This is a genomic window from Providencia sp. wls1943, from assembly GCF_009706275.1.
GTDB lineage: Bacteria > Pseudomonadota > Gammaproteobacteria > Enterobacterales > Enterobacteriaceae > Providencia > Providencia zhijiangensis.
This window is the reverse complement of record NZ_WLTU01000019.1, coordinates 1-44,066: the sequence shown is the minus strand read 5'-3', so window position 1 is coordinate 44,066 and position 44,066 is coordinate 1. Positions and strand designations below refer to the sequence as shown.

At 41.9% G+C, this 44,066-nt stretch carries 45 protein-coding genes; 24 read left to right on the top strand and 21 right to left on the bottom strand.

Going from position 1 to position 44,066, the window contains the following annotated elements; translation table 11 throughout:
* Nucleotides 1–1,166: nucleotide sugar dehydrogenase (locus GKR48_RS10405; protein ID WP_154628034.1), on the top strand; the 1,166-nt coding region annotated here is incomplete at its 5' end.
* A gap of 73 nt (nucleotides 1,167–1,239) precedes the next feature.
* On the opposite strand, the gene GKR48_RS10400 is transcribed toward GKR48_RS10405, so the two are convergent.
* Nucleotides 1,240–2,442 carry an ROK family protein gene (locus tag GKR48_RS10400; protein WP_154628033.1) on the bottom strand — a complete coding sequence of 401 codons (1,203 nt, stop codon included), beginning with the start codon at nucleotides 2,440–2,442 and terminating at the stop codon, nucleotides 1,240–1,242.
* Between the two features lie 203 nt (nucleotides 2,443–2,645).
* On the opposite strand from GKR48_RS10400, the gene GKR48_RS10395 reads away from it, so the two are divergent.
* The 3 genes from GKR48_RS10395 (at nucleotide 2,646) to GKR48_RS10385 (ending at nucleotide 5,809) form a co-directional block, all read left to right on the top strand.
* On the top strand, nucleotides 2,646–3,464 hold the full coding sequence (locus tag GKR48_RS10395) for a purine-nucleoside phosphorylase (RefSeq protein ID WP_036950708.1): 819 nt from the start codon (nucleotides 2,646–2,648) through the stop codon (nucleotides 3,462–3,464).
* 117 nt (nucleotides 3,465–3,581) lie between these two features.
* Complete coding sequence (locus GKR48_RS10390; protein WP_154628032.1) at nucleotides 3,582–4,838, top strand: nucleoside permease; 1,257 nt, start codon at nucleotides 3,582–3,584, stop codon at nucleotides 4,836–4,838.
* A gap of 326 nt (nucleotides 4,839–5,164) precedes the next feature.
* Nucleotides 5,165–5,809 carry a Qnr family pentapeptide repeat protein gene (locus GKR48_RS10385; protein ID WP_154628031.1) on the top strand — a complete coding sequence of 215 codons (645 nt, stop codon included), beginning with the start codon at nucleotides 5,165–5,167 and terminating at the stop codon, nucleotides 5,807–5,809.
* A 139-nt stretch (nucleotides 5,810–5,948) separates the two neighbouring features.
* Here GKR48_RS10385 and GKR48_RS10380 read toward each other — a convergent pair whose 3' ends face one another.
* Complete coding sequence (locus GKR48_RS10380; RefSeq protein ID WP_154628030.1) at nucleotides 5,949–6,812, bottom strand: YicC/YloC family endoribonuclease; 864 nt, start codon at nucleotides 6,810–6,812, stop codon at nucleotides 5,949–5,951.
* A gap of 123 nt (nucleotides 6,813–6,935) precedes the next feature.
* Between GKR48_RS10380 and rph the strand changes: the two genes are divergently transcribed.
* Together rph and pyrE are read left to right on the top strand one after the other, a co-directional pair.
* Nucleotides 6,936–7,649: a ribonuclease PH gene (rph, locus tag GKR48_RS10375; protein ID WP_036950714.1), complete on the top strand. Its 714-nt coding sequence runs from the start codon at nucleotides 6,936–6,938 to the stop codon at nucleotides 7,647–7,649.
* Nucleotides 7,650–7,787: 138 nt separating this feature from the next.
* Entirely contained in the window at nucleotides 7,788–8,429 is a 642-nt protein-coding gene (gene pyrE, locus GKR48_RS10370; RefSeq protein ID WP_154628029.1) for an orotate phosphoribosyltransferase, read from the top strand.
* 54 nt (nucleotides 8,430–8,483) lie between these two features.
* Here the strand turns inward: pyrE and slmA are convergent, their stop codons facing one another.
* From slmA to coaBC, 3 genes are all read right to left on the bottom strand, one after another.
* Nucleotides 8,484–9,080 (bottom strand): nucleoid occlusion factor SlmA, encoded by a 597-nt coding sequence (gene slmA / locus GKR48_RS10365; protein ID WP_154628028.1) that lies wholly within the window; start codon nucleotides 9,078–9,080, stop codon nucleotides 8,484–8,486.
* Between the two features lie 219 nt (nucleotides 9,081–9,299).
* A complete protein-coding gene (gene dut / locus GKR48_RS10360; protein WP_154628027.1) occupies nucleotides 9,300–9,755 on the bottom strand; it encodes a dUTP diphosphatase in 456 nt (151 codons plus the stop codon).
* Nucleotides 9,727–10,983, bottom strand: a complete 1,257-nt coding sequence (gene coaBC, locus GKR48_RS10355) for a bifunctional phosphopantothenoylcysteine decarboxylase/phosphopantothenate--cysteine ligase CoaBC (RefSeq protein WP_154628026.1) — start codon at nucleotides 10,981–10,983, stop codon at nucleotides 9,727–9,729. Before coaBC ends, dut begins: the two co-directional genes overlap by 29 nt.
* 182 nt (nucleotides 10,984–11,165) lie before the next feature.
* On the opposite strand from coaBC, the gene radC reads away from it, so the two are divergent.
* The 7 genes from radC to GKR48_RS10315 all read left to right on the top strand — a co-directional run bounded on the left by radC (nucleotide 11,166) and on the right by GKR48_RS10315 (nucleotide 16,736).
* Entirely contained in the window at nucleotides 11,166–11,831 is a 666-nt protein-coding gene (gene radC, locus GKR48_RS10350) for a RadC family protein (RefSeq protein WP_154628025.1), read from the top strand.
* 253 nt (nucleotides 11,832–12,084) lie between these two features.
* Nucleotides 12,085–12,321 carry a 50S ribosomal protein L28 gene (rpmB, locus tag GKR48_RS10340; RefSeq protein ID WP_004265123.1) on the top strand — a complete coding sequence of 79 codons (237 nt, stop codon included), beginning with the start codon at nucleotides 12,085–12,087 and terminating at the stop codon, nucleotides 12,319–12,321.
* Between the two features lie 11 nt (nucleotides 12,322–12,332).
* Complete coding sequence (rpmG, locus tag GKR48_RS10335; protein ID WP_004265124.1) at nucleotides 12,333–12,500, top strand: 50S ribosomal protein L33; 168 nt, start codon at nucleotides 12,333–12,335, stop codon at nucleotides 12,498–12,500.
* 211 nt (nucleotides 12,501–12,711) lie between these two features.
* Entirely contained in the window at nucleotides 12,712–13,776 is a 1,065-nt protein-coding gene (gene rfaQ / locus GKR48_RS10330; RefSeq protein WP_336431145.1) for a lipopolysaccharide core heptosyltransferase RfaQ, read from the top strand.
* 1 nt (nucleotide 13,777) lies between these two features.
* A complete protein-coding gene (locus GKR48_RS10325; RefSeq protein WP_154628024.1) occupies nucleotides 13,778–14,902 on the top strand; it encodes a glycosyltransferase family 4 protein in 1,125 nt (374 codons plus the stop codon).
* Nucleotides 14,895–15,692: a lipopolysaccharide core heptose(I) kinase RfaP gene (rfaP, locus tag GKR48_RS10320; RefSeq protein WP_154628023.1), complete on the top strand. Its 798-nt coding sequence runs from the start codon at nucleotides 14,895–14,897 to the stop codon at nucleotides 15,690–15,692. The genes GKR48_RS10325 and rfaP overlap by 8 nt, the downstream gene beginning before the upstream one ends.
* Before the next feature lie 69 nt (nucleotides 15,693–15,761).
* Entirely contained in the window at nucleotides 15,762–16,736 is a 975-nt protein-coding gene (locus tag GKR48_RS10315; RefSeq protein ID WP_154628022.1) for a glycosyltransferase, read from the top strand.
* 44 nt (nucleotides 16,737–16,780) lie between these two features.
* Here the strand turns inward: GKR48_RS10315 and GKR48_RS18060 are convergent, their stop codons facing one another.
* Nucleotides 16,781–18,022 carry an O-antigen ligase family protein gene (locus tag GKR48_RS18060; protein WP_154628021.1) on the bottom strand — a complete coding sequence of 414 codons (1,242 nt, stop codon included), beginning with the start codon at nucleotides 18,020–18,022 and terminating at the stop codon, nucleotides 16,781–16,783.
* A gap of 383 nt (nucleotides 18,023–18,405) precedes the next feature.
* Here GKR48_RS18060 and mutM point away from each other — a divergent pair, with 383 nt between their 5' ends.
* Nucleotides 18,406–19,215, top strand: coding sequence for a bifunctional DNA-formamidopyrimidine glycosylase/DNA-(apurinic or apyrimidinic site) lyase (gene mutM / locus GKR48_RS10305; RefSeq protein ID WP_154628020.1), 810 nt, complete (start codon nucleotides 18,406–18,408; stop codon nucleotides 19,213–19,215).
* A gap of 3 nt (nucleotides 19,216–19,218) precedes the next feature.
* Here mutM and coaD read toward each other — a convergent pair whose 3' ends face one another.
* On the bottom strand, nucleotides 19,219–19,704 hold the full coding sequence (coaD, locus tag GKR48_RS10300) for a pantetheine-phosphate adenylyltransferase (RefSeq protein WP_154603309.1): 486 nt from the start codon (nucleotides 19,702–19,704) through the stop codon (nucleotides 19,219–19,221).
* A 214-nt stretch (nucleotides 19,705–19,918) separates the two neighbouring features.
* Between coaD and waaA the strand changes: the two genes are divergently transcribed.
* Both waaA and GKR48_RS10290 read left to right on the top strand, forming a co-directional pair.
* Nucleotides 19,919–21,196: a lipid IV(A) 3-deoxy-D-manno-octulosonic acid transferase gene (waaA, locus tag GKR48_RS10295; protein ID WP_154628019.1), complete on the top strand. Its 1,278-nt coding sequence runs from the start codon at nucleotides 19,919–19,921 to the stop codon at nucleotides 21,194–21,196.
* A gap of 207 nt (nucleotides 21,197–21,403) precedes the next feature.
* On the top strand, nucleotides 21,404–22,867 hold the full coding sequence (locus GKR48_RS10290; protein ID WP_154628018.1) for an ArnT family glycosyltransferase: 1,464 nt from the start codon (nucleotides 21,404–21,406) through the stop codon (nucleotides 22,865–22,867).
* Between the two features lie 105 nt (nucleotides 22,868–22,972).
* Here the strand turns inward: GKR48_RS10290 and rfaC are convergent, their stop codons facing one another.
* The 3 genes from rfaC to rfaD are packed head-to-tail and all read right to left on the bottom strand — an operon-like array spanning nucleotide 22,973 to nucleotide 25,974.
* A complete protein-coding gene (rfaC, locus tag GKR48_RS10285) occupies nucleotides 22,973–23,935 on the bottom strand; it encodes a lipopolysaccharide heptosyltransferase RfaC (RefSeq protein ID WP_154628017.1) in 963 nt (320 codons plus the stop codon).
* Nucleotides 23,935–24,981: an ADP-heptose--LPS heptosyltransferase RfaF gene (gene rfaF / locus GKR48_RS10280; protein ID WP_154628036.1), complete on the bottom strand. Its 1,047-nt coding sequence runs from the start codon at nucleotides 24,979–24,981 to the stop codon at nucleotides 23,935–23,937. Before rfaF ends, rfaC begins: the two co-directional genes overlap by 1 nt.
* A gap of 54 nt (nucleotides 24,982–25,035) precedes the next feature.
* Nucleotides 25,036–25,974 carry an ADP-glyceromanno-heptose 6-epimerase gene (gene rfaD / locus GKR48_RS10275; RefSeq protein WP_154603313.1) on the bottom strand — a complete coding sequence of 313 codons (939 nt, stop codon included), beginning with the start codon at nucleotides 25,972–25,974 and terminating at the stop codon, nucleotides 25,036–25,038.
* 232 nt (nucleotides 25,975–26,206) lie between these two features.
* Between rfaD and GKR48_RS10270 the strand changes: the two genes are divergently transcribed.
* Both GKR48_RS10270 and tdh read left to right on the top strand, forming a co-directional pair.
* The gene (locus tag GKR48_RS10270) at nucleotides 26,207–27,400 is read left to right on the top strand and encodes a glycine C-acetyltransferase (protein ID WP_154628016.1); all 1,194 of its coding nucleotides are present in this window, start codon (nucleotides 26,207–26,209) and stop codon (nucleotides 27,398–27,400) included.
* Nucleotides 27,401–27,488: 88 nt separating this feature from the next.
* Nucleotides 27,489–28,514: an L-threonine 3-dehydrogenase gene (gene tdh, locus GKR48_RS10265; protein ID WP_108479150.1), complete on the top strand. Its 1,026-nt coding sequence runs from the start codon at nucleotides 27,489–27,491 to the stop codon at nucleotides 28,512–28,514.
* 75 nt (nucleotides 28,515–28,589) lie between these two features.
* On the opposite strand, the gene GKR48_RS10260 is transcribed toward tdh, so the two are convergent.
* Entirely contained in the window at nucleotides 28,590–29,672 is a 1,083-nt protein-coding gene (locus tag GKR48_RS10260) for a divergent polysaccharide deacetylase family protein (RefSeq protein ID WP_154628015.1), read from the bottom strand.
* 60 nt (nucleotides 29,673–29,732) lie between these two features.
* Entirely contained in the window at nucleotides 29,733–31,025 is a 1,293-nt protein-coding gene (gene envC, locus GKR48_RS10255; RefSeq protein WP_154628014.1) for a murein hydrolase activator EnvC, read from the bottom strand.
* A 436-nt stretch (nucleotides 31,026–31,461) separates the two neighbouring features.
* Between envC and GKR48_RS10250 the strand changes: the two genes are divergently transcribed.
* The 4 genes from GKR48_RS10250 to cysE all read left to right on the top strand — a co-directional run bounded on the left by GKR48_RS10250 (nucleotide 31,462) and on the right by cysE (nucleotide 34,321).
* Nucleotides 31,462–31,896, top strand: a complete 435-nt coding sequence (locus GKR48_RS10250; protein ID WP_230085095.1) for a rhodanese-like domain-containing protein — start codon at nucleotides 31,462–31,464, stop codon at nucleotides 31,894–31,896.
* Between the two features lie 74 nt (nucleotides 31,897–31,970).
* On the top strand, nucleotides 31,971–32,438 hold the full coding sequence (gene secB / locus GKR48_RS10245) for a protein-export chaperone SecB (RefSeq protein WP_006660561.1): 468 nt from the start codon (nucleotides 31,971–31,973) through the stop codon (nucleotides 32,436–32,438).
* A 9-nt stretch (nucleotides 32,439–32,447) separates the two neighbouring features.
* A complete protein-coding gene (gene gpsA, locus GKR48_RS10240) occupies nucleotides 32,448–33,476 on the top strand; it encodes an NAD(P)H-dependent glycerol-3-phosphate dehydrogenase (protein ID WP_108479153.1) in 1,029 nt (342 codons plus the stop codon).
* 23 nt (nucleotides 33,477–33,499) lie between these two features.
* Nucleotides 33,500–34,321, top strand: coding sequence for a serine O-acetyltransferase (gene cysE, locus GKR48_RS10235; protein WP_036950776.1), 822 nt, complete (start codon nucleotides 33,500–33,502; stop codon nucleotides 34,319–34,321).
* Between the two features lie 5 nt (nucleotides 34,322–34,326).
* Here the strand turns inward: cysE and GKR48_RS10230 are convergent, their stop codons facing one another.
* Nucleotides 34,327–34,506, bottom strand: coding sequence for a type II toxin-antitoxin system Phd/YefM family antitoxin (locus GKR48_RS10230; RefSeq protein ID WP_154628013.1), 180 nt, complete (start codon nucleotides 34,504–34,506; stop codon nucleotides 34,327–34,329).
* Nucleotides 34,507–34,620: 114 nt separating this feature from the next.
* Here GKR48_RS10230 and GKR48_RS10225 point away from each other — a divergent pair, with 114 nt between their 5' ends.
* The gene (locus GKR48_RS10225) at nucleotides 34,621–34,866 is read left to right on the top strand and encodes an AbrB/MazE/SpoVT family DNA-binding domain-containing protein (protein WP_154628012.1); all 246 of its coding nucleotides are present in this window, start codon (nucleotides 34,621–34,623) and stop codon (nucleotides 34,864–34,866) included.
* Nucleotides 34,867–34,871: 5 nt separating this feature from the next.
* Nucleotides 34,872–35,213, top strand: coding sequence for a type II toxin-antitoxin system PemK/MazF family toxin (locus GKR48_RS10220; RefSeq protein ID WP_336431146.1), 342 nt, complete (start codon nucleotides 34,872–34,874; stop codon nucleotides 35,211–35,213).
* 36 nt (nucleotides 35,214–35,249) lie between these two features.
* Here GKR48_RS10220 and trmL read toward each other — a convergent pair whose 3' ends face one another.
* From trmL to GKR48_RS10180, 8 genes are all read right to left on the bottom strand, one after another.
* Nucleotides 35,250–35,753, bottom strand: coding sequence for a tRNA (uridine(34)/cytosine(34)/5-carboxymethylaminomethyluridine(34)-2'-O)-methyltransferase TrmL (trmL, locus tag GKR48_RS10215; protein ID WP_006660558.1), 504 nt, complete (start codon nucleotides 35,751–35,753; stop codon nucleotides 35,250–35,252).
* 121 nt (nucleotides 35,754–35,874) lie between these two features.
* A complete protein-coding gene (locus GKR48_RS10210; protein WP_154628010.1) occupies nucleotides 35,875–37,956 on the bottom strand; it encodes a polysaccharide biosynthesis tyrosine autokinase in 2,082 nt (693 codons plus the stop codon).
* Between the two features lie 48 nt (nucleotides 37,957–38,004).
* Nucleotides 38,005–38,433 carry a low molecular weight protein-tyrosine-phosphatase gene (locus tag GKR48_RS10205; RefSeq protein WP_154628035.1) on the bottom strand — a complete coding sequence of 143 codons (429 nt, stop codon included), beginning with the start codon at nucleotides 38,431–38,433 and terminating at the stop codon, nucleotides 38,005–38,007.
* 22 nt (nucleotides 38,434–38,455) lie between these two features.
* Nucleotides 38,456–39,604, bottom strand: a complete 1,149-nt coding sequence (locus GKR48_RS10200) for a polysaccharide export protein (RefSeq protein ID WP_154628009.1) — start codon at nucleotides 39,602–39,604, stop codon at nucleotides 38,456–38,458.
* A gap of 778 nt (nucleotides 39,605–40,382) precedes the next feature.
* Nucleotides 40,383–40,961 (bottom strand): acyltransferase family protein, encoded by a 579-nt coding sequence (locus GKR48_RS10195; protein ID WP_154628008.1) that lies wholly within the window; start codon nucleotides 40,959–40,961, stop codon nucleotides 40,383–40,385.
* A gap of 228 nt (nucleotides 40,962–41,189) precedes the next feature.
* Nucleotides 41,190–42,137 (bottom strand): NAD-dependent epimerase/dehydratase family protein, encoded by a 948-nt coding sequence (locus GKR48_RS10190; RefSeq protein ID WP_154628007.1) that lies wholly within the window; start codon nucleotides 42,135–42,137, stop codon nucleotides 41,190–41,192.
* Between the two features lie 15 nt (nucleotides 42,138–42,152).
* The gene (locus GKR48_RS10185; protein ID WP_154628006.1) at nucleotides 42,153–42,899 is read right to left on the bottom strand and encodes a glycosyltransferase family 2 protein; all 747 of its coding nucleotides are present in this window, start codon (nucleotides 42,897–42,899) and stop codon (nucleotides 42,153–42,155) included.
* Between the two features lies 1 nt (nucleotide 42,900).
* Nucleotides 42,901–44,066 (bottom strand): nucleotide sugar dehydrogenase (locus GKR48_RS10180; protein ID WP_154628005.1); only part of this gene is annotated, 1,166 nt, incomplete at its 5' end.

The window sequence follows — 44,066 nt, the reverse complement described above, 5'->3', positions numbered from 1 at the left end:
TGAAAATAGCAATCGCAGGTACCGGCTACGTCGGTCTATCTAACGCCATGTTACTGTCCCAACACCACGAAGTGGTGGCGGTCGATATCATCCCTGAAAAAGTGGCGATGCTTAACAATAAGCAATCCCCGATTATCGACACTGAAATCGAACAGTTTCTAACGGAAAAGCAACTCAATTTCCGTGCGACCGAAGATAAAGTCGAAGCCTATATGGGCGCACAATACGTGATTGTGGCGACCCCGACAGACTACGACCCAAAAACTAACTACTTCAACACCAATTCAGTGGAATCCGTTATTCATGATGTGAACAAACTGAACCCGGAAGCGACCATTATCGTCAAATCTACCATTCCAGTGGGCTTTACGGAGCGTCTGCGTGAAGAGTTTGGTTACACCAACGTGATTTTCTCCCCAGAATTCTTACGTGAAGGACGCGCGCTGTGGGATAACCTGTACCCGTCCCGTATCGTGGTGGGAGAACGTTCTGAACGTGCACAGATTTTCGCTGACTTACTGTTAGAAGGTGCGATTAAGAAAGATGTACCGGTGCTGTTCACTGACGGGACTGAAGCCGAAGCGGTTAAACTGTTCGCAAACACCTTCTTAGCGATGCGTGTCGCATACTTCAACGAATTAGATACTTACGCAGAAAGCCGTGGCTTAAATGCGCGTCAAATCATTGAAGGGGTTTCTTTAGACCCGCGTATCGGCAGCCACTACAATAACCCATCATTCGGTTATGGTGGCTACTGCTTACCGAAAGACACCAAGCAGTTACTGGCGAACTACGATGATGTGCCGAATAACCTGATTAACGCGATTGTCGAATCAAACCGCACCCGTAAAGACTTTATCTCGGATGCGATTATCGCTAAAGCACCACGTAAAGTCGGTGTGTATCGCTTAGTGATGAAAGCGGGCTCCGATAACTTCCGCGCCTCGGCAGTGCAGGGCGTGATGAAGCGTATCAAAGCCAAAGGCATTGAAGTGGTGGTTTACGAGCCAGTACTGAAAGAAGAGGAATTCTTCCGCTCGAAAGTCATCCGTGATTTAGAAACGTTCAAAGCAGAAAGCGACATTATTCTGGCAAACCGTATGGTGCCTGAGCTGGACGATGTGGCGGATAAAGTCTATACCCGTGACCTGTTTGGTAATGATTAAGATTAAAATAGTCACCGATGACTTATAATGAAAATGCCCCACAAGTTGGGGCATTTTTTATTTGTATCCATTGTCATTCAGAGAGATAGCTTTCTATCACCATTCCACCTGCACCTTGAGCGACGATTTCATAAGAATCATTCGCTGGGTAAATGCGCGGTTTGATATGCGGGAAAATCGAGAGTTTTTGCTCAATGGATTTTTTGGTCATCTCAAAGAAATGGTTTTTTGGCGTGAGTGTTCCCCCGCAAACCACCACATCGGCTTGGGTAATTAATACCGCGTTGGCAATCGCGATACCGTAGTAATACGCGGCTTCTTCTAAGGCTTTAAGACACACCTCATCATTCTGGGCAAGTGCCTGAAAAATCGTGTGATAGTTAATTTCATCTTCAGATTTGACGAGTTGGTTAATGACCGAGGGTTTACCAAGCCTTAAATGTTGAATCACGCGAGATTTAATGGCGTGTAATGAACTGTACTGTTTTAAACAGCCAAATGAGCCACATTCACAACGCTGACCATTGATATCGATAGTCGTGTGTCCAAAAGCTTGAGCGGTGCTTATTGGCGTTGGGGCATATTGGTTATTGATAATCGTCGAGCTGCGAATGTCGGTGTCACAAGTGGTGAGTAAGAATCGTTGGCTATCAGAGGCGTAGCGTAAACGGTACTCTGCAAAGGCCGCAAAGCTGATCCCACTTCCTAACAGAACAAAGCAGGGAACGCGCTGGGTAATGTACTGATATAGCGCTTGAATTCGTGCGTTGTAGTCAGAGTAAGGCACTTTATCACGCTCTAAAATATGGTCGATGGCAATGCCTATCCCTAGGATTTTCTGAGTATCTAGCTGATGTTCAGCAAGTAGGTCATCGACGTTATCCAATAGATGGTCGAGCATATTTTCGGCGGTTTCGAGGTGCTCATACTTGATTTTGACTTTACCAAGAATATCTAACTTCAGATTTTGCAGAACAATTGTTGAGTAGATATCACTCATCTCAATGCCAATTAAGTAACCATCAGCTGGGTTGACGCTGTACAAAATGGGTTTGCGTCCTCCCGTTGATTCCCCAAGTTCTGACGTGGAGAGTAACTGGCACTTACTCAGTTCATCGAGGAGTCTGGCACAGGTTGCGGGTTTCATATTCGCGAGGGAGGTTAGTGCCTCCGCCCGAATTGGCCCGTGATTGAGGATCAGCCGATACAGCGTTTTGAGTTTTTGAGTTTTGGAATTTTTGGATGTGCGAAATTCGTTCAATAAACGGTGTAACAATGGCTCCCCCTCCTGTTTTCGTTCGTGGTAGACCCGGCCATGTAGCTAATAGTTCAAGATTAACAGATTCACATGGTGAGTACTTTAACAGATGTCATGTTTATCAACATTTTCTCAAAATGAGATTAAGATCGCTGTTAGATTTTCTAATTACGTTATTATCCCAATCATCTTCTTTATTTGATTTGATTGCGGAGCGTATTATGCACAACACCAAAGATATCTTAGAAAGCCTGAGTTTTATCCAATCTCGTACGGATATGAAACCCACTGTTGGGATCATTTTAGGGTCTGGATTAGGTCCATTTGCCGATACGTTAGAAAATGCGGTGCATATTCCTTATAGCGAAGTGCCACATTTTGCGAAGTCTGAAGCAGTAGGTCACGCGAACGAGTTAGTGATCGGGACGATTGCAGGCAAAACGGTGGTGGCGATGAAAGGTCGTTTCCACTATTACGAAGGTTTTTCTCTGGATCAAGTGACATTTCCTGTGCGTTTAATGAAAGCGCTGGGTGTGGAAAAATTGATCATTACAAACGCCTGTGGAGCGGTGAATACTGACTTTAACCCTGGCGACCTGATGGTCATCACTGACCATATTAACCTGACAGCGAATAACCCATTAATGGGACCAAATAATCCAGAATTGGGTGTACGTTTCCTTGATGTCAGCGAAGTGTACAACAAAGAGCTGCGCCAAACGATTTTGGATGTCGCGAAGGAGCAAGGCGTGTCTCTGCGCCAAGGCGTGTATGCATGGTGGACAGGCCCAACCTATGAAACGCCGGCCGAAATTCGCATGATCAGAACTCTTGGCGCTGATGCGGTAGGAATGTCTACTGTACCTGAAGCGCTGGTGGCTCACCATTCTCAGATTAAAACTGTGGGTATTTCCTGCCTGACCAACATGGCGTGCGGCATTTTAGAACAGCCTTTAAGCCATGATGAAGTGATTGAGACCGCTGAAAAAGTGAAGGCGACCTTCTTAAAATTAGTGACTGGTGTCATCGAGCGCTTCTAACGTCAAGTTACTTAATCTCAAATTAATAGAAAGACAGTGCGGGAGCGGTTTTCCTTTAGGACGTTATCGTCAAGCTGAGAATGTCACCCGCCAAACTTACTTCAAACGGAGCCTAGTATGAATATTAAGTCTCGTTTAAAGGTCATGCTTTTTCTGCAATATTTTGTTTGGGGAAGTTGGCTGGTGACATTAGGTGCCTACATGATGAAAACCTTGGATTTCTCAGGGGCTGAAGTCGGTATGGTGTACAGCTCGAAAGGGATTGCCGCTATTTTGATGCCCGGATTAATCGGCATCATTGCGGATAAATATATTCCTGCAAACCGCCTGTATATGCTTTGCCATATTATTTGTGCGGGTTCATTGTTTTACGCTGCGACGGTGGCGGATCCTTCAGTGATGTTCTGGGCAATGTTAATTAATGCGATGGCATTTATGCCGACTATTGCCTTGTCGAACACCATTAGCTACTCATCGCTAAGTCAGTATCAGCTAGACTCTGTTGCTAATTTCCCGCCAATTCGTGTATTTGGTACCGTAGGATTTATTGCGGCGATGTGGAGCATTAGCTTACTGAAATTTGAGTTGAGCAGTATGCAACTGTATGTGGCGGGAAGTTGTTCGTTGCTGCTCGCGATGTATTCCCTGACATTACCTAAAATGGCAGTGAATAAGCAGGCTATCACCACCAGTTGGATGAGCAAGCTTGGATTAGATGCATTAGTGTTATTCAAAAAGCCGATTATGGCGGTATTTTTCCTGTTTGCGATGCTGCTGGGCGCGGTTCTGCAAATTACCAATACGTTTGGTAGCCCGTTCTTGCATGATTTTGCGCGTAACCCGCTGTATCAAGACAGTTTGATTGTTCAGTATCCATCGATTTTGCTGTCAGTTTCCCAAATGGCCGAAGTGGCATTTATTCTTGCTATTCCATTCTTTTTAAAGCGTTATGGCATTAAAACCGTGATGCTGCTCAGTATGTTGGCATGGACATTACGATTTGGTTTCTTTGCATTTGGTGACCCATCGACTATCGGTTTGATGTTCTTAATTATGTCGATGATTGTGTATGGCTGTGCGTTTGATTTCTTTAATATTTCCGGTTCTATTTTTATTGAGCAGGAAGTGGATCACCGTATGCGTGCCAGTGCTCAAGGGTTGTTTATGACCATGGTGAATGGTGTGGGTGCCTATTTTGGCGCGATATTGAGTGGATTGGTCGTTGACTACTTTAGTGTGGATGGCGTGAAGGATTGGCAGTCAATTTGGCTAGTGTTCTCGTCCTACACCGTAATATTGGCCGTGATTTTCTACTTCTCTTTCCATTATAAGCATCAACGTGAGAAACCGTTGCTGGTCGCTAAAGCGAACTAACTGTTGAGTTTGATTGAATAAAAAAAGCCAGCGAATATGCTGGCTTTAAATTGTTCTAAAAAGTGATAAATCTATTCATTGATCCAGTGACTCAAATGTACGTAGTGACTGGATTCAGAGGGACCCCATTGGGGACAGATTCAATTGACGCGCCCAATAAATTGATCAAATAACGCTCACCTCGAGACCCTTGTAAGGGTTCCCTTTGTTACTGCTTTTGTGCTAATACTGTTAGCCATCGACCTGATGATTGCAGGATTTGATATAGACAATATCACCTGAAATCAGCAGAACATTGCAGCTCAATCTTTTTTGAATGGTTTATTATGTTATTAAATGACGAGAAAATAGGGAAAAATAAGCTTAAAGGGGCGAGCATCAAAGATGCAGTGTTTTCAAACTGTGATTTTTCAGGCGCTGATTTGACGGATACAGAGTTTCTCAATTGTAGGTTCTATGATAGAGATACTCAAAAAGCATGCCGTTTTAACCGTTCAATTTTAAAAGATGCCAGCTTTAAAAATTGTGATTTATCCATGGTAGATTTTAGGCATTCACAGGCTCTTGGATTAGAAATCCGAGAGTGTCTTGCTCAAGGGGCTGACTTTCGCGGTGCCAGTTTTATGAATTTGATTACGGCGAAAACATGGTTTTGCTCTGCATATATTACAAAATCGAATCTGAGTTATGCGAATTTTTCCGGGGTTATCCTAGAGAAATGTGAGCTGTGGGAGAATCGCTGGCACGAAACAACGGTTATAGGATCAGTTTTTAGGAATTCAGATCTTTCAGGTGGAGAATTTTCTTCATTTAATTGGAGTGATGCAGATTTTACGGGTTGTGATTTAACGAATTCACAGCTTGGGGCTTTAGATATTAGACGAGTGGATTTTAGTGGCGTTAAGTTAAACGAAGACCAAATCTTTCATTTAATCGATAGCCTCGGCATTATTGTTGTGGGTAACAGTTAATGTAGCTTTATCTCTGTGATGCACCTTAACGGCACACGCTGGCAATGCGTTATTGTGCTTCACTCTGCTATGTATGAATAGTAAAAAGCCAGCGAATTCGGTGAATAAGCTGGCTTGAAGTTACTCTGAAAAGTGAATTTTATTCGATATTTTGAATCTGCTCGCGCATTTGCTCGATCAGCACTTTAAGTTCAACAGCAGAGTTAGTCACTTCACTATTAATAGACTTAGAAGCAAGGGTGTTTGATTCGCGGTTAAACTCTTGCATCATAAAATCGAGGCGACGGCCGCTGGCTTCTTTCTTCTTCAGAATATTACGTGTCTCTTTGACGTGCGCTTCCAGTCGGTCTAACTCTTCGGCGACATCAACGCGCTGAGCCAGTAAAATCAGCTCTTGCTCTAAACGATTACTGTCTACTTGGATTTGTGCATCGTCTAGCTTGCTTTGTAGACGGTCACGCTGCCATTGTAGGATTTCAGGCATATGTTGGCGAACTTTGGCAACTTCAACCAAAACACCATCCAGACGTTGCTCGATAAGGCTATGCAGCGCTGCACCTTCTGCTTCACGGCTTTGGATAAAGGCATCGATGGTTTCATCTAAGCCAGCCATTAACTGTTCACTAATCGCGTCTAAATCTTGTTCACCAGCGGACATCACACCCGGCCAGCGTAAGATTTCTAACGGATTAATTTCACCTTCGTGGCTGTAATTTTTTACCCAGTTCGCTGCGCTAATCAGCTGGCGAGCTAAATCTTCATTGAGCAGTAACTCACCACGGTGAGCACCATCTAAGTCAAAACGTAGGTTACATTCGACTTTACCACGGGTTAGACTGGAACGAAGGCGTTCACGGATAACTGGCTCTAAGCTGCGAAATTGCTCGGGTAAACGGATATAGGTTTCTAAATAACGCTGGTTTACGGAACGCAGCTCCCAAGCCGCATTCCCCCATTCACCCTTGATATCACGGCGGGCAAAAGCAGTCATACTACGGATCATAATTCGTTCCTATCATTCATTAAGATAACAGGATTATAGCGCTATGACGGATGACAGGATAGGCATTATCCGATTAACAACGTATAATACGTGCCAATTTGAGTTGATAACGGAGATAACACCATGCGCCCAGCAGGTAGATTAGCAGACCAAATGCGTCCAATAAAAATTACGCGTAATTATACAAAGCACGCAGAAGGCTCTGTTCTTATTGAGTTTGGCGACACTAAGGTGTTATGTAACGCGACCGTTGAAGAGGGTGTTCCTCGTTTCTTAAAAGGTCAGGGACAAGGTTGGGTAACCGCAGAATATGGTATGTTACCTCGCGCTACAAACTCCCGTAACCAACGTGAAGCAGCAAAAGGGAAACAAACTGGTCGTACTATGGAAATTCAACGACTGATCGCCCGTTCATTACGTGCAGCGGTTGACTTGAAAAAATTGGGCGAGCATACCATTACGCTGGATTGCGATGTTATCCAAGCGGATGGCGGTACACGTACTGCGGCAATTTCCGGCGCTTGCGTTGCATTGGTTGATGCACTGAACAACATGGTTGCTCAAGGTAAATTAGCAAAAAGTCCTCTGAAATCTATGGTTGCTGCAGTGTCTGTGGGTATCGTTAATCAAGAAGCGCTGTGTGATCTTGAGTATGTTGAAGATTCTGCGGCAGAAACGGATATGAACGTCGTGATGATGGATGATGGTCGCATGATTGAGGTACAAGGTACCGCAGAAGGCGAACCATTCAGCCATGAAGAGCTTTTAGCTCTTCTAGCATTAGCGAAAACGGGGCTAGACACCATTTTCGAAGCTCAGCGAGAAGCGCTGAAATAGATTTATTATTAAATAGGCGGCTGAAAAGTCGCCTTTTTTATGCCCGCAGTTTATTGATTAAGTTGTTTACTGATGAAGATAAACCGCAAAAGTCGTTTCAAAAAAAAGACCAATACTAATTAATGAGGAGAATGACCAATGAAAGCCTATCAGCGCGATTTTATTGAACTTGCCATGAAAAAACAGGTACTGAAATTTGGTGAGTTTACGCTGAAATCAGGTCGTAAGAGTCCCTATTTCTTTAATGCGGGGCTGTTTAATACAGGGCGTGATTTGGCTCTTGTCGGTCGTTTTTATGCACAAGCATTAAAAGAAAGTGCCATTGAGTGTGATGTGATTTTTGGTCCAGCCTATAAAGGCATTCCGATTGCAACCACAACCGCAGTGGCGTTAGCAGAACATCACGATATCGATATGCCATATTGCTTTAATCGTAAAGAAGCGAAAGACCACGGGGAAGGCGGCACATTAGTGGGTAGTCCACTGAAAGGTCGTGTGGTGGTCGTTGATGATGTGATTACGGCAGGTACGGCAATTCGTGAGTCGATGGAGATCATTAAACAGCAAGAAGCAACATTGAGCGGCGTGTTGCTGTGTTTAGATCGTCAAGAAAAAGGGAAAGGGGAAATTTCTGCGGTGCAGGAAGTGGAACGTGATTATGGCTGTAAAGTGTATTCGATCATCACAATGAGTGACTTAATTACGTATTTAGCGGAAAAAGAAGATATGCAACAGCATCTTGCTGCAATGAAAGCGTATCGTGACCAGTACGGAATTTAATTGAAAAAAAGCCCTCGCCCAATAATGGGCGGGGTGAGTAGTATAAATAAGCGGTTATTGTAACTGAGCCAAAATTAAAGGCCAGCGAGCTTCAAATTCTACCGTTGGACGGTAACGAAACTCAGAACGTACGAAACGGGACAGCATACCTTCACAGAAGGCTAATAGTTGAGAAGCTAATAGTGATTCGTCATGGATAAAACCTTGTCCATCACGGATTTTTTTCTCTTTTAATACTTGTCGCAGCTGTGATTCGATACGTTCGAATAATTGGTTAATGCGCCCTTGCAGTCTATCTTGCTCGAACATTAGCGCATGACCGGTCATTATACGCGTTAATCCAGGGTTTTTCTCAGAGAAACCTAAAATTAGCGCTAAAACCAGTTTAATCCGGACAAGTGTATCTTTTTCGTCCGCTAAAATCAGGTTGATGCGGGAAACAAGTGAATCTTCAATAAATTCAATTAAGCTGTCGAACATCTTCATTTTGCTTGGAAAATGACGATATAGCGCAGCTTCTGAAACACCGACTGTTGCAGCGAGTTTTGCCGTTGTAATACGCTGGCTGCCATCGCTACTTTCTAACATTAACGCAAGAGCCTGTAAAATCTCATCACGTCTGTTACGTTTTTGTATTGTATTCTCTGCCATGTCTGATAAGACCCCTGCTAAAACAGCAAGACAAACTATCCAAAATTTCGCTCTGAGTAAAGTCACACTCAGAATAAAACAGATTTAAAATATGTAGAGATTATAACCAAATCTAAGCCATTCACGAGGTGAAGAAATACCGTACTGATTGTTTTTATTCATAAATATAGGCGCTTGTAGGACGCCTATATTTGGTATTTCAACGTGAATAGGTTCGACTTATTGGCGACCAGAATGACCGAAACCGCCTTCACCACGCTCTGTCGCGTCAAAGTCATCCACAATATTGAATTGCGCCTGAACAACAGGAACAAATACCATTTGTGCCATACGCTCACCCGGTTCAACGGTGAATGCTTTATCGCCACGGTTCCATACAGACACCATCAGTTGGCCTTGGTAGTCAGAGTCGATTAAACCGACTAAGTTACCCAGTACAACGCCATGCTTATGACCTAAACCTGAACGTGGCAGGATCACTGCGGCAAGTTGCTCGTCTGCAATATGGATAGCTAGACCCGTTGGGATCAATTCAGTTTGACCCGGTGCTAAATCGATAGGTGCATCAAGACATGCACGTAAATCTAAACCCGCAGAGCCAGTGGTCGCGTAAGTTGGCAGTGGAAACTCGTTCCCAATACGGGCATCAAGAATTTTCAGATCGATTTTTTTCATAACGTTGGAGTATCTCGTCAAGTAAATGGTGGCTTAATTCAATTTTACTACTGTGTGGTAATCGAACATCGCCGTGGGCATCAAATAGATGTAGTGCATTGTTATCACTATTAAAACCATTATCCGCTAAGGAAACGTCATTCGCACAAATTAAATCAAGTTGCTTTTGTTGGCGCTTTTGTCGTGCATATTCTTCGACATTTTGGGTCTCTGCCGCGAAACCGACTACATAAGGGCGATTTTGCGCCAGTTTTCCTACACTTGCCACAATGTCAGGATTTTGTACAAGGGTAATGGAAACTTCATCCCCTTGTTTCTTAATTTTATTTTCAGCGACGGTTTTAGCTCGGTAATCTGCAACCGCAGCACAGCCGATAAAAATATCTTGCTCAGTAATAGACTGGTGTACTTGTTCGTACATCTCAAGGGCGCTCGTCACGTTAATGCGGTCTACACCATTCGGTGTTGCCAGATTAACAGGGCCAGCAATGAGAGTGACATTCGCTCCACGTTCACTGGCGGCTTGCGCGATGGCAAAACCCATTTTTCCAGAACTGTGATTACTGATAAAGCGTACGGGGTCTAAATCTTCACGGGTTGGGCCTGCCGTAACCATGATTGAAATCCCGTCTAGATCTGAACGGGATTGCTGACCTAAACATGATTGAAAATGCTGGCTAGCTAATTTCACAATCGATAATGAGTCAATCATGCGCCCAGGACCCACATCACCACATGCTTGACTGCCTTCATCAGGGCCCCAAATCATACACTGGCGTTGTTGCAGTCTGATTAAATTATCCTGTGTTGCTGCTGCGCGATACATTTGTTGATTCATCGCAGGCACGACGGCAATAGGCGCCGCAGATGCAAGACAAACCGTCGTGAGTAAATCATTCGCCATGCCAGCGCTTAATCGTGCGATTAAATCGGCAGTGGCAGGCGCTAAAATAATTATATCAGCCCATTTTGCCAATTCAATGTGACCCATTGCGGCCTCAGCGGCAGGGTCTAGCAAATCATCAGCGACCGGATAACCGGAAACGGCTTGCAACGTGAGAGGTGTAATGAACGCTTTTGCCGCAGGTGTCATGACAACACGTACAGATGCCCCTTCATCACGCAGTCGGCGAGTGAGTTCAGGAATTTTATAAGCGGCTATTCCACCACTGATACCAAGAACAATTCGCTTACCTAATAATGAGTTAACTGAAGTTTGTTGAGTCATGGTCTCTGTCCGATTTGGTCAACATGGGGGGCATCTTACCATATCAATGAGCTTGGTGAGAGAGCCGATTTTGTATCCCGATGCTATTTTTGCGAAGCGCTACGCAAAGGACAGCTTAGACGATTGGCGTTTGCGGATTCGTTAGCTAAAAAGAGGGCAACGACGCGAAAGGAGGTTGGTCGATGCATGAATACACGGAGCTTTTACCGCGAGAAAAAATGCTCGCATACGGCGCTGCTTCATTATCAGATATAGAGCTATTAGCCATTTTCTTACGTACAGGAACACGGGGTGAATCTGTTTTACAACTTGCTGAACGGTTACTTTATGAGTTTGGTTCACTCTATTTATTAGTGCAAGCCGACTATAAGAAGTTAATTGAATGCAAAGGTGTGGGAAATTGTAAATTGACGCAATTGCAAGCTGCAAGTGAGCTGGCGAAGCGCTGCTTCTCTATGCAAGTGTTGAGCCCTGATATTGTAAATGACCCTAACGCATTGAAATATAAGTTAATTGAACTATTCTCAGGGCAGGAGCGTGAGGTGTTTATAGTGCTATTTCTCAATAACCAACACCAGGTTATTTGCCATGAAGAAATGTTTAAAGGGACGATCAATCGTGTTGAAGTGCATCCGCGAGAAATTCTTCGGTTTGCAATGAGAATGAATGCGAGTGCGATAGTGCTTGCCCATAATCACCCATCAGGAAACCCTGAGCCAAGTATGGCAGATAAGTATGTGACTGAGAAAATTCAGAGTGCTTGTGACATGATGGGGATTAAATTACTTGATCATTTTGTGGTTGGACACAAATCTTGTACCTCATTTGCTGAGCGCGGATGGCTGTAAAATCATTTTTTTGACTAAAAAATGACAACTTTTGCTGTGTTGGGCTTGAGTGAAAACGATTGAAAGCGTATACTACGCCACCTTTAAGGATCTCGGGTTTGACGAGAAGAGCCTATCTCAGTAAATTTTTTTGCTAAGATAAAGATATTTTGTTGATCACTTAAAAGTTTGCTGAGATGGGCTCCTAAGCCTGACGAGGCAGTCAAGCCCAGAACAAAAAAGCTCGAGCTGATTAGATTTTTGGAGAATAGACATGTCACGAGTCTGCCAAGTTACCGGCAAGCGTCCAATGAGCGGTAACAACCGTTCACACGCATTAAACGCGACCAAACGTCGTTTTTTGCCAAACCTGCACTCTCACCGTTTCTGGGTTGAGTCTGAGAAACGTTTCGTAACACTGCGTGTATCTGCTAAAGGTATGCGTGTTATCGATAAAAAGGGTATTGATGCTGTTCTTGCTGAACTGCGTACCCGCGGTGAGAAGTACTAAGGAGCTAAAAAATGGCTAAAGGTATTCGCGAGAAAATCAAGCTGGTTTCTTCTGAAGGTACAGGTCACTTCTATACCACTACGAAGAACAAGCGCACAATGCCAGAAAAACTGGAACTGAAAAAATTCGATCCAGTTGTTCGTAAGCATGTGATCTACAAAGAAGCAAAAATCAAATAATTTTGCTTTCTGCGTACGAAGAACCCAGCTTAGGCTGGGTTTTTTTATGTCAAAAATTAGCCATAAAGTGGCTATCCACTGGGATATTGATTAAAAACTATAACCATTAATCTGAACGTAGTAACATATTCAGTATTCATGGAATTAATAACGCATTTTATTGTCAAATATCCATATCAATTTATCTACTAGACCTGATTAAGAGCTCCTGGTGAAAAAACAGTATAAAAAAATTCTTGTAATCAAGATGCGGTTTCATGGTGACATGCTACTGACGACGCCTGTTATCAGCTCATTAAAGCAAAATTATCCTGATGCCCAGATTGATGTTTTACTTTATCAGGACACCATTCCCATTTTGTCGGAAAACCAAGAGATCCATACACTATATGGTATGAAAGGCAAGAAAAGTGGTGGTTTGAGCAAAGCCTGCAACTTTTTAAGTCTGCTGTTTAAATTACGTCGTAATCAATATGATTTGGTCGTTAATCTTGCTGACCAATGGATGGTTTCGTTACTCGTTCGCTCCATTCCCGCAGAAACTAAGATTTCGCACGATTTCGGTCATCGTGATTCGAAATTTTGGCGAAATAGCTTTACGCATCTCACTCCCCCTGAAGGCGAACATGTTGTTTTAAACAATCTTTCTGTATTAAAGCCGTTAGGGATCCAAGAATTCAAAACAGACCTAACCATGTCTTATGCGGAAGATGATTGGAAAAAAATTGATCAAAGACTGTTAGATCTTGGTGTTCACAGTAGCTATGTCGTGATCCAGCCAACCGCCCGACAAATTTTTAAATGTTGGGATAATGAAAAGTTCTCAGCCGTCATTGATGCATTGCAGTCTCGTGGCTATCAAGTGGTATTAACATCGGGCCCCAGCAAAGAAGACTTAGCGTGTGTGAATGAAATTGCGGAGAATTGCCAAACTAAGCCAACGACTGAGCTTGCAGGAAAAACATCCTTCCCTGAACTAGGTGCATTAATTGCACATGCCGCGCTGTTTATTGGCGTCGATTCTGCACCGATGCATATTGCTGCCGCGGTTAAAACTCCCATCGTGTGCCTATTTGGCGCCACAAACCATATTTTCTGGCGTCCATGGAGCGATAATGTGGTGAAATTCTGGGCAGGAGATTATGAAAATATGCCACCTAGAGATGAACTAGACCGCAATAAAAAATATCTCTCCGTGATCCCTGCGAGTGATGTGATTGAAGCTACGGAGCAAATGCTACCGATGAATATGCGCTCAATGATGGGAAGGTACTAAGATGGTGTTGGCATTTTGTCTGTATAAATATTTTCCCTTTGGTGGGTTACAACGCGACTTTTTACGTATCGCGACGGCTTGCCAAGCGCGTGGACACCATATTCGTGTTTATACCCAGTCATGGAAAGGTGAACGCCCAGAACAGTTTGAAATTATCATTGTTCCTACCAGTTCAGGCACTAACCATGGACGAAATGCCCAATATTGTGAATGGGTAATGGCACATCTGAAGCAATATCCTGCGGATAGAATTGTTGGCTTTAATAAAATGCCAGAGCTCGATGTTTATTTTGCGGCGGATGTTTGTTATGCGCAAAAAGTGGCTGAAGAAAAAGGTTTTTTCTATAAGCTGACTCCGCGCTATAAACATTATGCTGCTTTTGAAAAAGCGGTCTTCCAGAAAGGAAAGGCAACGCAGCTAATGATGCTTACCCCCCATCAAATTGCTCATTTTGAAAAGCATTATGGAACTGAAAGTGGCCGTTTTCACATGCTGCCACCGGGTATAGCCGTTGACCGAAAATATGACCAACAGATTGCAGATGCTAAGCGTATTTATCGAGAAAAGAATCAAATTCCCGAATCTGCATTTTTGCTGCTTCAAGTTGGGTCCGATTTTAAACGTAAGGGAGTTGATAGAACGCTCAAAGCGATGGCGGCACTGCCTGAAAGTATCAGGATTAACACATTATTAATGGTGGTAGGGCAAGACAAACCCGCTAAATATCAAAAACTCGCAGAAACGTTGGGGATTGCTAAACAGGTTTCATTTTTTAGCGGGCGCAATGATATTGCGGAGCTAATGGCCGCTGCGGATATTTTGATGCATCCGGCTTACCAAGAAGCGGCTGGAATTGTCCTGCTTGAAGCGATTGTTGCGGGACTGCCGATTATCGTCACTGAAGTGTGTGGTTATGCGTCGTTTATCGACAAAGCCCAATGTGGCGTGGTGGTCAATGAGCCGTTTGAACAGACGGTTTTAAATCAGGCTTTATGCGATAGTCTGCAAGATACACAAAAACGAGCTCAGTGGGTAAACAATGCTAAATACTATGCGGATACAGAAGATCTGTATAGTTTACCGGAAAAAGCGGCCGATATTATTTTAGGATGCTCTAATGGTTGAGTTAAAAGCGCCTTTTAACGAATTGTGGAAAGATAAAGACCCATTTGTTGAAACAGATAAATTGGATGGTGAAGTTTTTCGTGCATTAGAAACGCGCAGAACACTGCGTTTTCAGCTCGATGATAAAAGCTATTTTATTAAGATTCACTACGGTACGACGCTAAAAGAGGTTTTGAAGAATTTATTTTCATTCCGTTTACCTGTTTTAGGTGCTGACCGGGAATGGAATGCCATTCATCGATTGACCGAAGCGGGTGTTGATACCATGAACGGACGTGCTTTCGGGCAAAAAGGGTGGAACCCACTTCGACGTCATTCATTTATTATCACTGAAGATTTAACTCCTACGGTAAGTTTAGAAGATTACTGCGCTAATTGGACCACTCAACCGCCTAAATTCAAAACTAAGCAAATGTTGATCCGGCGAGTTGCCGAGATGGTACGTAAGATGCATCGCATCGGTATTAACCATCGCGACTGTTATATTTGCCATTTCTTACTGCATCTACCGTTCACGGAAAATCTGCAAGATTTAAAAATCTCAGTCATCGATTTGCATCGCGCACAGCTACGGTCATCAGTTCCTACCCGCTGGCGAAATAAGGACTTAATTGGTTTATACTTTTCATCATTAGAAATCGGTTTAACTCAACGAGATATTTTCCGATTTATGAAGGTTTATTTTGAAATGCCGCTGCGTGAGATTTTGAAGAAAGAGCAACGATTAATGCGAATCTCTGAGCAAAGAGCAGAAAAAATTCGCCAAAGAAGTTTAAAATATCGTTTATAAAAGATACTCAATATTAGCATCATAGACAGTTATTCAAACATTGTGATTGATTAGGTAAAAGGTAACGACATGATAAACAATGATATGATTAAATCATTGATAAAAATAAACGATAATCAAAGCAGTGAAGATAGTTATTTTCACATTGGCTATGGTGTTGATGAGAAGTTTTTATACGGTGTCGGTACGTCAATTGCATCGGTTCTTCTCAATAATCAAGAAACAAATTTTCATTTTCACCTTTTTGTCGATAATTTGCCTGATGAAAAACTATTTCGTGGATTAGTCGAAAATACACCACATAAGTTAACTATCTACTTTATTGATAACGAAAAATTTAAGCAGCTGCCGCTTCCATCTAAAGCGTGGAGCCATGCAATCTATTTTAGATTGCTCATTATTTCATATCTTTCGGATACCATTGATAACCTGTTATATCTCGATGCTGACATCATTTGTAAAGGCAATATGGCGGAGTTAAAGACTTTACAATTTGATGAGAATACTTTTGTTTATGCAGTGCAAGATAAATTCTGTAGTGAAAAACAGCAGTTATCGATCGATATGAGCAAGTATTTTAACTCAGGTTTTTTATATATGTCTCTCAAGTATCTGGCTGAGAACGATATTCCAAACAAGGTTATTGAGTTAGTTGAAAAAAATGATTTCTCACACCCGGACCAAGATGCACTAAACGTATTGCTCAACGATAAGCTCATCAATATTAGTGAAAACTATAACTATATGTTTTCTCTTGATTGGTATATTACGAGCAAGGGGCATCTGGCTAAGATCCCAGACAGCGTAGTTTTTATTCATTTTGTGGGGTTAACCAAGCCTTTCCATGAGTGGGCAAATTTTTATGAAGAGTATGATTATTTAGAACGTGCTCGTAAAAACTCACCATGGAAGAATATACCGTTATTAAAACCGGAAGGTTATAAGCAGCTATCTCGTAAGAAATCGCATCTCAGAAGAAATGGTAAATATCTTCAGTTTATTGTGACGACAATTCAATACTTAATGAAAAAAGCCTCTCATTAAGTATTACATCAAAAAGGCCATCAGTATTGATGGCCTTTTTTGTGTCATTTTTTCACCAAAACGTTATTTATCAAGATCGCAGTAAGTATGTTGTACAAAATAAAGATATCTAAGAAGATAAATTCAAATAGACAATAGACTAAAAAATAGCCTATGGATGATACCAGTAAACCAATATTAAGAATATTTTTTTCTATTCGAATACTTCTTATAAGATCTCTCATATTAATAAAGAATGTAATGATAAATAGAATTAATCCAATTAAGCCAATATTATAAAGTATATTAAGAAAGAAAGGCTCATCATTGTTATAGAAACTTTCATTTCTATTTTTCGAGAATCCCATACCACCTTTAAATTGAGGGGCATCGTTGTCTTTCAAAAACTGGTCATAAGCGACAGAGCCATAACCAATACCAACAAGTCGGTTTTGTAGTGTTTGAGTAAAAATAGGAAGGCGTGAAAGGACAATCTTGTCTCTTGTAGAGGTGATATTTTGTGCAGATACGGTTTTGTCTATCTTAGCTTTAACCTGTGGCATTGTAAAATAAGATGCCACAATAATTGTTAGGCCTAGTGTGGCGAAACTAATAAAACTTAATATAAATTTTTTATAGTTTTTTGAAAGTAAAAATAAAATAATAATAGATTCAATAACAACAGAAAGAAATCCACCACGGCTACCTGTGTAGAGCAAAAATAAAAATGCCATAACAGAGAGGAATAACATTGCAACTTTTAATACTTTTTTCTTAAAAAGGAATATTGCGCTAAAGGTAAAAGGAAAAAGTAGTGTCATATAGTGAGCAAACCCATATCTCAGTTGAAGATACATTGGCATGTCACTACCTTTTATAATTTTTAAAACAGGTGTAATAAAAAGAATAAAGACTAAGGTAGAAATCAGGGCATATGTAATGACTTTCTGGGATTTACTTTGTTTACTCTGAAATACAATCAAAAATAACGTAATAACAATAATATAACGCCAATCATCAAATATAGCTTTGAGAGCATCTGTAGTAAAGCCGGAATATGTAAAGAAGGCTGCACAAAATAAGCACCAAGCTAAAAAAACGAACAAAAATTTTCGACCTTTAATGAGTCGACTTAGCCCACTAAGTACGTTGATTTTTTTTGCAATTGCAATATATACAGTAAATACAAAAAGCAATGCAGTTGATATGTTTAAAACTCCTTGGGTGTCATTTGTGAACATGCCAAGAGTCATGATAAAGAGTAGTAAAAAGGGCAGTTGGTTTATGACATTACGTATGTTATTCACAAAAATTCCTACATCGTGATCATTAGTATAGTACGGTTGAAGTGTTCAGATTATGAGTAGTCTTAGAGCAAAAATATCTGAATGAGAAATTCACAACATATTGATATTATTAGTGAAAACAGATAAGTCTAATTTGATATTTGTCTGCTAATCATTATTGCTTGTCAGAGCTACCATCTGAGTTTTTTAATTACGTCAGTCTGTTTGTGTGAATGCCTTTAAGTGTAAACACCTGGATGATGAAAAATTAATTATTTATCAATATATTGAGTTGTATTCACACTTATTAGATTACATTTATTTATGTTATAACAATAATTATCCATGTTATAGGGGTAATATGTGATTATTAACCAAGTTTTTCGCCAAATTGAGAGTGAACCATGCCAGAATTGCCCGAAGTTGAAACCAGTCGCCGAGGTATTGAGCCACATTTAGTCGGAAATACAATTAGTTATGCCATTGTGCGTAATGAACGGCTACGCTGGCCAGTAAGTGAACAAATCATGCGTTTATCTGATGAAACCGTGATAAGTGTTCAACGCCGGGCAAAATATCTGCTTATTGAACTGCGAAAAGGATGGATTATTGTCCATTTAGGAATGTCTGGCAGTGTGCGAATTTTGACGGAAGAGTTACCAGAAGGGAAACATGACCATGTAGACCTTATCTTGCGTGATGGTAAAGTACTACGCTACACCGACCCTCGACGCTTTGGCGCATGGCTTTGGTGCGATGATTTAGCGTCCAGCTCCGTTCTTGCTCATTTAGGCCCGGAACCTCTCTGTGATGAATTCAATCCTAAATATCTCTTTGATTTAGCAACTAAACGTAAGGTTGCGGTCAAACCTTGGTTGATGGACAACAAAATCGTTGTTGGGGTAGGGAATATCTATGCGAATGAAGCACTTTTTGCATCAAGGATCTCCCCAGAAAAGCTAACTAACACCCTGACACTTGATGAGATTACCGAACTCGTCACACAGATTAAAAAAGTGCTTCAACGTTCAATAGAACAAGGTGGAACGACTCTTAAGGATTTTTTACAGTCAGATGGAAAACCGGGTTACTTTGCTCAAGAGCTGTTTGTGTATGGAAAAAAAGGCGAGCCGTGCTCAGTGTGCGGAACCCCGATTGAAAGCATTAAACAAGGACAGAGGACAACCTTTTATTGCCCTCAATGTCAGAAGTAATTACTAGATTTTGTTGAGTTTTTTCAACATAGCATCCGCAACAACAGGCGGTAAAAACGACGAAATATCTCCATCATGAAGCGCGACATCCTTAATTAATGAGGATGAAACGAAAGATAAGCTTTGTGATGGAAGTAAAAATACCGTTTCTAGCTCGGGAACAAAATGGCGGTTCATATTAGCCAGCTGCCATTCATATTCAAAATCTGCCACTGAACGTACGCCACGAATTAAAATATTTGCATTATTTTTCTGTGCAAAATTCGCCATTAACTCAGAAAAACCAACCACTTCAACATTTCCTAAGTGAGCGGTAACTTGTTTTGCTAGCTCAACACGCTCTTCCAGATTAAACATAGGGCTTTTGCGTTGACTGTTTGCGATAGCGAGTAATACGTGGTCAAACATCGCAGCAGCACGAGTGACGATATCGACGTGTCCAGAGGTAATCGGGTCAAAGGTTCCCGGATAAATAGCTTTATGGGTCATGATATTGCTATCTCTTTGTTTATTATTGCTTATCCTAATATATCGATAGGAATAAGTGACGGTGAAATCCACATTAACGGCAATTGCGCTCTCTTGCAACAATCACTGATAGGTATGCATTTATTTTAAGTCTCATTTTAGGCACAGATTCTACACACTTTCAGTAATGGTTTATGGTAAGATACCGCCAATTTTGGTAAGTGAATCAGATCGAATGTTATTGCGTGTATATCAGATACTTCTTTATCTCATCCAGCCATTAATTTGGATACGCTTATTATTGCGTAGCCGTAAAGCCCCTGCGTATCGCAAACGCTGGGGGGAACGCTATGGTTTTTGTAGTGGAAAAGTTGTTCCTAAAGGCATTTTATTACACTCAGTTTCTGTGGGCGAAACCCTTGCAGCGGTACCGTTAGTTCGTGCGCTGCGCCATCACTACCCATCACTCCCTATCACGGTGACAACTATGACCCCAACAGGGTCAGAACGTGTTCAGTCGGCATTTGGTGACGATATTAGTCATGTTTATCTCCCTTATGATTTACCCGGCTCCATGAGCCGTTTCCTTAATCAAGTTGATCCTAAACTGGTGATTATTATGGAAACGGAACTCTGGCCAAATATGATCAACCAGCTGCATAAGCGTAATATTCCATTAGTTATTGCGAATGCTCGGTTATCTGAACGCTCCGCTGCGGGTTATCAAAAGCTCGGTAGTTTTGTGAAGCGTATGCTACAGAATGTCACGATGGTGGCTGCTCAGCATCAAGAAGATGGTGAACGTTTTATTCAATTAGGGTTAAGACGTAAGCAGTTAGAAGTGACGGGGAGCTTAAAATTTGATATTTCCGTTACCCCTGAACTGGCCGTTAAAGCGATTACGTTACGTAGGCAGTGGGCCGCACATCGTCCAGTATGGATTGCGACAAGTACCCACGAAGGTGAAGAAGCCATTGTTTTGCAAACTCACCAACAGTTGTTGAAAAAATTTCCTAATTTATTACTTATTTTAGTCCCAAGGCATCCTGAACGTTTTGCAAAAGCAGAAGAACTGACACAAAAAGCAGGGCTAAGCTTTATTCGTCGTAGTAGCGGCGTTATCCCATCTCTAGAAACCCAAGTGGTTATTGGCGATACGATGGGAGAGTTGATGTTGCTGTACGGAATTGCAGATATTGCTTTCGTTGGCGGGAGCTTAGTTGAAACGGGCGGTCATAATCCACTTGAAGCAGCTGCGCATGCATTGCCTGTTTTGATGGGGCCGCATACCTTTAATTTTAAAGATATTTGCGCGAAGTTAACCCAAGCCGATGGGTTGATCACTGTGACAGATAGCGAATCGTTGGCTCAAGCCGTTACGAGTTTACTGTCTGATGAAGATTATCGGCTGTATTATGGTCGTCATGCAGCGGAAGTATTGCATGAAAACCAAGGCGCATTACAGCGTTTACTTAAGTTATTGCAACCTTATTTACCTCCAAGAGAACAGTAATATTCAGCAAAAATATTGATAACTTGAATATTACTACAATGAGTAATGACAATTTCTCTCATTTCTGATTATTTTGTTTAAACTATAGTAAACTACCCAGTCACGTTTTTGCATACTCAGCCGAGTGAGGGATAACCCTCTATAAGCTCGACGTAAAATAATGCGTATTTCCCTTTAACTTTATTGATAAATTTCGCTGAAAAAAGAATGCCGACAACCAATCAACCAACTTCAAATAAGTATGTGTATCTTTGGATCATTGGCTATGCCATTGCCTGGATCCTTGCGAGTTTCTTTTTTGACCCCACTGTTCCTTACGATACGGTCGAAGCCGTTAACTGGGGAATGAATGGTGAATGGGGATCGCCAAAAAACCCGTGGTTTGTCGGTACCATGATGTGGCCTGCAATCCATTTGGGGATTTCTTATAGTTTCTATTGGTATTTGAGCCATTTTATCGGTATTGGATTTGGGTTACTTGGGGTATGGAAACTTGCCTACCGATTAACCGGTCGTCGCGATCTTGCATGGTTTGCGATGCTGATGATGAATTTATCCGGTGTCATTAATTTCGATATCATTCCTTATAATGATAACTATATTTTAGTGACATTTTGGCCTTGGGTGATTTATTTCTTCCTGCGTGCTGTCGAAGATAACCCTCTGTGGTGGCTACCTTTTGCTTTAGTTGCTGGTCTTGCAACAATGGGGAAATATTCCACACTTGCCTTAGTCGGCTCTGTTTTCTTGCTTACCCTTTTTGTGAAACAAGCGCGCCAAAGCTATCGACATCCGGTGTTTTATCTGGCGATAGCGCTGTGGTTTTCGATGATTCTGCCAAACTTCTTTTGGTTGATGGCGAGTGATTTTTCTGCTGTTAAATGGGTAGATTCACAAATTGACCCAGGCTTTAACTTACATACCACCGAAGCCGTTCTGAGCGTGTTTTATCCGCTGATTATCGCAGCGATTATCTTATATTGCTGTGGCGGAAAAATTGGTTGGCCGAAAGCCTTATCGAACCGCATGGCAAACTTTATTATTTTATTTCCACTCGCGGTGATTTACGGTTGGTTCTCGTTCCATGATGGCGGGCGAATTACGGAGTGGTTACAGCCATTTATGATGGTATGTGCGCCTTTGTTTGTTGGCTCAATCACCGTAATGCCGAAAAAGTCACTGAAAAAACCATTAATTGGTTTAGCCGTAGTTGGTGTCTTAATGGTATCCGGCTATCTGATTGTTCAAGCAGGAAATATTCGCGGAGCGGGTCAGAAATTTATTGGCGTGAAAACCTTAATCGCAGAAGGTGAACAACGTTGGTATCAACGTTACGGAACGCCAGTCAAATATGTTGGCGGCGAAGATAACCTACATCAATGGTTTATTATCTACGCTCAAGATAGGCCACATGTTATCCAGCCTTGGACGCTAGAAAACCATATGCCGCCGAATGTGTACAACCGTGATATTACTGAAGCAGAAATTCGTGAGCACGGTGCTATTTTATTAGGGCGTAAATACGATGATTGCGCCCATGAAGGTTTCGCCAAAGTACGCAAATTCTGGCCACAATTTAAAATTGAAAAAGAAGATGTGATTTATCGCTCTGAACCGGATGCTGAGCCGAAAACCATGTGTTTTGGGTTTATTGCCCCAGAGAGAAAATAAATCTTTTGCGAAGTGAAAAATAATTAAGCGGTCAAATGACCGCTTAATTATTATGGTTGTTTAATTTCTATGGCTGAGAGTTTTTAGAAAATGTCTGATATAGAACTATAACTCGGTGCGAAGTTGTTGGAATACAGTATCAGCTTTAATGCTATCCATTCTATTATCTGCGCTTTTTATCTCATTTTGGCCTTTTCCATAACCACCAATTAAACCAGGGTTTGTTGGACCAAACAGCGTGAAATTCGGTTTATCCAGCGCAGCGGTTAAATGGCTTAAGCCGGTATCGACAGAAACCACCGCCTTTGCATCCGCAATTTGTTGCGCGACTTGTGCCAGCGTTAATTTTGGTAAGACTTCAACAAAATCAAAACCCTCGGCTAATCTTATTGCCCGCTGATGCTCATGCTCTGCACCCCAAGGGAGTTTCACTCTCAGCCCAGTTTCCTTCATTAACTGAATCAGTTCACGCCAATGAGATTCAGGCCAATGCTTATCGTCGCGGGTTGTGGAGTGCAAAAACAGCACATAGGGCGCTTCGGTTTCGTTGGTTGACTGCAAGAAATGGCGAGCAATCGCGTAATCGCCTTGGGTCCTAGGGCAAGTGTATCCGAGGCTTTTAGCAAATAATTGGCGGATACGCTCCACGGCATGTTGCTGTTTACTAATGGAATAACGATGATCGTAAAAGAAGCTGGCAATCGGTTCGCGGATACTATGGCGGTCATAACCATGTTTAGAACCGTGAGCGAGACGAGTGACTAGCAACGCACTCTTAAGTAACCCTTGCGCATCGATAACCGCATCGTAGTGGGTTTCCTGCAATTGGCGACGAAACTCTGCACGTTCGGCACGAATTGGTGTAGAAAACCAATTTTTTCGCCAGCGACGGATTGCCACAGGGATCACTTTATTCACCGCACTATGCCATGTGGGGATTTGAGCGAATCCCTCTTCAACCACCCAATCAAATTGAATATTCGGTATTGCCGCCTGCGCATCGGTTAATGCAGGTAGAGAGTGCAAAACATCTCCCATAGATGATGTTTTTACTAATAACACTCTCATTATTTAATACCTATATTTAAACGCGTGAGGGCATCCAGTACCATTTGCGGTTGAATATCAATCAGACTTTGGTGATAGCCGCTTTCGCCGTCACCTTTACGCACCTTGTGGTAACCCGTTATCAGTCGGATCACCTCTGCTTTATCGGACAGTGGTGGGGTAAAGTCAGGGCTGCTTGGGCCATATAGTGCGACTAACGGCTTATCGAGAGCTGCAGCCACATGCATTAAGCCAGAATCATTACTCACAACGGCTTGGCAAGCGTCAATAAGATTAACGGCTTGTTCTAACGATGTTTTTCCTGCGAAATTGAGGCAGTAATTGCGAGCATCATCAGTCAAACTTTGGCGGATTTCTTCACCCGCTTCATGGTCTTTTTGAGAGCCAAATAACAGAACTTGGTAGCCTTGCTCGCTAATTAATTTCTGGGCGAGCGCCGCATAGTGATAGTGTGGCCAACGCTTTGCAGGACCAAATTCAGCGCCTGGGCAAAAACCCATAATTGGGCGAGAAAAATCAATATTAAATTGACTCACAGTATCGCTAACATGCTGTTTATCAGTGACTAATTTAGGCCATAAAATCGGGGCGGGAATATCATCGGCAGATTTGATGCGCTGTTTGTCATACGCCAATGCGACGTAGCGTTGCACCATCAGCGGAAATGCTTGTTTATCCAATGGGCGTAAATCATTGAGTAGCCCATAACGCATTTCACCGCGCCATCCCGTTCTTTTGGCGATTTTAGCAAAGAACGGCACCAGTGCAGATTTCAAGGAGTTAGGCAAAACAATCGCCTGATCGTACCCATTTTTCCGCAAATTGATGCCTAATTGACGACGTTCGCTAATTTCTAGCTTTCCATGCCCTAATGGCATAGAAATCGCTTCAGACACTTCGGGCATTTTCGCTAATAACGGACGGCACCAATCGGGTGCCATCACATCAATCTGAGCATGAGGATGCAGCGCCTTGATCGTGCGATAAAGGCTCTGAGACATCATCATATCCCCTACCCATGAGGGGCCAATCACTAATATTTTCATAGGCTCAGTTTTCATAGGTACGGTTTTCATTGGCACTGTTTTCATAAAAGACAATTACGCGTCTTTATTCAGCCATTGCATATATTCGGTCACGCCTTCAGCAACGGTTTTAAACGGTGCTGTGTAACCTGCGGCACGTAATTTAGTCAGATCCGCCTGAGTGAAGCTCTGGTAGCGACCTTTTAATTTCTCAGGGAATTCAATGTATTCGATAGAGACATTTTTATCTTTATGGAATTCAGTGACCGCATCGGCAACCGCTTGGAATGATTCTGCACGACCTGTACCACAGTTGAAAATGCCAGAAACGTTATTTTCCCAGAACCATAAATTTACGGCAGCTACATCGCCAACGTAAATGAAGTCACGGCGGAAAGTGTCGCTGCCTTCAAACAGTTTCGGAGTTTGCCCTTCATTAATCTGTTTGTTTAAGTGGTAAGCCACGCTCGCCATGCTGCCTTTATGGTTTTCATTTGGTCCATAAACGTTGAAATAGCGGAAGCCACACACTTGAGACTGAGCTTCAGGCATGATGTTGCGAACATATTGGTCAAATTGGAACTTAGAGTAGCCATACACGTTCAGTGGTTTTTCAAATTCACGTTCTTCGATGAAATTATCGCTACGTCCGCCGTATGTCGCCGCGGAAGAGGCATACAGGAAAGGAATTTCACGTTCTAAACAGTAATGCAGCAGCTCTTTAGAAAACTGATAGTTATTATCCATCATGTACTTACCGTCCCACTCAGTTGTGGATGAGCAAGCACCTTCATGGAAAACAGCATCAATATCACCAAAATCATCACCCGCAATCACGCTCACGATAAAGTCTTCTTTATCCATGTAATCGGCGATATCGAGGTCAACAAGGTTGGCAAACTTAGTACCATCTTTCAGGTTATCCACCACCAGAATATCGGTGCGACCCATTTCGTTCAGGGCTTTAATAATATTGCTGCCAATAAAACCAGCTCCGCCAGTGACTACGATCATCGTGAATACCTCAAGTGGGTTAAGAATAAATGGATATAAAATTGGGGTCTATAATAACACCTCTTTGTACAGACAACAGTATATCGACCAGATAATTGTCCTAGTTGTCATACCTCTTCAAAGGGCATTATCGTGATCTTGCCTACAAACTTAACTTATTTGCTCCGCAGATATCGCTAGTTCCAGAGACTATTATTAAACTCTGTAAACAATTTCTTTACAGGAACAAATCATGTCAGAACAATTTTACCAGCAGATTAAACAACAATTGGTGCAAATAGAAGCTGAAGGCTTGTTTAAACATGAGCGCATTATTACGACCTCTCAAGACGCGGATATTGAAATCCAAGGTGGACAGCGCGTTATTAACTTCTGTGCAAATAATTACTTAGGCCTAGCCAATCACCCCGCGCTGATTGAAGCGGCAAAACAGGGTATGGATAGCCATGGCTTTGGTATGGCATCCGTTCGCTTTATTTGCGGCACCCAAGACAGCCATAAAGTTCTTGAAAAGAAAATCGCAGATTTCCTAGGAATGGAAGATGCGATCCTCTATTCCTCTTGCTTTGACGCCAATGGTGGACTTTTTGAAACCCTATTAGGCCCTGAAGACGCCATTATTTCAGATGCATTAAACCACGCATCCATCATTGATGGTGTTCGCTTGTGTAAAGCCCAACGATATCGCTACAGCAATAACAATATGGTGGAATTAAAACAGCGCCTTGAAGAAGCTAAAGCTGCGGGTGCGCGCCATATTCTGATTGCGACTGACGGTGTTTTTTCGATGGATGGCGTGATTGCTGATCTGAAAACTGTTTGCGACCTTGCGGATGAATATCACGCATTGGTTATGGTGGATGACTCCCATGCTGTTGGTTTTGTGGGTGAAAACGGTCGTGGTAGCCATGAGTATTGTAAAGTGATGGGGCGAGTAGACATTATTACTGGCACATTAGGAAAAGCTTTAGGTGGTGCATCTGGTGGTTATACTGCCGCCAAAAAAGAGGTTGTCGAGTGGTTACGCCAACGCTCACGTCCATACCTATTCTCTAACTCTTTGGCTCCCGCCATTGTTGCTGCGTCCATTAAGGTGATCGATATGATGACCGAAGGGCAAGAGCGTCGTGAAAAATTGTGGGCTAATGCGAAGTTATTTAGAGAAAAAATGTCTGCAGCAGGATTTACATTAGCAGGCGCCGACCACGCCATCATTCCTGTGATGTTAGGGGATGCCAAGGTTGCTCAGCAATTCGCTTCAGAGCTATTAAAAGAGGGTATTTATGTCACTGGATTTTTCTATCCAGTGGTTCCGCAAGGGCAAGCGCGAATTCGCACGCAAATGTCCGCTGCACACAGTGAAGCCGATATTTTACACGCAGTTGATGCATTCACCCGTATTGGCAAAAAGCTTCAATTAATTTAGTTATCAAGTTGATTTTCTTATCAAATTAATACAGTTATGAAATTAAAGTGGTCATGAAATTAATGTAATCATAAATAAAAGGTCGCCTATGAAAGCACTGTCCAAATTAAAAGCAGAACCAGGTATATGGATGACAGACGTTCCGAAACCGGAACTGGGACACAATGATGTGATGATTAAAATCCGTAAAACCGCTATTTGCGGAACGGATGTTCACATCTACAACTGGGATGAATGGTCGCAAAAAACTATTCCCGTTCCGATGGTGGTGGGTCATGAATATATAGGGGAAATTGTTGAGATTGGACAGGAAGTTAAAGGGTTTAAAATTGGTGACCGTGTTTCTGGTGAAGGGCATATTACCTGCGGTCATTGTCGTAATTGCCGAGGTGGGCGCACTCATCTATGCCGTAATACCATTGGCGTTGGCGTAAATCGCCCAGGATGCTTTGCTGAATATCTAGTGATCCCCGCGTTTAACGCCTTTAAAATTCCAGACAATATTCCCGATGAAATTGCAGCAATTTTCGATCCATTTGGTAATGCGGTACATACGGCATTATCGTTTGATTTAGTGGGTGAAGACGTGTTGGTTTCAGGCGCAGGCCCTATCGGTATTATGGCTGCAGCGGTTTGCCGACATGTTGGTGCTCGCCATGTGGTGATCACGGACGTGAATGATTATCGCCTTGAATTAGCGAAAAAAATGGGTGTAACCCGCGCGGTAAACGTGAGTCGTGAAAATCTTAAAGACGTCATGAATGAACTGGGTATGAAAGAAGGTTTTGATGTGGCGTTAGAAGTTTCAGGAGCGCCCGCCGCTTTCCAGACCATGCTAGACACCATGAACCATGGTGGCAGAATTGCGCTATTAGGTATTCCGCCAGCTTCAATGGCAACAGACTGGAGCCAAGTTATATTTAAAGGTCTGTTTATCAAGGGAATTTATGGGCGTGAAATGTTTGAAACTTGGTATAAGATGGCGACGCTCGTGCAATCAGGCCTCGATTTATCGCCCATCATTACGCATGAGTTTTCTATTGATGATTTCCAGAAAGGCTTTGATGTGATGTGCTCAGGGCAGTCAGGAAAAGTGATTTTAAACTGGGATTAATGCAGAATTAATTTATGAGCTTAAAGGGTTTATGGGCAAGTGCCTTTAAACCCTTTTTACGTTTAGCCTTACCCGCTATGGCATTTTCTTTTCTGTAATTAGGGGCTGTAGGGTTTTATCTTGATAAATTGCCTCGACCACAAACATGAGTAGCTCAATGCCTTGCAGGCGGGTTGATGGCAGTTCGATATCGCATATACCTAACTCTGCGGGACTGACTGTTTTCTCAGGTTGTTCCGTAGCGTCGTTGGTCAGTTCTGGCTCTGCAAGAGTTGGCGTAGCATCATCAGAATCTGCCGTCGTTTTAGCCACTTCATGAGGTTTTACCTCTGATTTGCTTGGCGTTTTGGTCTCGGGCTTTATCACTGGCAGAGTAGGATTAACGCCTTCAGGCTGCATTCTGAGAGTTTTGCGTGGTTCGCCAGTTGCTAGCTGATAGCCGACCAGTGTACTGACAGGAACAAGCTCAATATCCGCAGGAACTAATGGAATAAATTTTTGTAAGGCGCGTACAGTTGATGGATGCGGGTGACCAATAGCCACCGCGCTGCCATGTTTACGCGCGTAAGCAATGGCTTTATTCAACTGTGTACGAGTTTCTTCTTCAGATTGGTGATTATCGATAAAAATATTGCGCTTCGTTGAGGGAACGCCGAATTCTTTAGCGGCATTCAATGCCTGTGTATTGCCAATCGTGACGCTATCTAAGAAAAAGAGGTTCGATTGCGACAGCGAGCGCATCACATTGCGCATCCCTGACAGACTGGAGGTCATCTCGCTGCCCATATGGTTATTCATTCCTTTGGCATGAGGAACTCGATTAATGGCATTTTTGATGATGCGATCAACTTCTTCAGCACTCATCGAGGGGGCCAAAGTGTCTTTCTCAAGAGGTTGTTTACTCAATGGTTTCATGGGCATATGGATTAAAATATCCCGCCCTTGTTGATAGGCCGTGGCCGCGACTTCAGCGCCATGAGGTGAGTTAGGTAAAATCGCAATGCTGATGGTGGCCGGTAACGCTAGGATTTGATTATCTTCTTTGGCTCGGTAACCAAAATCATCAATGACAATGGCGAGCTTAGCGGCACTCGCCTGAGCGCCGACCATAATAAGGAGTAGGCTAATCAGTAATTTCATCGGCGAGTGTTTCAACATAATTATTTTCCTAACTTTTTATAGCCTAGCATTTTATAGGTAGTGTGAAAGGAGATTGCGTTACCTTCCTAGCCACGGGCGAGGGTTGACGGTCTTACCTTGTCGGCGAATTTCAAAGTAAAGTGCAGGGCGTTCTTGACCGCCACTACTGCCCACTAACGCAATTGGTTGGCCTGCGCGGACTTCTTGTCCCACATTTACCAGCGCACTTTGGTTATAGCCGTATAGGCTCATATCCCCTTTACCATGCTCAACGACAACAACTAAACCATAGCCTTGAAGCCAGTCAGCGAGTAATACGCGACCATCCGCAATAGCCTTAACTTGGGTGCCTTCATTCGCCGCAATAACCATTCCTTTCCAGCGTAATTCACTGGAGATGACATCACCGTAATTGTGTAGCGTTGAACCGCGTACTGGCCAAATAGCTTGACCGGCTGGACGACCTAAACCACCTGTTCGAGACATCAGTGATTGCTCACTTTCAGATGGCTTATACGTGGCGCCTTTCTGTTTGGCTTTTCTTTCTTTTTCAGCAACTTGAGCACGAATTCGCGCGGCTTCACGCGCTTCACGCTCGGCGCGCGCTTTAGCTTCACGTTCTGCTTTAGCAATTTTGTCGCGTAATCTGGCTTCGTTCTGTTTTAAGACCGCGAGGTTTTTTTGATCTTCTTTTAATGCGCTTTCTAATACGGTTAAGGTTTTTTGCCGTGACGCTTGCGCATTATCGAGCTTTTGCTTTTCTTGTTGTTGGCGTGTGAGCGTTGTTTTTTGCTCAGCTTGCTTTTTTTGTTCTAATTTTTTCTGCTCGTGCAGCTCTTTGGTGGTTTCTTCCAGATCAAGAATGTTTTTTTCACGGGCTTGGTTGAGGTAGCCATAGTAAGCAAGAATTCGCTCTTCCCGTTGACCTTCTTCACCCTTTAAGAGTAGCGATAAACCTTGGTGTTTACCAAGTCGGAATGCGGCATCTAACTGCTCAGCAAGCAATTTTTCTTGTTCATTTTTTTTCTTTTGCAGTCGACTGATATTGCTCGATAAGGCGGATATCTCTTTATCTAGCTGTTTTAATTGGTTTTGTGTTAGGTGCAAATTACGGCTTGCTGCAGAAATACTTTGTTCTTGCTCTTTGAGTTGCAAAAGGAGATTACTTTTTTTAGTTTGCTGTTCTTTAACGCTTTTTTCTTTTTCAGCAATACTTTTTAGCAGGTCATTTAATTGACCTTTATTTTCGGTGATCTGATTCGCGAGCGCGACGTGAGAAGGCGCCAAAGTGAATAACCCCAAACCAAGCAGGGCAGGGATCATTGCCTGACGAACAAAAAATGTCTTTATTCGATGGGATGTATGGGCCATTGTGATAGATCACCTCAATTAAATGCAATAACTGATTATTTCATCTGCAAGTCGTGCTTTCCAGTGTTCTCTTAAAAATAGTCATAAAAACGCTTAAAAATTAAGAATATTGCTATTATGCCATTTGATACTAAGTCAAATTATAGGCGTATTATCGCTGAATTTTACTGTATAGCTAGAGTTAGGGGACTTTTTTCTATTTAGATGGGAATTAATTTAGCGTCAAAGTCGAGTCTGAGCATGTTTATGTTAAAATGCCTGCGTACAGCTTTGAGAAAAAATTCTTTTTTTCAGAAAAAAGGTGTTAATTCTGCGAGTGTTTTCGCAAAAAAGACCTTCTAGTTTGCGCTAACTGGCTGTAATTAGCTCAGCACAAAGGTATACTCTGAACCCTTTGATATTCGTTTTTAACTAACGGGAGTAATTGCCCCCCATGATCCAAGAAATCATGCAATTTGTCGGTCGTAACACGTTTGTTAGTCTGACTTGGATAGTGTTATTTGTTGCCGTGGTCGTGATGACCTTCAGAAGCCTATTCTCTAAAACTAAAGTCATTGCGCGCACTCAAGCGATTACAATGATCAATAAAGAAGAAGCAGTCGTTGTGGACTTACGTACTCGCGAAGAGTTCCGCAAAGGGCATATTATTGATTCTATTAACTTAACACCATCTGAAATTAAAGATAATAATTTGGGTGAGCTGGAAAAACATAAACAGAAATCTGTGATTATGGTTTCTGCAAGTGGAATGGAAGCAACTAAACCTGCTGAACAGCTTGCTCATCATGGCTTTGAAAAAGTCTTTGTCCTGAAAGAAGGGATCGCTGGTTGGGCGGGTGAAAACCTACCACTGGCTCGTGGTAAGAAGTAATTATCCGGCACTGAAAAGATGTGCCGGCAACTGAATATATCTCGAAACTCTAATATGGAAGTAAGGTAATTATTATGTCAGAACAAAACAACTCAGAAATGGTATTTCAAATTCAACGTATCTATGCAAAAGACGTTTCATTTGAAGCACCTAATGCACCTCAAATCTTTCAAAAAGAGTGGCAGCCAGAGATCAAATTAGATTTAGATACTTCTTCAACTCAGCTAGCTGAAGGCGTGTATGAGGTTGTTCTGCGTGTGACAACTACCGCAACTCTGGGCGAAGAAACTGCATTTCTGTGTGAAGTTCAACAAGCGGGTGTGTTCTCCATTGATGGTATCGAAGGTACTCAAATGGCACATTGCTTAGGAGCATACTGCCCGAACATCCTGTTCCCATATGCGCGTGAAACTATCACGAACATGGTGGGCCGTGGTACTTTCCCACAATTGAACTTAGCGCCAGTTAACTTTGATGCACTGTTCATGAATTACTTACAGCAGCAACAAGGTGAACAAGCGCAGAACCCTGAAGTTCAATAAGGTCGCTTAATGAATACTGCTTCAATGACAGTGATCGGTGCCGGCTCGTACGGCACCGCTTTAGCCATTACCCTTGCACGTAATGGCCATCAGGTGGTGTTGTGGGGGCATGATCCAGCACACATCCGTAAATTAAACCAAGAACGTAGCAATCAGGCATTTTTACCTGGTGTTTCTTTCCCTGATAGTTTATCTCTCGAAACGGACTTAAAAAGCGCCGTTGAAGCGAGCCTGAATATCTTGATTGTGGTACCTAGCCATGTATTTGGTGATGTACTCAAACAAATCAAACCGTATCTAAAAGCGGGCTCCCGCATTATTTGGGCAACCAAAGGGTTAGAGAGAGATACTGGGCGTTTGTTGCAAGATGTAGCGCGTGAGGTATTAGGAAACGAAATTCCTCTGGCGGTGCTTTCAGGGCCTACTTTCGCAAAAGAGCTTGCGGCAGGTCTTCCTACTGCTATTTCAGTCGCCGCATCCGACAGCCAATTTGGTGATGATTTACAAAAATTATTCCATTGCGGCAAAAGTTTCCGTGTCTATAAAAACCCTGACATGATTGGTGTGCAACTTGGTGGCGCAGTGAAAAACGTTATCGCGATTGGCGCTGGGATCTCTGATGGTATGGGCTTTGGCGCAAACGCGCGTACAGCGTTGATCACCCGAGGCTTAGCTGAAATGAGCCGCTTAGGTGTATCACTGGGCGCTGATCCATCCACATTTATGGGTATGGCAGGACTCGGTGACCTAGTGTTAACCTGCACCGACAATCAATCCCGTAACCGCCGTTTCGGTATGATGCTGGGAAATGGTGTCAGTGTGGAAGAGGCGGAAAAAGAGATTGGACAAGTGGTTGAAGGTTATCGCAATACCAAAGAAGTGAAAGCCCTTGCGGAGCGTGCCGGTGTTGAAATGCCAATCACGGAACAGATTTATCAAATTCTCTACTGCAATAAAAATGTGTTAGAAGCCTCCCAAGCCTTGCTCGGGCGCGCAACTAAAGACGAAATTGCAGATATGCCTAAATTACCAAGCTAATAATAATATAGAAGAGAGCCATTATGTCGCGTGAAGAACTGGATAGAATTTGGGGTTACATTAAGGAAGAAGCCAAGGCGCTTGCTGACTGTGAGCCTTTACTTGCCAGTTTTTTTAACGCGACATTACTGAAGCATGACAACCTCGGTAGTGCACTTAGCTATATGTTGGCGAACAAGTTGAGTTCGCCAATTATGCCCGCAATGGAAGTCCGCGAAATTGTGGAAGAAGCCTATCGTAATGATGAGCAGATGATTTTCTCTGCGGCGATGGATCTCTCTGCTGTCCGTTTACGTGACCCTGCGGTTGATAAATATTCTACGCCACTGCTGTATTTGAAAGGTTTTCACGCTCTACAAGCCTATCGTATTGGGCATTGGTTATGGGGTGAAGGGCGTAAAGCGTTGGCCGTTTATCTGCAAAACCAAATTTCGGTCTCTTTTGGGGTTGATATTCACCCTGCTGCTCGTATTGGTTGTGGGATTATGCTCGACCACGCGACTGGGATTGTGATTGGTGAGACGGCGATTGTCGAAAATGATGTGTCTATTCTTCAGTCTGTTACACTAGGCGGTACCGGTAAAACCTGTGGCGACCGTCATCCTAAAGTACGTGAAGGGGTCATGATTGGCGCTGGCGCTAAAATTCTGGGCAATATTGAAATTGGTCGCGGCGCAAAAATTGGTGCGGGCTCCGTGGTGTTGCACCCAGTTCCTCCTCATACGACAGTGGCGGGAGTTCCTGCACGTATTGTCGGTAAGCCAACAAGCGATAAGCCATCGCTGGAGATGGATCAAAACTTTAATGGTAACGTTGATGGTTTTGAAGGCGGGGATGGGATTTAAATTTATTAGTAACCTATCTGTAGTGCATTCAATGTTTCTATTAAGTCATCATAAATACTTAATGGCATCATGATTGCTGCTGGTTTGTCATTACGTTGTATGATCTTCATATCGATCTCTTTGATTATCTGGTCAAATAGAGCATCAAAATTTTCCTCAGCTTCGTTGATATTAATTACTTCCATAAATGACCTCACTTACATAAAGAATGAAGGATGAGTTGCTTAGGGTAAATTAAAGTTATACAGTGTATATACTTTGGTGTTCATAATATACTCAATAAAGTGGGGTGGATAAAGATGAATATCGCTATCAAAAAGTGGGGAAACAGCCAAGGCATAGTTATCCCATTAGCTATCTTAAAGCAATTAGGTATTGAAGTTGGGCAACAGCTTGATCTCGTTGTGGAAAATGGAACATTAGTATTATCACCAAAAAAGAAGAAAGTTCTTTTTTCTGAAGCTTACTTATTGAAAAATCTGGATGAGCATAATAGCCATTCTGATGAATTAGCTCACGTTCAGGGTATGGAAACTGGTGAATGAAAACAATATATGTACCAAGCCGTAATGATATTGTTTGGTTAGATTTTGAACCGACAAAGGGCAAAGAAATTGGTAAATACCGCCCTGCTTTGGTTTTATCTAGTGTGGAATATAGCCAAAAAACGGGGTTAGTTATTTGTTGCCCAGTAAGCACAAGTATTCGGGGGGCAATAACTGAGGTTCCAGTAAGAAATCTTGATACCCCTTGTGTAGTTGCATCAAATTTAATTCAGACTCTCTCTTTGAAAGACCGAAATGTTAAGTTTGCGGCCGTTGCAGAAGATGGGGTATTTGAGGATGTTCTAGCAAGGCTAATTCCTCTCATTGGAGCGGAAAACTTTTTCTAATGAAACCAAAGGAGCTTTACTGGCTCCTTTGTTGTTTTAGTCTTTCAGCAGCGCACCCGGATACCCAAGTTGGCGCCAAGTTTCGAAAACCACAACGGCGACCGAGTTAGACAGGTTCATACTGCGGCTTTCTGCCAGCATTGGGATACGAATTTTCTGCTCGATTGGCATATTATCGAGAACATAAGGCGGTAAGCCACGGGTTTCTGGTCCAAACATCAAATAATCATCTTCCCGATAGCTAACATTGCTGTGGCTTGGTTTGCCTTTGGTGGTTAACGCAAACACACGAGCGCCTGTTGGCGACTGATTATTATCAGGATTTAACCCTTCACTTTCTAAGAATGCGTAATAGTCATGATGATGTTTGATATCCGCAAACTCGCTGTAATCTAGCCCTGCACGGCGTAAGCGTTTGTCATCCCAAGTAAAACCGAGGGGATGGATCAGGTGCAGGCTAAAGCCTGTATTAGCGCATAAGCGGATGATATTCCCAGTATTGGGTGGGATTTCAGGTTCGAATAAAACAATATGTGGCATAACGTTAACGGCTATTGGTCGGGATGAAAAAAGATGATGCAGAGTTTACGCGCAAATTTGGAAAGATGCATTAGTTGTGTGGCAGTGGGAGTGAAAGGCGAGCGGGTGGCTCGCCATTCCATTAATACGGATAAACATAGCTATAGTCATCAGATTTTTCATCAATGCCATTAAGAATGGCGCCAGTAATTTCAATATTATTTTGCTTGAAATGTTTAAGTGCGCGCTCAATTTCTTTTACGGTATTCACGCCATAATAGGCAACTAAAAGTGATGTACCAGCATATTTTCCGATGATAGCCGGATCTGTAATCGCAAAAATGGGCGCAGTATCCAGCAGAACCATGTCATATTGATGTTTAACTGAGTCTAATAGATGCTTAAATTTCTCGCTCATAAGCAGTTCTGAAGAGTGTGTGGTACTTTTTCCTCGACTAATAATATCCAAATTTTCAATAACTTGTTGATGTGTTGAGATTGGGTCTCCGCCGTGTTGAGATAGGAATTCTGAAAGCCCAGATTTATTGTCTAACCCAAATGTTTTATGGATATGTCCTTTGCGTAAATCGGTATCGATAAGCAGAATTTTTTTACCTGCATTGGCGAGGACGACAGCCATATTTGCAGTAATAAAACTTTTTCCTACATTTGGGGATGCACTTGTCACCATCACAATATTATTGTCTTGATTCATAACGGAGAAATAGACGCTTGTTCTTAATGAACGAATGGATTCTATTGCCATATCCGCTGGATTTTCAATGGATAGAGGCTTTTTACTCTCGCGATACCGTGATTTTTTTTCATCCAATGAGAATGGAATAGTGGCATAAACACGGAGGTCCAGCGCCTCGAGATCTTCCGTGTTCTTAATTTTATTATTGAGGAGCTCTTTCGCGACCACATAGGCGCAACCTATCATGAGACCCAATAAGGAGGCCAGGGCCATGATTAAGCTTTTCTTGGGAGCGATGGCCAAGGGATAAGACTCTGCAGAGTCAATAATTCGCACATCAGCAGTGATCCCTGAATTTAGTACGCTGAGCTCGCGCTGTTTGGTCACCAACTGATTATAAATAGCTTGTTCGGATTCCACATCGCGAGTTAAACGAATAATTTGTTGCTGGGTATTTGGCAGTTGTTGAATGTTTTTGCTGGCTTTTTCTTTCTCGAGTAACAATTTTTGACGTTGATCGAGTAAGGATTGATAAGTCGGGTGGCTGCGGGTATATCGTTGTTGAAGCTCCACTTCTTTAAAAGTAAGCTCATTTAGCTTTTCTTCTATATGCAGTGCACTCTCAAGTGCGGATTTGGCCTCTAGCGTTAGGTCAATAGACTCATTTTGTTTACGAAACGAATTTAACTCATTCTCATAATGGTCGAGCTTGTTTTTTACTTTTGGTATGTAGTTATCTAAAAAAATCAATGTGTTGTTTGTAGCTTGCTTTCTATGCGCTCTATTCTGGTTAATATAATTTTGAATAACATTATCCAAAATCTCGATATTTTCTCGCTGATTTGTCCCTTTAATTGTTAAGTTAATGATGCCAGAGCCTTTACTGGCTTCATTCATACTGAGACGGCGTCGCAAATTCTCGATAGCAGAATAACGATCTTTTTTTATTAAGGTCAGTTTTTCCCCACCTTGAGCGATATATGAATCAATCAATAAGTGAATTTCCCCTTGCTTTAACATGGTGCCAATTTGCCCATGATAAATTTGGTCGGCAAAAGCCAACGTATATTGGCGATCATTTAAAAAGGTTAACGTGGCGGGTTGACCGATTAAATCTGGGGGGAGTTGATACTCTGCAATATGAACAATAGCCGCATCACTCAGAAATTTGGAGAATATCTTTGAAGGCAAAATCTGAATATCGAGATTCAAATCTGACACAGTTTTGCCTAGCACCATTCTGGATTTAATGACTTCAATTTCTGAATCGATTTGCCCATTATTGCCGCCAAAAAGCATCCCATCATTCATTTTTTCTAATAGTGATGCTTGGTTGACCTTATCGTACTGCAATGTGGCATTTGCTTGGTAAATAGGAGAAGCGAACCAGCAATACACTCCGGCACTTAAAATGGCGACAATAGTAAACGCCGCTATCGTTAGCGTGTTAGATTTCAGGGTTTTTAATATAGCGAGTAAGTCGATTTCATCGGTGTTCGGTGAATATTTTTTTTCTGTATTATTCATATAAATAATGGTTCATAGGGTTAGTTTTTAAATAAGTTTAAATAGAGGCTAAATCTTTCCTTGCCACGAACCAGCTGCTTTTTCCATAAGCTGATAAACATGCTCAAACATCTCCTCGCTATGTTTATAAGGATCGGGGATTTCGGTTTTATTCAGCCATTCACCAAATAGCATGACTTTGCCTCGGGTTTGCGGAAATTGCCGATAAAGTTTTTGGGTATGAGCGTTTTCCATTACGAGGATCAAATCCGCCACCTGGCATAAATGCCGGGTCAAACGACGAGAACGATTCGCCTCCAAAGAGAGGTGATGGCTTTTTGCTATATGGCGAGCTTGAGTATCGGCAGGTTGATTTTCCAGCGCAATCAGACCTGCAGAGTGGATCCTTTTTTGGGGGAAAAGCCCCTGCATTAAACGCTCCGCAGTGGGTGATCGGCAGATGTTACCCATGCACACGATAAGAATGTTATTGAACATAAGTGTTTGATTAAAAATAAAATTACCATGCATAAATACGCTTAGTCCCTTCGGCAAGCTGGTTGTATGAGGCGATGGTTGGCAGTAATTGGGTGATTAAACGGTTCCACTGAACAATGGGCGCCGCTGTCACATAAACAAGGTCATAAGGTTGTAATTTAAATTCCGTTCCCATCACGAGTGACGTCGCATCGGAGAGGTCGAGCTGATAAATTGCTGCCATTTTGGTAAGGGATTGTTCGTCTTCAGAACCCGCCGTTGGTGCGGTTTTATGCGTTGACCGGATGACAAAAATCCCTGTCGCACTCGCGGTAGTTTGGCTGAGTCCATTAGCTTTACTTAGCGCTTCAGTGATGCTCATCCCTGCACGGTCGATAGTCAACGTTGATGGTTGCCCCACTTCTCCCATCACAAAGACCTTTTGCGCATCATTACGGGGAACATAGAGAACATCGCCGGATAGCATTAAATAGTTTTGGGTTAAATCACCATATTGGATTAACGATTGCAGCGAGATTTTTATCTCTTTCCCTCCGCGGGTGAGGATCACATTGTCCCAGTCCGCCTTTTCGGTTAACCCGCCTGCGGTATTAAAAGCTTCCAAAATAGTGAGAGGGACATTGGTGATAGGTAAGGAACCCGGTTTGGTTACTTCACCAGACACATAGATTTTTTGTGAGCGAAAGGCGGCAATGCTGACATCGATTTGCGGTGCTTCAAGGTAGGCGGCCAATCGGGTGCTGACCAGTTTCCTGATTTCACTGATCGTTTTACCGAGAACCGTGACTTTTCCAATATAGGGATAATAAATGGTGCCATCCGCGTGAACCCAGTTTCCTGAGTCCGCAGCGCTGCGATAGGAGCCTGCGGGGATAGTGAGCTCAGGGTGATTCCATACGGTAATTGCCAGTACATCTCCCACGCCAACACGATAGTCATAACCGGCTAGCTGCGCTTCAAGCTGGGGATTAGATTTGGCAATCACGGGGGCAACTTGCATTCCATTTAGCAGCTTAGGGGAGATAGGGTAAATATCCACAAGTTGGTTGATATCTTGCTTACCAGTATCAATAACCCTCTTTCCTGATGTGGAAATATAGGTTCCCGGCGTGAGATGACACCCAGAAATTAGGATACTCACTGTGATAGCCATGAGAAATTTACTGAACATGATAATAGCCCTAATTAGGATGAATAACGGTAATTTTTAGTGTTCGAAGTTACACGACATAAAGTTAGCTCGGGATAATAGTTCAGTTTTAAATAAAAAACCAAATAATTCATCCAAAAATCGATGTTATATAAAAATATAATAAAACAAAAAATGATATTGATGAGGTGGATATTTTGTGAATAAGAGAAGGTAAGGCTATAGGGGGAGGTAAAGCGCGAGTCAGGGAGTAAGTAGGTTAATAGTGTGGTGAGAATAGAGTTTGAGGGAATAAAAAATGAAAAATAAAAAGGCGAGCTAGAGGCTCGCCTAATTGATGCTATATCAAGGATGATTTAGCGTTGATAGCCGTTGGGGTTCATAGATTGCCAGCGCCATACATCATCGGTCATATCCTGAATGGTATATTTGGCTTTGTGACACACCCACTCAATAAAAATTAAATAGGAATATATTTAAAATAATCTATTTAGCTTTAATTTTTTTAAAATAAAGTATGAGAAAATGCATGAAATTATAATAGCAATATACTTTAATAAATAAATTCCCTTGTCTGGACTTCCAACCATATTAATGAAAATAGGGTGTAGCAAATAAATAGCTATTGATAATTTAGCTAAGTCAATTTTATTTTGCTTTAAGTTAATTTTATACATTGATGTAAACAGCATAATGGTCGTAGCTAAGTAAAGAGACGTTAACGGTAGTTCTAAAATTAGTTTTTTATCATATGAAATAAATATATAGAATATAACTAATGGCATTGGTAATAATATAGCTAATAAAAAAAATTCTTTGTGATGAATTTTTTAAATCTAAATATAAGCATGCCAATTATAATACATGGTAATGCCATAAAAATAAAGTTTCTATAACCACCAAGCTTTACTTCTTTTACTGTGATAATCTGTAAGTAATACAGAGCGGATAAAAGCAAAGAAAGAATAATAATTATTTTTAATGTAGATTTATCCTTTATTATATATGCTACAGAATATGCCATTATTAATGCAGGGAAATACCATAAATGGTACCATCCATCAGATATTTTAGTGAGTAAATAATAAGCGTGCTCCTTATCTCCTTTTAAAAAATAGTAATACATAAAGTAGATAGTCATCCAAATAATATAGATTGTGATTATTTTGGAAATCCATCTTTGTGTTTGTGATGCGTCTGAAATTTTTTTTAAGTAAAAACCACTAAGCATGAAAAATACAGGGACAGCAACTCTATATATATCATTCAAAATATATGATAAAAAAAAAGAATCAAATGTTGGATGGTAGTGTACTAAAACAACAAGGAAGGCCATACATAATTTGAGTAAATCAATATTGGTATCTCGTTCTTTCACAGTAATCTTCACTATCCTAGGGTGTTTATGGCCAAAATATGTATATTAATTATACATTATTCTCAATAAAGCTAATCTAATGAATTAAGCTATAAAGTAGTACTAATTTAAAAATGATGTATTTTATGAGCTTTTACTATTTAAAATAGGTATGGCAGGAATAGCCATACCTATCAGTTTTCAATATGTAAAATTAATTAGAACAGTACTGTGTTCAAAAACTCTGCTCTATTTAAACTCATATTGCACAGTATTGGCGATACCTTGTTCCAAAGTAACTGGTGGAACAAAAGAGGTATTTCCAATGTAATTGGATTTAAATTGTGTACGAGCACAGAATTTTTTCACGCGAATGCTACTCACTGGGAACTCTTTGCCCGTCAGTTTAGAAAGCACGTCGAAACAGTAGCCACCTAAAATTCCAACTGGATATGGAATGCGGATATTAGATTTTGGCTTATTAAGGGCACCGCAAATGACCGTTGTTAATTCGTTCATTGTAAAATCAGGCTTATCGATGTAATTGAATACATGCTTTCCTTCCGTGAAGGTGGTTGCGAACGTAATAAACGCCGCAATATTTTCCACGTAAGCCATAGATTTTTGGTTATTACCCGAACCGATCATTAAGAACCGACCAGACGCAATTTGACGGAATAGGTTATAAACGTTACCACGGTTATTTTCACCAAATACAACGGTTGGACGAATCGTGACTAAGACGTTGTTCGCAGATTTTGCCTGCCATGCATCGTAAACGTATTCAGCTTCTAACTTAGATTTACCGTAGTGGTTAAATGGATGATATTCGCCATCTTCCCCGGTTTCTTTTTCAACGAAGCCATAAACAGCAACCGATGAAGTGAAAACAATATGTTTGATACCCAACTGTTCAGCGACATCACAGACGTTTTTGGCACCATCAACGTTTACTTCATAGTAAAGGCTAATAGGATGAACGTTATCTTTATGTTTTGCTGATAGGTTAATAATGACATCGCTACCTTTCAGTGGTTCGATAAGCGTTTCAGGCTTGGTGACATCACCAAATTCCCACTTTTCAGGATGGGCTTCACTTTTTTCAATATCAACGATTTTGAAATCGATATTTTTAGATTTTAATTGGTTTGACAGACGTGTTCCGATAAAACCGGAACCACCGATGATAGTTAGCATGATTAGTCCTAATTTTTACTTTCTGATGACGCCTTTAATGGCATAACCAATAAAATATTGAAGTGATTTGAAAAAATTGAAATTTAGTTCTTCACGATAGAATTTCCATTGGTGCTTTGCTGCATTAACCTTGTTTTGGGTCATACCTGAGTCAGTTCTATATTCTGCAAGGATTTGAGGGCAACAATGAGCTTTATCGCACATCAATAGAATTTTTAACCATAGCCCCATATCTTGTCGTTTCCGAATGAGAGGCATAAATTGTTTGCCTAATGTCTGCGCATCATATACAGCAGTTAAGCAGCCAATAACATTACAGTAGAGTAATTCATTGTATGTTACGGTAGCTGGCGATGTGACAACTTTTCCTTTTCCTTCCTTAGAAAATTTTTGATAGTGGGTATATGACAAGACATGATTATTTTCTTGCATATCTTTAATTTGGACTTCTAACTTGTTTGGTAGCCAAAGATCATCACTATCAAGAAAAGCAATGAAACGTCCCGCCGCTTCTTCAATCCCTCTATTACGAGAAACTCCAGCACCACTGTTTGATGGCAATTGAATGAGCTTTATTCGGGAGTCAATTACTGATTTAATTATATTAATTGATTCATCAGTTGATGCATCATCAATAATAATTAACTCTAAATTCTGATAAGTTTGATTTAGAACTGAATTAATAGATTCATAAATATACTCTGCAGAGTTATAGCAGGGCATAATTACCGAAACTAATTCTTTTTTTATAGGATCAGGCATATCAATCATTACCAAACAGGTCACGGGTATACACTTTGTCCGCCACATCATCCAGCTCAGGCACCATACGGTTTGCCAGAATAATGTCGCTTTCCGCTTTGAACGTTTCTAAATCACGGATAACTTTCGAGCGGAAGAACTCGTCTTCTTTCAGTACTGGTTCGTAAACCACCACTTCAATCCCTTTGGCTTTGATACGCTTCATCACGCCTTGCACTGCTGAGGCGCGGAAGTTATCGGAGCCCGCTTTCATCACTAAGCGATACACACCGACTTTACGTGGTGCTTTAGCGATAATCGCATCCGAGATAAAGTCTTTACGGGTGCGGTTTGATTCGACAATCGCGTTAATCAGGTTATTCGGCACATCATCGTAGTTCGCCAGTAACTGCTTGGTGTCTTTCGGTAAGCAGTAGCCACCATAACCGAATGATGGGTTATTGTAGTGGCTGCCGATACGCGGGTCTAAAGAAACCCCTTCAATGATTTGACGCGCATTTAAGCCACGGCTTTCTGCGTAAGTATCTAATTCGTTGAAGTATGCGACACGCATCGCTAAGAAGGTGTTTGCGAACAGTTTAACCGCTTCGGCTTCAGTCCCGTCAGTGAACAGCACCGGTACATCTTTCTTAATCGCACCTTCTAACAGTAAGTCAGCGAAAATCTGTGCACGTTCAGAACGTTCTCCCACCACGATACGGGACGGGTACAGGTTATCCCACAGCGCGCGTCCTTCACGTAAGAATTCTGGGGAGAAAATCACGTTGGTGTAACCAAACTCTTCACGCAGACGCTCCGTAAAGCCCACTGGAATGGTAGATTTGACGATAATGGTCGCTTCCGGGTTCAGTTTGTTCACATCATGAATAACGGATTCCACTGAATTGGTGTTGAAGTAGTTAGTTTTTGGGTCGTAGTCTGTCGGGGTCGCCACAATCACGTATTGTGCGCCCATATAGGCTTCGACTTTATCTTCGGTCGCACGGAAATTGAGTTGCTTTTCCGTTAGAAACTGTTCGATTTCAGTGTCGATAATCGGGGATTGCTTATTGTTAAGCATCGCCACTTTTTCAGGGATGATATCGACCGCCACCACTTCGTGGTGTTGGGACAGTAACATGGCGTTAGATAGACCGACGTAGCCGGTACCTGCGATTGCTATTTTCA

Coding starts and splice junctions, on each gene's coding strand:
- rfaF (WP_154628036.1), bottom strand. CDS start 24,981: ATGAAAATATTAGTGATTGGCCCCTCATGGGTAGGGGATATGATGATG.
- rfaC (WP_154628017.1), bottom strand. CDS start 23,935: ATGAGAGTGTTATTAGTAAAAACATCATCTATGGGAGATGTTTTGCAC.
- waaA (WP_154628019.1), top strand. CDS start 19,919: ATGTTATTGCGTGTATATCAGATACTTCTTTATCTCATCCAGCCATTA.
- GKR48_RS10270 (WP_154628016.1), top strand. CDS start 26,207: ATGTCAGAACAATTTTACCAGCAGATTAAACAACAATTGGTGCAAATA.
- radC (WP_154628025.1), top strand. CDS start 11,166: ATGCATGAATACACGGAGCTTTTACCGCGAGAAAAAATGCTCGCATAC.
- mutM (WP_154628020.1), top strand. CDS start 18,406: ATGCCAGAATTGCCCGAAGTTGAAACCAGTCGCCGAGGTATTGAGCCA.
- GKR48_RS10385 (WP_154628031.1), top strand. CDS start 5,165: ATGTTATTAAATGACGAGAAAATAGGGAAAAATAAGCTTAAAGGGGCG.
- slmA (WP_154628028.1), bottom strand. CDS start 9,080: ATGGCAGAGAATACAATACAAAAACGTAACAGACGTGATGAGATTTTA.
- rpmB (WP_004265123.1), top strand. CDS start 12,085: ATGTCACGAGTCTGCCAAGTTACCGGCAAGCGTCCAATGAGCGGTAAC.
- secB (WP_006660561.1), top strand. CDS start 31,971: ATGTCAGAACAAAACAACTCAGAAATGGTATTTCAAATTCAACGTATC.
- GKR48_RS10230 (WP_154628013.1), bottom strand. CDS start 34,506: ATGGAAGTAATTAATATCAACGAAGCTGAGGAAAATTTTGATGCTCTA.
- tdh (WP_108479150.1), top strand. CDS start 27,489: ATGAAAGCACTGTCCAAATTAAAAGCAGAACCAGGTATATGGATGACA.
- rfaP (WP_154628023.1), top strand. CDS start 14,895: ATGGTTGAGTTAAAAGCGCCTTTTAACGAATTGTGGAAAGATAAAGAC.
- GKR48_RS10380 (WP_154628030.1), bottom strand. CDS start 6,812: ATGATCCGTAGTATGACTGCTTTTGCCCGCCGTGATATCAAGGGTGAA.
- envC (WP_154628014.1), bottom strand. CDS start 31,025: ATGGCCCATACATCCCATCGAATAAAGACATTTTTTGTTCGTCAGGCA.
- dut (WP_154628027.1), bottom strand. CDS start 9,755: ATGAAAAAAATCGATCTGAAAATTCTTGATGCCCGTATTGGGAACGAG.
- GKR48_RS10290 (WP_154628018.1), top strand. CDS start 21,404: ATGCCGACAACCAATCAACCAACTTCAAATAAGTATGTGTATCTTTGG.
- rfaD (WP_154603313.1), bottom strand. CDS start 25,974: ATGATCGTAGTCACTGGCGGAGCTGGTTTTATTGGCAGCAATATTATT.
- GKR48_RS10225 (WP_154628012.1), top strand. CDS start 34,621: ATGAATATCGCTATCAAAAAGTGGGGAAACAGCCAAGGCATAGTTATC.
- coaBC (WP_154628026.1), bottom strand. CDS start 10,983: ATGACTCAACAAACTTCAGTTAACTCATTATTAGGTAAGCGAATTGTT.
- GKR48_RS10325 (WP_154628024.1), top strand. CDS start 13,778: ATGGTGTTGGCATTTTGTCTGTATAAATATTTTCCCTTTGGTGGGTTA.
- GKR48_RS10185 (WP_154628006.1), bottom strand. CDS start 42,899: ATGCCTGATCCTATAAAAAAAGAATTAGTTTCGGTAATTATGCCCTGC.
- GKR48_RS10395 (WP_036950708.1), top strand. CDS start 2,646: ATGCACAACACCAAAGATATCTTAGAAAGCCTGAGTTTTATCCAATCT.
- GKR48_RS10390 (WP_154628032.1), top strand. CDS start 3,582: ATGAATATTAAGTCTCGTTTAAAGGTCATGCTTTTTCTGCAATATTTT.
- GKR48_RS10260 (WP_154628015.1), bottom strand. CDS start 29,672: ATGTTGAAACACTCGCCGATGAAATTACTGATTAGCCTACTCCTTATT.
- GKR48_RS10205 (WP_154628035.1), bottom strand. CDS start 38,433: ATGTTCAATAACATTCTTATCGTGTGCATGGGTAACATCTGCCGATCA.
- trmL (WP_006660558.1), bottom strand. CDS start 35,753: ATGCCACATATTGTTTTATTCGAACCTGAAATCCCACCCAATACTGGG.
- rph (WP_036950714.1), top strand. CDS start 6,936: ATGCGCCCAGCAGGTAGATTAGCAGACCAAATGCGTCCAATAAAAATT.
- GKR48_RS10210 (WP_154628010.1), bottom strand. CDS start 37,956: ATGAATAATACAGAAAAAAAATATTCACCGAACACCGATGAAATCGAC.
- rpmG (WP_004265124.1), top strand. CDS start 12,333: ATGGCTAAAGGTATTCGCGAGAAAATCAAGCTGGTTTCTTCTGAAGGT.
- pyrE (WP_154628029.1), top strand. CDS start 7,788: ATGAAAGCCTATCAGCGCGATTTTATTGAACTTGCCATGAAAAAACAG.
- cysE (WP_036950776.1), top strand. CDS start 33,500: ATGTCGCGTGAAGAACTGGATAGAATTTGGGGTTACATTAAGGAAGAA.
- gpsA (WP_108479153.1), top strand. CDS start 32,448: ATGAATACTGCTTCAATGACAGTGATCGGTGCCGGCTCGTACGGCACC.
- GKR48_RS10190 (WP_154628007.1), bottom strand. CDS start 42,137: ATGCTAACTATCATCGGTGGTTCCGGTTTTATCGGAACACGTCTGTCA.
- coaD (WP_154603309.1), bottom strand. CDS start 19,704: ATGACCCATAAAGCTATTTATCCGGGAACCTTTGACCCGATTACCTCT.
- GKR48_RS10200 (WP_154628009.1), bottom strand. CDS start 39,604: ATGTTCAGTAAATTTCTCATGGCTATCACAGTGAGTATCCTAATTTCT.
- GKR48_RS10315 (WP_154628022.1), top strand. CDS start 15,762: ATGATAAACAATGATATGATTAAATCATTGATAAAAATAAACGATAAT.